Source organism: Aquimarina rhabdastrellae (assembly GCA_947387485.1).
Classification (GTDB): domain Bacteria; phylum Bacteroidota; class Bacteroidia; order Flavobacteriales; family Flavobacteriaceae; genus Aquimarina.
In genome coordinates this window covers 57,672-104,680 of record CANDNT010000013.1, presented here as the reverse complement: position 1 = coordinate 104,680, position 47,009 = coordinate 57,672, and the positions used below count along the sequence as shown (strand labels likewise).

Below are 47,009 nucleotides of genomic sequence, written 5' to 3'. Positions count from 1 at the left end.
TACCTCCAATTTTTTCAAAACACCCATTATTTTCTCGAAATTTGCGCTAAAGTTGTGCATATAAATTAAAGTGTCGTTACTTCAATTTACTGCTATTTAGTAGTTTGCACAACTTTCTTCAAATGCACCACGGGTTTATATTAATAAGGGAATATTACTGTCTAGGAGAAATGAGTATGGGGAATCCATGGAATACCTTCTAAAAGCAGAGGAAATTAGTAAAGAGTATCCTGAATATAAAAAAGAACTCAATAGATTTATATATAGTAATTTATCAAGTATGTATGCTAAAACAGGTAGTATAAATAAAGGATTGTATTATAGATTGAAAATATTGAAAGATACTATATATGTGAAATCGCATTTAGAAAGAGCAAAGATTTATAATAAACTAGGAGCATATCACCATAAATTAGAAGAGTCAATAGATCAAAAACAGTTAGATGGAATTGATAAAGAAGATTCATCTTATTATTATCATCATAAATGTTTAAAATATGCATTGAAGTATAATGTTAAGGCATATAAAAGAATGGCATATTCAAACCTTGGTAACTATTTTAGAGTTAGAAAAAATAGAGACTCAACTGTTTATTATTATAAAAAAGCAAGAAAAGAATATATAGAAAACCCTAAAGAAGGTGATCGAGTTAGTCGTAAATGGACAGAAAAACATAATGCCTTGATTTTATTTTATGAAGGAAAAATAAATGAGTCTATTACTATTTTAAGAAGAATTGTTAATGATAGTTATATTAAAAAAAGAAATAGTGAAGTAGTATATGATCTTAAAATAGAAGTATGTCGTGATTTGGTTATGAATTACAAAGCCATAAAAGAATATGATAAGGCTATAGAAGTTTTAGAAAAGATGAATAAGTATACAGCATCTTATTATAAAGATGTACTAAAAGAACAAATGCAAGAATTAGATATCGCATATAAAACCAAAGAAAAAGAAGCATCTATTCAAAAACTAGAACAAAAAAGTCAAGAACAAGAAGCAGTAATACGTGAACGCACTATCATTACATTGGCTTTAGGAGGTGGTTTAGTACTATTATTAGGAATAGGGATTTTATTTTTTAGACAACGAAAACTACAAACCAAATACGAAACAGCAAATCTCGAACAGCGTTTATTACGTTCACAATTAAATCCACATTTTATCTTTAATGCCTTAAATACAGTAAGTGGGTTAGCACATCAAAAATCTGAACAAACAGTACCGTATATTGTAAAGCTTGGGAATTTAATACGCTTGGTATTAAAGAACTCTAGAGAAGAATTTGTAAGTGTAGCAGATGAGGTGAGAGCAGTAGAAGATTATCTAGAATTACAATCTAATTTTTCACAAAAGTTCCAATACCAATTAGCAATACAAGAAACTATTGATACAGAAGAGGTATTGGTACCTCCTATGTTTGTACAACCCTTTGTAGAGAATGCTATTAATCACGGAATCATAAATAAAGAAGATGGAAAAATACATGTTGATATGATACTGGATCAAAAGCAAAAACTATTGACATGTACTATCGAAGACAATGGAGAAGGATTTAAAGGCAAAAAAGAAAAACAATTTATAGAAAAAGAAGCATCTTATTCTGGAGATATATTAAAAGATCGTTTAAAGATATATGCAAAATCAATGCATAAAAAAGCGAGATATACAATAGAAGAAAAAGAAGAAGGCGGTATAAAAGTAACAGTGTATCTACCTTATATTCTTGATGTATAATAAACATATATAGACAACGATTTCAACATACAATTTTATATCTTTGTCACTTCAATAAATGGACATAAAAAATACGTTGCAATGCAAGACGGAATATACGCAAAATTCAATACTACAAAAGGTAGTATTTTAATAAACCTAGAATATCAAAAAACACCAGGTACAGTAGGAAACTTTGTAGGATTAGCAGAAGGACAAATTGAGAACGATGCAATTCCTCAAGGAAAACCATATTACAATGGATTAAAATTCCATAGAGTAATAGCTGATTTTATGATTCAAGGAGGAGATCCTCAAGGATCTGGAGCTGGTGGACCAGGATATAAATTTGATGATGAGATTCATCCAGATTTAAAACATGATGGACCAGGAGTGTTATCTATGGCTAATGCAGGACCAGGAACAAACGGAAGTCAGTTCTTTATTACTCACGTAGAAACACCATGGTTAGACGGTAAACATACTGTTTTTGGTAAGGTAGTAGAAGGACAAGATATAGTAAATGCTGTTCAACAAGGAGATGCTATTGATTCTATAGAAATTGTAAGAGTAGGTGCAGAAGCAGAAAAGTTTAATGCAGTAGAATCTTTCAGACAATTTAATGGTGCTAGAGCAGAACGTGAAGCTGCAGCAAAAAAAAAGTCGGAGGAATTATTAGAAGAATTAGCAGCTGGTTTCGATAAGACAGAAAGCGGATTACGTTATAAAAAATTCCAAGAAGGTAATGGTGTACAAGCAGAAAAAGGAAAAACAGTTTCTGTACACTATAAAGGGAGTTTACCAGATGGAACTGTTTTTGATTCTTCGTATAAGCGTAATCAACCTATCGATTTTCCATTAGGAATGGGACATGTAATTGCTGGATGGGATGAAGGTATCGCATTATTACAAGTAGGAGATAAAGCTCGTTTTGTAATTCCACCACATATTGGATATGGAGCAAGTGGAGCAGGAGGAGTAATCCCACCTAACGCTACATTAATTTTTGATGTAGAATTAATGGATGTAAAGTAAGACTGTAGAACAGTATAAAATATAAAACCTCTAGAAGATTTCTTCTAGAGGTTTTTTTATAGTCATCTTTTATAAAGATATTATTTCCATTTGATATTACAACCAATACTAGGCTTTTGTATTGTGTCGATTACGGTATCATGAAGAACAGCATCTAAAGCAGCTCTTAAATCTTTTCCAGTCACAGGAATTCCGTTACCAGGTCGAGAATCATCTAATTGACCTCTATATACCAGTTTTAAATCAGCGTCAAAGAGATAAAAATCAGGAGTACAAGCAGCGTCATAAGCTTTGGCTACTTCTTGAGTTTCATCATATAAGTACGGAAAACTATAGGCATTCTCTTGAGCTGTTGTTTTCATAAGATGAGGTGAATCTTGAGGATAATTTACAACATCATTACTACTTATAGCAACAAAACCAATTCCTTGAGATTGATAATCCTTAGCAAGTTTTGCGATTTCTGAGTTTACATGAATAACAAAAGGACAGTGATTACAGATAAACATTACCACAGTTCCTTTATCACCTTTACATTCTTGCAATGTTATATCAGTATCGGTTAAAGTATTAACAAGATTAAAATCTGGCGCAATAGTGCCTAGAGGTAACATATTTGAAGGTGTTCTAGCCATAATTATAAATTGAATTTTTAATCAAAATTACGATAATAAGCCCAACTGATAAAAGAAGAAAGAGGACTTAACAACATTTTATGTATCTTAATAAGATCATAATTTATATTAAAATGAAAAGTTTACAAGATTGGTTTGATGAATATGCTGTAAGTCATCAACATCCTATAAATAAAAAGATTCATTATGTATGTGTGCCTGCAATTTTTTTCTCGATAGTAGGATTATTAATGAGTATTCCTAATGCATCGTTGATATCGATTACCGGAATCTCTAATGCACTTTATGTTAATTGGGCCGTGATTGCTTTAATAGTAATTATGTTTTTTTACTTGAGATTATCGTTGAGTATGAGTTTAAAAATTTTTGTGTTTAGTGTTGGTTGTATACTCATTAATCACTGGATAGGGACTCAAGTATCTTTAGGACTATTTTCTTTAACCGTGTTTATTATTGCTTGGGCAGGACAGTTTTATGGACATAAACTTGAAGGAGCAAAGCCATCATTTTTACAAGATTTACAGTTTTTATTGATAGGCCCTGCTTGGGTAATAGCACAATTATTTAGTATTAAAAAATGATAGATAAAAAAAATCCTCTTTATTAAGATATAAAGAGGATTTCCATTGTTAATATATTAGAAATTACATTTGTTTGCCAAAATAAATAGCATTCATCAGTAATTTATTGGTACCATACCAAAAAGCTCTAAAGTTGGTGTTATCAGTAAATAGAATAGCATGTCCTCTACCATGTCTTTTTACTTTAAAAGGAACAGTATTTTTAAGTAGGTCTAAGTTAGACGAACTAATATATCCGCTCAATAAAGGAGCATCTGTATATTGTATAGGATTGTTATAACTTTGATCGCTGGCTTTTATAAATAAAGAAGTATTTCTAAATAAAGCGATATGCTCGTTTTTATATCCAAAGTTGATAGGATGTGAGCGATCAATACGTGCATTAAATATAGCACCACCGATTACTTGAGCTCCAAAATAATCTCTTTTTTGTTCGAAAGAAATATTTTTTGCAGTTCTTTTTGCAGTAGAAAAGTCTAGATTCATAAACTTATGTTCGTTAAAGAAACGAGCAGAATTTCTATAACCTATCAATGTACCACCATTCAATACCCACTGATTTAAATGCTCAACTTCATTTTTCTGAAACGGTGAGTAATTGTTTACCAAAATGATATGTGTATATCTAGAAAGATCTTTTTGAGTAAAACGGTCAGTATCCAATTTTGTAATAGGAATATTATAACGTTGATCCATAAGATGCCATACTTCTCCAGCGTCATAAGAAGTAATACCATTACCTACAATAAGACCGATATGAGGTTTTGTTAATGCTCTAAACTGATTACTTCCTAAATCAATACCCTGGGTTAATCCTGTATTTACTGGAGTAATAGTGATATGATTTTCTTGCGCTACTTTTTGTAAAAAAGCAGCAAGCTGAGGAGTATCTAAAGCTTGATTTTGAACAGGAATCATAATAGTTCCATAATCATATGATTTTCCTTCTAGAGTAAAAGGACGCATTCCTACTTTTGCACGTAAACCTTTATCTAAGATTTGATATAAAGCTTTAGGACTGTAGTACTCATGCCATTCCATAAGATACGCATAGTCACTTTTTGAAACAATTTTAGGGGTAAAGAAAGATAAGTTATTGACTTCGTTACCAGCATTACTCATAGCTACATTTGTAGCATGATCCATATTAAAAGCTAGAGGAAAAGTCCAAGCAGATACATCATAAAATAAACTATCTTGAAAACTTGTTCTACGTTCAAAAATAGCTTTAATCAATCGGCTTTGACGTTGATTTTTAGGAACGATATAACTATGTGATTTGGTATATTTTTTTCCATCTATAGTCATATCATTTTTTAATTCATGAAAACGAATTTGATGACGTTTAAGGATTTCTGCAAGGTGATAAGTACTAGCGGCATCTTTATGATTACCAAAAATATAAGCATCTTTAGTTTTTTCTACTTCCTTCTTAGCATTTTTATAAAAATCGTTTTGATACTTTAAAATCTCAGAACGCATATTCTTTGCTGCCTCCAATGTGGAAAGTGTAGCTGTAAATTGATTTCTGATAGTAAAAGGAAATCTAAGAATACCATTATCCGTTTCTTGAGCATGACCTCTTGAACTACCTTGCTCAAATAAAATACCAATACCACCATTAATATCAGGGAAAGTAGAACCTTTACCATAATAAAAATCATCAAAGTTCTCTTCTGTATAATATAAAGAACCAATTTTATCTAAAGCTTTTACATGAAAATTACCAATAGCTTTAGTCAATTCTTGATTTAATTTAGGTGTTAGAGGATGTGTACGTGATTGTACTCCAGGTTGAAAGAAAAAAGTACTATGAGAACCCATCTCATGATGATCTGTTAAGATATTGGGATACCATTTATGAAAAGTAGTAATACGAGCTCTTGATTCTGGTAGCTGTACAGGTAACCAATCACGGTTCATATCAAACCAATAGTGATTAGTTCTACCACCAGGCCATACTTCACTGTATTCACGATCTTGAGGATCTGTACTTATATTTTTACTTTTATTTGTATTTGCCCAATAAGAGAAGCGCTGTAATCCATCTGGATTTAGAGAAGGATCAAATAAAATAACAGTGTGATTTAATAAATCGTCTATTTTTTGTCCTTGGGCTGCAGCCAAATAGTATGCAGAAACTAATGAAGAATTAGAACCACTAGGTTCATTACCATGAATAGAAAAACCTTGATAAACAACAATAGGCATAGATGCATGATTTGAAGATTGATCACTTTCTACATTAGAGATATGTTGTTTTCTAATCGTTTCAAGATTAGCATGATTAGCTTCAGAAGTAATGGTCAATAACAGTAACGGACGATCTTCAAATGTTTTTCCACGATCTTCAAGAGTAATCCTTGGTGAAGCTTTGGCAAGTGCTTTCATATAAGTCACCAATTGATCATGGCTTACATGCCATTTACCAGGAACATAACCCAAAACATCTTGAGGTGTAGGGATATCTTGGTTATAAGTAACATCTTTGGGTAAATAATATTCTATAGATATATCGTTTTGAGCAACGACTATATTTTGAATTAGAATAAGAAGAAATGCATAAAAGTATTTCATTGTATAGTGATTAAGATTCTTTTTGAAATATAAAAAAACCGCTCCATCTAAGAGGAGCGGTTTGCATAAATTTAACTAATCTAAATGTTTTAGATTAAATATCGTCAAAGCTTACATCAGTGAAACTTCCTGTAGAAGCACCTACAGTTTCGTGAGAATCTTGATTGTAATTCTTTTGGAAATCTTTTTGGTGACGTTCGCTAATTACTTCTTCACCTTTTTCATTAATGATATAATCAGTCATTTCATTTAGGATTTCAGTGAAACCAGCGAAGTCTTCTTTGTATAGATAGATTTTATGTTTTTTATAATGAAAAGATCCATCATCATTAGTGAACTTTTTGCTCTCTGTGATTGTTAAATAATAGTCACCAGCTTTTGTTGCACGTACATCAAAAAAATAAGTTCTTCTACCTGCTCTTAAAACTTTTGAGAAAATTTCTTCTTTCTCCATCAATTCATTATCGCTCATAATTCCGTCTTCTTAATTAATTAGTTCGTAATGTTTGATTCAAAAATCTAAAAAAAATATTATCCAAACAACTAAAAAATTATAATTCTTTCTCATTTAGCTGTTTTAAGTATAAATCTTTATAGTGACCTTCTTTGTTTATAAGTTGATTATGAGTGCCTTGTTGGATGATTTGACCGTTTTCTAAAACAATGATTTTATCGGCATTTTTAACCGATGACACTCTGTGACTTACAATAAAAGTGGTCTTATTTTTGGCTAATTTGTTAATATTTGTTAAAATTTCTTCTTCAGTTTCAGTATCTACAGCAGACAGACAATCGTCAAACAAAAATATAGCAGGTTCTTTGATTAATGCTCGTGCAATAGAAACTCTTTGTTTCTGACCTCCAGATAAGGTAATCCCTCTTTCTCCTAAAATCGTATCGTAACCTTTATTAAAATTAGCAATGTTTTGGTGAACAACAGCATTTTGGGCAGCAGCATAAACTTCTTCATCTGTAGCATGTTCTTTACCAAATTTAATATTGTTCATGATTGTATCACTAAATAAAAATGCATCTTGAGGAACATAACCTATACTATCTCTTAGATCATATAGATTGAGTTGATCAATTGGAGTACCATCAATGCAAATTTCTCCAGAACTCACATTATATAAACGTCCAATGAGGTCTAAAATTGTAGACTTACCAGAACCAGTTTTTCCTATAATAGCAATAGTTTCTCCAGGAGATACTTCAAAAGAGATATTTTTTAGCGCTGTGATTTGTGTATCATCATAACGATAAGAGACATTTTTAAAACGAATATTTCCTGTTACAGGAGTATGAGTAGTTATGGTATTTACTACATGAGGTTCTTGTTTTAAGAACTCATTAATACGTTGTTGAGAGACTTCGGCTTGTTGTACAATAGAAGTAACCCAACCTACAGTTGCTACAGGCCAAGTAAGCATATTAACAAAAATAATAAACTCCACAATGACTCCCAGATCTTCAATAACTCCTTCTGTATATTGTTTACCACCTATATAAATAACCATAATATTACTTACTCCGATAAGAAGAACCATTAAAGGAAAGAATAGCGCTTGTACTTTTGCTAAATCTATATTCTTATTTCGACTTTCTTCAGATAAAGTGGCAAATTCTGTACTTATGCTAGGTTCTATATGATAAGCTTTGATTACTGAGATGCCGCTAAAGGTTTCTTGAGTGTAAGTAGTAAGCTTTGATAGGTATTCTTGTACTATGGTACTGCGTTGATGTATGGCAACGCTAAGTTTATAAATAGAAAAAGATAAAACAGGTAAAGGAGCTAATGTATATAATGTTAATGTAGGAGCTATACTTATCATATAACTTATAACTATAACAAATAAGGTGAGTGTATTAATACTATACATAATAGCAGGTCCTAAATACATACGAACTTTAGAGACATCTTCGCTTATGCGATTCATAAGATCACCAGTTCTATTGTTTTTGTAAAAAGTAAGACACAGTTTTTGATAGTGTTGGTATACTTCATTCTTTAGATCAAACTCAATATAACGAGATACTACAATAAAAGTTTGTCGCATTAAAAAAGTGAAAAAGGCAGCTACAAGAACAGATCCAAGAATTAAAAAGATATTAAGAATCAATTTACTCTTTACAATAGCTATATCTGTTACTTCGTTATTGATGTAACGACCTACAATATCAACAGAATCCCCTACAAATTTAGGTACAGCAATTGTGAAAATTCTAGCAGTTATGGTGATGATAATACCTATAAGAAGGCGGTATCTGTATTTAAAAAAGTATTTATTAAGATGGCGTAAAGCACGCATAAAGTATTAAGTATTAAAAGGTTTGTCTTAGTATATTCCTATAAATCGTCAATAAAAAATCGTAAATTAATAAAATAAGTGTATTTTTACGCACCGATTTTGGTAATTATATAATTTCTAACATATTAAAATAATATAAATAATGGCCACAGATGTACTAACAGCAGAACAATTAAAAAAAGAAGCACCCGTATTCGGTCAGTTATCTTTTGATAATCATGAGCAAGTAGTTTTTTGTCACGACAAAGATACAGGTTTAAAAGCAATAATTGGGGTGCATAATACGGTTTTAGGTCCAGCTTTAGGAGGAACTAGAATGTATAATTATAGTACAGAATGGGATGCATTAAATGATGTATTGCGTTTATCACGTGGAATGACATATAAGTCTGCGATTACAGGATTAAACCTTGGTGGAGGTAAAGCTGTAATTATCGGAGACGCTAAAACACAAAAAACGCCAGAATTAATGAAGCGTTTTGGTGAGTTTGTTCATACTTTAGGAGGAAAGTACTATACTGCAGAAGATGTAGGGATGGAAACATCTGATATGGATACAGTAAGAGAAGTGACTCCTTATGTAACAGGAATTTCTGAAGCTAAAGGTGGAGCAGGAAACCCATCTCCTGTAACTGCATACGGTGTGTATATGGGAATGAAAGCTGCTGCCGAGTTTAAATATGGAACTAATAAACTAGAAGGTAAGCGTGTTGTTGTTCAAGGTATAGGACATGTAGGAGAAGAATTAGTACGTCTTACAGCAGAAGAAGGAGCAAAGGTTATCATCACTGATATCAATCAAGAGCGTCTAGAAGAAGTAAGTTCTAAATATGGTGTAGAAATTTACACAGGAGAAGATATCTATACAGCAGATATGGATATTTATGCGCCATGTGCTCTAGGAGCTACTGTAAACGATGCTACTATTGGTAAATTAAAAGCTCAAATTATTGCTGGAGCTGCAAATAACCAATTAGCAAATGAGAATATCCACGGACCTTTATTACAACAAAAAGGTATTGTGTATGCACCAGATTTCTTAATTAATGCAGGAGGAATCATTAATGTATATGCAGAGATCGAAGGGTACGGTAGAGAAGAAATCATGAAGAGAACAGAAAATATCTACAATACAACATTAGATATTTTAAATAAAGCTAAAGAAGAAGGAATTACAACTCATGCCGCTTCTTTACGTAAAGCTGAAGAAAGAATAGCAGCTAGAAAAAAAGAAACATTAAGCTAGAAGAGATAAAAAATAATTTTATTTTTGCAGAGCGAAAGTACAATACTTTCGCTCTTTTAATTTTAAAAACGGTTCTTTGTAATTTATGTTAACCAGAAGACATATTCGAGTAAAAGTAATGCAATCGCTCTATGCTATGGAGCAAGCTAATAGTGACAACCTTGATAAAGAGAGAAAGTTCCTACTACACAGTATGGATCAAATGTATGACCTACTTCTAGTTAACCTGCAATTATTAGTAGAGATTCGTAAACACGTAGAAGACTTTATTACTAAAAGTCAAAACAAATTTCTAGCGACTACAGAAGAGAAAAATCCAAACCAAAAATTTATCACAAACGACGTTTTTCAATTATTGGAAGATAATTTTCCTTTAAAAGAACAAGTTGAACGTAAGAAATTGAATTATTGGGAGCTTGACAATGAGTATATAGTTATTCTTTGGAATGAAATTAAGGAAAGTGATATTTATAAAAAATACATGAGTACTAATGAAAGTTCTTTTCAAGAAGATAAGGAATTTGTTATCGAAATCTTCAAAGAAATAATCGCTCCTAATGATAAATTATACGATTATATAGAAGATAAGCGTTTAACTTGGGTTGATGACGTACCAGTAATCAATACGACTATAGTTAAGTTTTTACGTAAAATTGAAGAAAGTAGTGATGAGCATATGCCATTGCCAAAACTTTTCAAGGATTTTGAAGACAAACAATTTGCGTTAGATCTTTTCAGAAAAACAGCATTAAATAGTGTAGAATTTGAAGCAGAAATAGAAGGAAAGACACCAAATTGGGATAAAGATAGAATTGCCGAATTGGATAAAATCAATATAAAAATGGCAATTTGTGAGTTCTTAAAATTCCCGTCAATACCAGTAAAAGTAACTATTAACGAATATTTAGAACTTTCTAAAGAATATAGTACACCTAAAAGTAGTATATTTATCAACGGTATATTGGACAAAATTTCCAAAGAATACAAACAAAGTAATAAATTAAATAAAATGGGTCGTGGACTCATGTAATTTAAAAAAAGTAGTAAATTTAACCCTTTCAAAAATTAAAAACTCAAGTAATGAAAAAAGGAATCTTAATTCTAGCCGGTGTTATTGCTTTTGCATTCACATCATGTAAAGAAAATGCAGCAGAAAAAGTAAAAGAAGAAAATGTAGCTAGTGCAGCAGAACGTGATGCAAAAGAAGCTAATTTCCCAGTAATGACTTTTGCTGAAGTTGAGCATGACTTTGGAACAATTAACGAGGGAGATGTTGTTGAGCACAAATTCTCATTTACAAACACAGGAAAATCTCCATTAGTGATTGTAAGTGCAAAAGGAAGCTGTGGATGTACAGTTCCAGAATGGCCAAAACAACCAGTAGCACCAGGAGCAACAGGAGAGATGTTAGTTAAATTTAACTCTAATGGAAAACCTAACGCTCAAACTAAGACTGTTACTATCGTAGCAAACACTGAAAAAGGTAAAGAAACGATCAAAATTAAAGCATTAGTAACTCCTAAAGCTAATCCAGCAGCAGGAGCACCAGCAGCTCACTAATAATATATGGATATTCAAAGTTTACTTCCTTTTGTCTTAATGTTTGTGGTATTGTATTTTTTTATGATACGTCCACAAATGCAAAAAGCTAAAAAGGAAAAAGAATTTGCTAACGCATTAAAAAAAGGTGATCGTGTAATAACTAAAAGTGGATTACATGGTAAGATTTTTGATCTTAGCGAAAAAAATAATACAGTAATTATTGAGACTGGATCAGGAAAATTAACTTTTGATAAATCTGCTATATCAATGGAGATGAGTCAAAAATTAAATGCTCCAGCTCCAGAAAAGAAAAAATAAGCTGTAGCTACAAAAGATAAAAAGAGCGATAATTTATAATTATCGCTCTTTTTGTATATCAATAAAAGGATTTAACTTTTCATAGTAACAATACGTTGTGGTAGTGGAGCATCATAACTAGCAGCTCCCAAAGCTTCAACAATTTGTTGACGAGTATCCCAGTATACATCCCAATAGGTTTCGCAACTAGCATAAGGCAACGCTAATAACTCAATCCCATTTGCACCTAAATTATTAACGGCAACTCGAGGAGCTGGTTCTTTTAATACATTAGGATCATTTGATAAAACATCCAGTACAATTTGTTTTGCCTTCTTAATATCTGCACCATATTGAATCCCGAAAGGCATATCTACTCTTAAATTTCCTATAGTAGTTAGATTTGTAATCGTGCCAGAAGTAATAGCACCATTAGGTATGATTTCTGTTTTATTTTGAAAGGTTTCAAGGATAGTTACAAAGACAGAGATTTCTTTAACAAACCCCAATTTACCACCAGTTTCGATAAGATCACCAACTTTAAAAGGTCTAAAAATTAATAGCATTACTCCAGCAGCCATATGTCCTAGTGATCCATTAAAAGCGCCACCTATAGCTAAACCTATAGCAGCAAGTAAAGCGGCAAAGGTGGCAGTAGGAATACCTACTATTCCAGCAATGGAAATGAATAATAATACTTTTAGTAAAAAATTTACAAGTGTAACAAGGAAAGGTTTTAACGTGTGATCGATTTTACTTTTGTCAAACGCTTTGGTAATAGCTTTCATAACCATTTTAATGATCCATAAACCAATGATTAGAGCAAGTATACCTCCTAGAATTTTTAGACCATATTGACCTATACCTGCTTGAATAGAATAGTAAAAGCCGCTCAAAGAATCCATAATAGTAGTTCCTGTAGCTGTAGTAGCAGCAACTGTAGAATCTAATACTTGACTTGTAGTGTTTTGCATAATAAAAAGCTTTAGTTTGATTATTAGCAATACAAGTTACAGTTTTATTTAAAGGAAAAGAATAATGGTTTTGTTTTATTGTGTTGTAAATGTGTTTGTTATGGTTTTATGGTGGTGTGATTATGGTAAATATATAATTGTAGTTTTTGAGTAAAATAATACCATAAGAAAAAAGAAAAGCAGGTCTTAATGACCTGCTTGTTTATATAGAGAAGGTTTATTTATGCATTACGTTTTGCAGTAATTTGAGCAATATTAACAATTACTTCTATGGCTTTTTGCATGCTTTCTACAGGAACATATTCATATCTTCCATGAAAATTATGACCACCAGCAAAGATATTAGGACAAGGTAATCCCATAAAACTAAGTTGAGAACCATCAGTACCACCTCTAATAGGTTTAATAATAGGAGTAATACCAGCTTCTTTAATAGCTTCTTCTGCAATATCAACAATATGCATCACTGGTTCAACCTTTTCTCTCATATTAAAATATTGATCTTTAATCTCAATCTCAACAGTATCGACACCTAGCTTTTTGTTGATATCATCAGCTATATTCTTCATAAATTGTTTACGCTCTTCAAAGTGAGTACGATCGTGATCTCTTATAATATATTGTAAAGTAGTATGATCGACTTCACCTTTAATACTATATAAATGATAGAAGCCTTCACGACCACTAGTCTGTTCTGGAGTTTCTTCTCTAGGTAAGGCATTGATGTATTCTTGAGCGATATACATACTGTTAATCATTTTCCCTTTTGCATAACCAGGGTGAACGATTTTACCTTTAATAGTAACAACAGCTCCTGCGGCATTAAAGTTTTCATATTCAAGTTCGCCAATTTCGCTACCATCCATCGTATAAGCCCAATCAGCTCCAAATTTTTCTACATCAAACTTATGAGCACCTCTACCTATTTCTTCATCTGGAGTAAAACCAACACGTATCTTCCCGTGTTTGATTTCTGGATGTTGAACTAAATATTCCATTGCAGAAATAATTTCTGCAATTCCGGCTTTATCATCGGCACCTAGTAGTGTAGTTCCATCGGTAGTGATTAATGTTTGTCCTTTATATAATAATAGGTCTTCAAAATAATCAGGTGATAAAACTATGTTTTGTTCTGCGTTTAATACAATATCCTTTCCATCATAATTTTTGATGATTTGAGGTTTGACATTAGCTCCAGTAAAATCTGGAGTAGTATCAAAATGAGAAATAAAGCCTATAGTAGGTACATCATGAGAAACATTAGAAGGTAAAGTAGCCATGATATAAGCATTCTCATCTATAGTAACATCTTCAAGACCAATAGCTTTTAGTTCTTTTACGAGTTGATGTGCTAGATCCCATTGTTTTTTTGAACTAGGAGTAGTCATACTATTAGGATCACTTTCGGTATCTACAGTAACATAACTTACAAATCGATCGATGAGATTTTGTTTTGAAATCATCTTAAAATGAATTTTTTGTGTTAAAAAAGTATATGTTTTGTGGTAAATGTATTGTTTTTGATATTATGTTTACGGTTTTACCACATATTTTCATAAAATATTGATGATAATGTAACATTTGAATATAAATACAATTACCTTTGGCCAAATTAAAAAATTATTATTATATGTTTAAACATTACATCTTTTTGTTGCTGTTTTCTTTGGGGCTAACAGCAGCAGTATCGGCTCAAGACATTTCTGGGACTGTTCTTGACGATCAATCACAGCCTTTACCAGGAGTTTCTGTAATTGTTAAAGGGAGCGATTCGGGAACTGTAACAGATTATGACGGAAAATATGCAATTAAAGCTGACCAAGGAGCGATATTGGTATTTTCTTTTGTAGGATTTAAAACACAAGAAGTAACCGTTTCGGGGACTGTAGTAGATGTAACTATGGAATCTGGAGTAGCATTGGACGAGATCGTTCTTGTAGGATCAAGAAGTGCAAACAGAACTGTTGTAGAATCTGTTGTACCTATTGATGTTATCGATGTTAAAGAAATTGCAGAGGCATCTCCACAAGTTAACTTAAATCAAATTTTAAATTATGTGGCGCCTTCTTTTTCTTCAAACACACAAACTATTTCTGATGGTACAGATCATATTGATCCAGCATCATTAAGAGGATTAGGACCTGATCAAGTATTGGTTTTAATCAACGGGAAAAGAAGACATACTTCTTCTTTAGTAAATGTAAATGGAACATTTGGTCGTGGTAATGTTGGAACAGATTTAAATGCTATTCCAGCAGCTGCGATAAAAAGAATAGAAGTACTAAGAGATGGTGCAGCAGCACAATATGGATCAGATGCAATTGCAGGGGTAATTAATATTGTATTAAATGATTCAACAAACGAATTAAACGTAGCAGTAACTACTGGTGCAAATTTCTCTAGAAATGCAAATGAGCAAGAAGGAGGAGTAGATGGAGAAACTGTAAATATTTCTGCTAGTTATGGATTACCATTAGGAAAAAATGGAGGATTCATCAATTTTACGGGAGACTTTGATTATAGAGAAGCGTATAGCCGTATGCAAGAATGGGAAGGTCAAATATTTAATGGATATAATTCTATTGAATGGGTGGCTGCTCAAAGTGGTGCTGATATCAGTAACCTAAGTATAGATCAAATTAAGTTCTTCTCAAGAGGGGTAACTCACTTTGATATAGGATTAAAAGATCAAATTAATAATGCGTCTGATGTAAGTGCATTACAATCATTATTAAACTTTGATACTACAGAAGAAGAATTATTAGTAAGAGGACAAGAGCGTTCTGATTATAACATGAGAGTTGGACAATCAGAGTTAAGAGGAGGACGTTTCTTTGCTAATATGTCTTTACCATTAGATGATAAAGGAACAGAGTTATACTCATTTGCAGGATTAAGTACACGTAAAGGAAACTCTGCAGGATTCTATAGATTACCAAATCAAGCAAGAGCATATACTCCTTTATATATTAATGGTTTCTTACCAGAAATTAATTCAAACATTAAAGATCAATCAATTTCTGCAGGAATTAAAGGTAAGATAGGTGACTGGGATGTTGATTTTAGTAATACATGGGGAAGAAACTCTTTCTTATTTGTAATTTCTAATACTTCTAATGCTTCATTAGGAACTGCATCTCCAACTACTTTTGATGCAGGAGGATTTTCTTTTACTCAAAACACTACAAACTTAGATGTACGTAAATATTATGAAGATGTATTAAGTGGATTTAATGTAGCATTTGGAGGGGAGCACAGATACGAAGCATATGATATTATTGCAGGAGAAGAAGCTTCTTATACATTATATGATGTAGAAGGAAACCCTGTAACTAGTGTTTCTCAAACTGTACCTACAGATTTCTTTGGGAATGCTAGACCATTAGGATCACAGGTATTTCCTGGGTTTAGCCCACAAAATGAATTGTCTAGAAATAGAAGTAGTGTAGCAGCTTATATTGATCTTGAAGCAGATATTACTACAAAATGGTTAGTAAGTGCAGCAAGTAGATTTGAAAACTACAGTGATTTTGGATCAACAATCAACTTTAAGTTAGCTTCTAGATATAAAATAGGAGAAAACTTCAACATTAGATCAGCAGTTAATACTGGATTTAGAGCACCATCATTACACCAGTTAAACTTTAACTCTGTATCGACGTTATTTGGTGATGATGGAGAGCCAGTAGAAGTAGGAACATTCTCAAATGATTCTGATATTGCAAATCGTTTAGGAATTCCAGAATTAAAAGAAGAAACTTCTCAAAGTATTAGTGCTGGATTTACAGCAAAAATTCCTTCGGCAAATATTAGTATTACTGCAGATGCATATTTTGTAGCGATAGAAGACAGAGTGGTATTGACAGGACAGTTTGATGTACCTAGCGAAATATCTTCTTCGGCAGAGAAAGCTGCATTTTTTGCTAATGCTATAGATACAGAATCAAAAGGATTAGATGTTGTAATTACTCATCAAGCAAACTTTGCAAATGGATGGAGATTAAAATCTGATTTGGCAGGTACCTTCTCTCAAACAAGAAAAGTTGGAGCTACAAAAGCTTCAGAAGTATTAGCGCAATCAGGACAGATAGATACATTCTTTGATGAAACATCAAGAATATATTTAGAAGAGTCTGTACCACGTACAAAAGTAAACTTAACAAATGCATTGAATATGGGACGTTTTAATGCTTTCTTACGTAATGTATATTTTGGAGAAGTAACAGGAGCAAATAATGATCCACGTTTACAAGATGAGTTTGGTGGTAAGGTAGTAACAGATTTATCTTTTGGATTTAAAGCAACAGAGAACTTTACAATAACAGTAGGAGCTAATAATATCTTTGATATTTATCCAGATAGAGCTTCTACTACAGATCTAAATCCTGATGTAGCAGGAATTCAAAATAATAGAAGTAGTGGACGATTTGATTGGTCAAGAAGAGCACAACAATTTGGTATTGGTGGTAGATTCTTATTCGCTAGATTGAACTTCGTATTAAAATAAAAAGAGAAAGATGAAAAAATATATATTATATACCCTTAGTTTATTTGCAGCAACATGTATAGTTTCATGTGATTCTGACGATGATGTAGCAAACGAAGAATTAGTTGTGACTCCTCACAAAGTAACTGTAGGTTTTACGAATACAGATACACAAGATGTAGTATTAGAAGATGGAGGAGTAGCAAGTGTAGAGATTGTATTATCTGAAGCATTACCATTTGATGGAGAATTAGTTTTTGAAGCAACGTCTTCAGATGGTTCTATAGAAACTATCGCAGCAGATGATTCTGTGATTACAGAAGTTTCAATTCCGCAATCAGTTACAGTTCCGGCAGGAACAACAACAGTAACAGCAGATTTCTCTTTTGTAAATGATAATATTGATGATTTTAGTGAGGTATATACTTTAAAAATCAAAGATTTTGTTACACAAGGATCTTCTATAGAAACATATCTTGTAGGAGAAAATTTAACAAAAGAAGTTAATGTAGTAGACGAATTACCAAGAGTTGTTACCGTAGCAGATGGAGATGTAGCATTTAGATTAGATTTCCCCTTAGCACTTGATGCAGATTTTGGATTATTCTATACAGATAGAGTTATAGATAACGATTTATTAGTTGGATCGGGAGTTACTTTTGCAAATCCAGAAGAGTTTACTTGGGCAAGTTCTACAGACGAAGGTAGATTCTCACTTTTTGTACAAGAGTTTAATGGTGCATTTCCATTGGATTATACCTTAACAATAACTTTCCCTGACGGAAGTGAAGAAGTGTATACACGTACGATTACAGAAAACGGATTCGTTTTATTAGTAGATAAAGTAATCAATAGTGATGGTACTATAACGTATACATTAGCACAGACGAATTAATAAATTAAAGATTTAGACAGATGAAGAATTTTAGATATATATTAGTACTTACAGTACTCACTATGTTTGCATTTACATCTTGTAATACAGATGATGATGTAATATTTACACCTAGAAATATTAACGAAGTAAAATTGGCTACAACAGGAGATGTGATTGTTTCTGTAGCAACTACAGAACATCCTGTTACAGTAGATTTAGGAACAACGCTTACTCAAGATGCATTATTAACTTATACCGTTAATGGTACTGTTTTTAATGAAACAGTTAACGCTGGAGTAGCAACATACGATATCATGATCACGAATGCATTAGGTCAAATCAATGAGGTAGTGTTAAATGATATCGAAGTATTATATGACGCAGATTTTGATATTGATGTAGACAATAATACAACAAGAATTATAGGAGGACCAGAAGATGCAGATAGCCCGTTTATAGGAATTACTTTTGATGGTAATGCTTATGATTTAGATTTATTTGTGAAAACTGGAGAATCAGATACTAATGGATTCACAATTGTATCTAGCGAAGGAGTTACTGGTTCTGAGACAGTAACATTCCCAGGTACAGCAGCAGATGGAGCATATTCTGTAGAAATAGTAGAGTTCAATGGATTCTTTACTCCAGCAACAGGAGATAATATTCCATATGAAGTATTAGTAATCCATCCAGATGTTTCTGATGCAGGTTTTGCTACTTACAATAAAGAAGTAGTATTATCAGGATTTCCTTTAACATTTGAAAAAGCTACAGACGCAGGAACAGGAGCAGTTAGCTATACTTTTACAGAACTGTAAGAAGTTAATAAAACTATAAGATATTTCACATATCAAGAAGAGCCTCAAATTGTATACAATTTGAGGCTTTTTTATAATACAAATTTTATTAAGGTAAATTGATTTAAAAATGGGATAAACACGTATTTTTGCGCAAACTAAAACAACACAACACAATGTATAAATCTATACTGCGCCCGATACTATTTCAATACGATCCAGAACGTATACACCATTTGACATTTAAAATGGTACGATCTTTATGTAAAATACCACTAACGAGATCAATTATTAAAAATATATATGGAGTAAATGATCCTAGATTGGAAAGAGAAGTTTTTGGATTAACATTCAAAAATCCAGTAGGATTAGCAGCAGGATTTGACAAAGATGCAAAGCTATACAATGAGCTAAGTGATTTTGGCTTTGGTTTTATAGAGATAGGAACTGTAACACCTAAACCACAAGATGGTAATCCCAAAAAGCGTTTATTTAGGTTAAAAGCAGATCAGGCTATTATTAATAGAATGGGATTTAATAATGAGGGTGTAGAAGCTACAGTAGAACGTTTAAAGAAAAATAAAGGAGTATTAATAGGTGGAAATATAGGAAAGAATAAAGTTACTCCTAATGAACAAGCCGTAGAAGATTATAAAATTTGTTTTGATGCATTGTTTGATTATGTAGATTATTTTGTGGTAAATGTAAGTTCGCCTAACACTCCTAATTTAAGAGCACTTCAAGATAAAGAACCTTTAACAGCATTATTAAATACATTACAAGAGAAGAATAAAGAAAAAGGAAATTCAAAACCTATTCTCTTAAAGATAGCTCCAGATTTAAATAATGATCAATTACTAGATATTATTACAATAGTAAAGGAAACCAAGATAGCGGGAATCATCGCGACTAATACTACTATTGAACGTAAAAACCTTAAAAGTAACGAAGAAGTTACTAAAGAGATGGGTGGTTTAAGCGGTAAACCATTAACACATCGATCTACAGAAGTAATTAGATTTTTATCAGAAAAAAGTAACAAAGCGTTTCCTATTATAGGAGTAGGAGGGATTCATTCAGCCAAAGATGCACTGGAAAAGTTAGATGCAGGAGCAAGTCTAGTACAATTGTATACAGGATTTATTTATGAAGGACCACAATTGATTAAAGATATTAATAAAGCTATTTTAAAAAGAAAATAAATATGATAGAACAGTTGATACCATTTCTGGTTGCCTCAATGATTTTAACCATCTCTCCAGGACCAGATAATATTTATGTGTTAATGCAAAGTATAAGTCATGGAAAAAAAGATGGAATAGCAACCACTGCGGGATTGGTATCTGGGATTTTAATTCATACGACTTTAATTGCATTAGGAGTATCAACTATTATTAAGGAATCTGAGTATATTTTTTTAGGGATAAAAATACTAGGAGCAGGTTACCTTTTATATTTGGCGTATAAAGTATTCAAAGCGCCTCATCAAATAGATTTGGATTCTGGAACAGTACAAAAGAAAACAAGTTGGGCTTTGTTTAAGCAAGGGTTTATCATGAATGTTTTAAACCCTAAAGTAACCATTTTCTTTTTGGCGTTTTTTCCAGCATTTATTAAAGAAGAACAAGGAAATGTGATGGGGCAAATTTATATGCTAGGTATAGCCTTTATGGCACAAGCATTTTTGATTTTTGGAGCTATAGCTTTATTAGCAGGAATGCTTAATGTGTTTTTAAAAAATAATGCAAAAGCTACCTTGGTTCTCAAATGGTTTCAGATTGTAGTTTTTATAGGAATAGGACTCTATATATTATTGCCAGAATAATGAAAATCAATACGTTTTGAAAAACTGAAGTATATCAAGTAAAAATTTGAGATTTTTTTAAATAGAATACAAATAGACTTTCAAGAAAATAATAGTATTTTTACTGAATAAGCAGAAAAAAAACTGTTTACTGAGAATTTTGTAATAATGTGATTCAAGTTCATGGAAAAAGTAAAAATAATTGAATGCCCTAGAGATGCTATGCAAGGAATAAAAATGTTTATTCCTACAGAGAAAAAAGTACAATACATTCAATCATTATTACGCTGTGGTTTTGATACTATAGATTTCGGAAGTTTTGTATCGCCCAAAGCAATACCTCAAATGGTTGATACTGCCGAAGTATTAGCCCAACTAGACCTCTCACAAACGCAAAGTAAATTATTAGCAATTATAGCCAATGTAAGAGGTGCCAAAGATGCTGTGCAACATAAAGAAATCCAATATTTAGGATACCCTTTTTCTATTTCAGAAAACTTTCAAATGCGTAATACACATAAGACGATTGCGCAATCTGTTGAAACTTTACGAGAAATTTTAAATATAGCAGATCAAGCTCATAAAGAAGTAGTAGCGTATTTGTCTATGGGGTTTGGAAACCCTTATGGAGATCCATGGAATGTTGAGATTGTAGGAGAGTGGACAGAAAAACTGAATAGTATGGGAGTTAAAATACTATCCTTGTCAGATACAGTAGGATCTTCGACTCCAGAAATAATTACGTATTTATATAGTAATCTTATTCCTAAATATCCTGATATTGAATTTGGAGCACATTTACATACCAACCCGTTATACTGGCATGAAAAAGTAGATGCTGCATATAAAGCAGGATGTCGTCGATTTGATGGTGCTATACAAGGTTTTGGAGGATGCCCTATGGCAAAGGATGATTTAACAGGAAATATGCCTACCGAAAAAATGTTGTCATATTTTACTGCTGAAAAAGCAGATACCAATATAAGAACGATGAGTTTTGAATCTTCTCATAATGAAGCTACTAAAATATTTTCTGTATACCATTAATTAAGTGATAATTATCATATAAAATTAAAAAAACGCTTTTTTAATTTAGATTTAGTATAGATAAGCTTGTGTAATTGCAAAATGTGTATTACGTTTGCAATCGATTAATTATTTAAAGTAAGTCTAAATAAAAAGCAATGAAAAAATCTATTTATACTCTTGCCCTAGCTGGATTAGTTTTAGCATCTTGTTCATCTGATGATGATTCGGGAACTGTTAACGTTGAAGCACCTGCTACTTATGTATTCCAAAGAAATGGAGAATCAACAGTAAGTTTCAGTGGACAAACTACGCGTATTCAAATGGCAGAAGAAATAATCAGTGCCTTAAAAGATGAAACAAAAACAGAAGCAGTTATTGATGCTATGTTTAACCACCAAGAAGGAGCTAACGATTTTGCTGAAGCAGATTTAAATGCATCTGGTAAAAATGCAAGAAGTAAAACAGCTGCATCTAGAGATTATTTTTCTACAAATACTACTGAAGCTACTCAAATCAAAGAGACTTTTGATGGATATATTGCTGATCAAGTAAACAATGTATTCCCAAGATGGGGTGAACCAGCTTCAGCAGGTGTTGCAGGTCAGATTTTAGATGATACAACGCCACGTTATATCAACGAAAAAGGACTTGAGTTAAACCAAGCGTTTAATAAAGGATTGATCGGAGCATTGATGGCTGATCAAGCTTTAAATAACTACTTAGGTACTGCAGTATTAGACGAAGGTACAAACAGAGAAGATAACAATAACGGAACTGTAGCAGAAGGTAAAACTTATACTACAATGGAGCATAAATGGGATGAAGCTTATGGATACCTTTATGGTACTGCAGCAGATAGAGAAAACCCTAATCCTACAATCGGTAGTGGAGATAGCTTCTTAAATAAATATATAGGTAGAGTAGAAGGAGATTCTGACTTTGAAGGAATTGCAGCAGATATCTGGAATGCATTCAAACTAGGTAGAGCAGCAATCGTAGCTAAGAATTATGATGTAAGAGATGCTCAAGCTGATATCATTAAGCAAAAAATATCTGAAGTTATAGCAATCCGTGCTGTATATTACTTACAGCAAGGTAAAGGTAACTTAACCCCTGCAGATATGGGAGCAGCATTCCACGATTTATCTGAAGGATATGGATTTGTATATTCATTACGTTTTACACAAAATCCTACGACTGGAACAAGTTATTTTACAAGAGCAGAAGTTGATGGATTTATCAATGACTTGATGAGTGATGGAGCAAACGGACTTTGGGATGTAACTCCAGCAACATTAGACGCTATATCTAATGCTATCGCAGCTAAGTTTGACTTTACTGTTGCTCAAGCTGCTGAATAATTAAGGTTTTAAAATAATTAAAGCATAAGAATAAAGTAGCTGATAATGTAATATTTCGGCTACTTTTTTTATTTTTGCATGACTTTAATTAAGAATAAATAAAAATTGTAAGGATGAAAAAGATTATTTATGCACTTTTTGTATTAGTACTAGCTAGTGCCTGCGGTTCTAGTGATGACAACTCAGGAGGTGGTAATACAACTGACAATTTTGATAGAGGAGCGATGCTTGCCAATTGGGCAGATAACATTATCATTCCGTCTTATGAAGCATATCAAAATACACTTACTGCGCTAGAAGCAGCAACAAATACATTTACAACGACACCAGATCAAACAAATTTAGAAGCATTGCGTACAGCATGGTTAGCAGCATATGTTTCATGGCAAAGAGTATCAATGTTTGAGATAGGAAAAGCAGATGAGTTAGCATTAAGAAACTGGACAAATATTTACAGAGCAGATGTTGCCGAGATAGATAGTAAGATAGCTTCTGGAACGTATAATTTAGAATTACCTTCATCAAATAATGAGCAAGGTTTTCCAGCTTTGGACTATTTAATTAATGGTTTAGGAGATACTGATGCTGTTATTTTAGAAAAATATACTACAGATGCTGTAGCAGCAAATTATAAAAGCTATTTATCAGATGTAGTGACGAGAATGGTAAGTTTGACAAACCAAGTTGTTGCAGATTGGAATGGAGGGTATAGGGATACTTTTGTATCCAATATAGCAAATACTTCTGCAGGATCTGTAAACGTTATGGTTAATGTTTATATAGAATATTTCGAAAGATATTTAAGAGAAGGTAAAATTGCAATTCCGTCTGGAGCTAGAACAGGAACAGTATTACCTCAAAACGTAGAAGCTTTTTATAAAGAAGATGTATCAAAACAATTATTTAATGAAGCACTTTTAGCTTCAAATAGCTTCTTTAATGGGCGTCATGTGACTTCTACTACAACTGGAGAAAGTTTAGCTAGTTACCTAAATTATATCCATGGTATTGCAGGAGGAGATAATATAGCAACAGCAATAAATAATCAGTTTGATGCAATAGAACAAAAAGCATCACAATTGAATAATAACTTTGTTACGCAATTAACAGATGATAAAACAGTTTTATTACAAACATTTGATGAACTACAAAAAGTAGTAGTGCTGTTTAAAAGTGATATGGTATCTGCATTAAACATCAATATTATCTTCCAAGATAATGACGGAGACTAATATTGTGATATTATATGATTACAAGAATTAAAAAATATTTAAATACAAATACAGAGGCTGCCCCATTGGCGGTCTTTCGTATTTTATTTGGGGCAATGATGTTTATGAGCATTGTCAGGTTTTGGAGTAAAGGCTGGATAGATAGTCTTTATATTCAACCGAAATTCTTTTTTTCATATTATGGATTTGAATGGGCAAAACCTATAGGAAATTATACGTATGTTATTTTCTTGATTTGTGCACTTGCAGCATTGATGGTAATGATAGGATATAAGTATAGAATATCCATATTGCTTTTTTTCCTGAGTTTTACCTATATCGAATTAATGGATAAAACTACGTATCTAAACCATTATTACTTTATTTCGGTAGTGAGTTTTGCTATGCTTTTTTTACCAGCACAAATATATTTTTCTGTAGATGCATATAGAAATAAGGATTTAGCAAAGCAACAAGTACCTAATTGGGCAATTGATAGTATTAAAATTTTATTAGGGATCGTATATTTTTATGCAGGCTTGGCCAAACTTAATTCTGATTGGTTATATAGAGCAATGCCTCTTAAATTGTGGTTGCCTTCAAAATATGATATTCCGTTAATAGGAGATTTAATGCAACAAGAATGGATTCATTATGGATTCAGTTGGGGAGGTGCATTATATGATCTAACCATTCCGTTTTTATTATTATATAGAAAAACAAGAATACTGGGCTTTATTGCAGTAGTGTTTTTCCATGTGATCACTAGAGTGTTATTTCCTATAGGGATGTTTCCGTATATCATGATAGTGAGTACACTTATCTTTTTTAATGCCTCATTACATCATAGTATACTCAAAAAAATAGCTGATGTTTTCAGAATAAATAAATCTTATTTTGATAATAAAAAGAACTTTCAACTACAGCCTATTACCCGTAAAATTTACGGAGTAATATTGCCTGTTTTTATAGGGATTCAATTACTTTTGCCGTGGCGTTATTTAGGATATCCAGGAGAACTGTTTTGGACAGAAGAAGGATATCGTTTTTCGTGGAGAGTGATGTTGATGGAAAAAGTGGGATACACAGAATTTAAAATTGTCAATGGCGTGACCAAAGAACAATTCTATGTTGATAATAAAGAGTTTTTGACCACTTTTCAAGAAAAACAAATGGCAACACAACCAGATTTTATGTTGGAATACGCACAATATCTGGCAAAACATTTTACCGCTCAAGGCGTAGAGAATATTGAAATATATGTAGATAGCTATGTAACACTTAACGGAAGAAGGAGTACACGATACATAGATCCTACAGTAAATTTATTAACTAAAAAAGAATCTTTCTGTCACAAAGACTGGATCGTACCATTTAAGGATGAAATTAAGGGACTTTAGTTTATGTTTAGTTTTGGTGTTAATCACCGGAATTATTCAAGCTCAATACAGTATTAAGGGGAAAATTACTTCAAACGAAAATAAACCTATCCCAAACGCAGAGGTTTATAATAAGAATACAGGAGAAATTAAAATTACAGATCAAGACGGAGCATTTATATTTGAAGATGTAGAAGTTGGTAATTATACATTAGCAGTATTTACATTTGAATATAATGTAAAAGAAAAACAAGTTGCAGTTTCTGGAGATACTCAGATAACTATAGCTCTAGAACCATTAGGAGAAGAGTTGTCCGAAGTAGTTTTGATTCAACGACGAGAAAAACTATTCGGGTTACAACGTCTTAAACCTGTTGAAGGAACAGCTATTTATGCAGGTAAGAAAACAGAAGTTGTATTGGTAGATCAAATTACAGGTAATCTAGCGGCAAATAGTCCACGACAAATTTACTCACAAGTAGTAGGGCTTAATATCTATGAAAATGGAGATGCTGGATTGCAATTAAATATAGGAGGAAGAGGATTAGATCCTAATCGTACGGCAAATTTTAATACCAGACAAAATGGATATGATATCAGTGCAGATGCTTTGGGTTATCCAGAAAACTATTATACTCCTCCAGCAGAAGCTTTAAGCGAAATCCAAGTAATACGAGGAGCGGCTTCACTTCAATACGGACCTCAATTTGGAGGACTCATTAATTTTAAATTTAAAAAGCCTAATCCTAATAAAAATATAGAGTTAATCACAAGACAGACTTTAGGATCATATGGATTGTTTACGAGTTTTAATAGTTTGAGTGGTACGGTAGGTAAATTTAGTTATTATACGTATTTCAATTATAAATCTGGAGATGGATTTAGACCTAATTCTGAATTTGATTCAAAAAATTATTTTGGACATATAGGATATCAATTTACTGATAAGACAAAACTGAGTTTTGAGTTTACATATTTAGATTATCTAGCGCAACAAGCAGGAGGATTAACGGATAGTCAATTTGAAGAAGATCCCACTTTTAGTAACCGTAGTCGTAACTGGTTTGAAGTAGATTGGAAATTATATGCATTAAAATTAGAACATAAATTTTCTGAGAAAACAGATTTTAGTTTAAACTTATTTGGATTAGACGCGTCAAGAAAAGCATTAGGGTATAGAGAGAATAGGGTAAGTCAAGAAGATCCGTTTTTACTAGAGCCAACAGTAAGAGAATTATTGATCGATAATTTTACAAACTGGGGAGCAGAAGCTAGATTATTATCAAAATATAAGATCGGTAGTAAAGATGCTGTGTTTTTAATTGGAAGTAAATATTATCAAACTAAAAATGATTCAAAACAAGGGCCAGGAACAGCTGGAACAGATGCTGATTTTAGTTTTGCAGAAGAGCAATTCCCTGCATTTAATAGACAATCAGAGTTTGAGTTTCCTAATACTAATGTAGCTGTTTTTGGAGAAAATATTTTTAATCTTTCAGATGCTTTTTCTGTAACACCAGGAGTGCGGTTTGAATATATAAAAACAGAAAGTGAAGGGGATTATAGAAGAATCCTTACAGGACTTTCTCCAGATGATGTGATTCTAGATGAATCGCTTAGTGATAACAGAACTTTTGAGCGTTCGTTTGTCTTATTGGGGTTAGGAGCAAGCTATAAAAAAGATAATGGATTAGAGTTTTATGGTAATATCTCACAAAACTACAGATCAATAACATTTAGTGATATACGTGTGACCAATCCATCATTACAAATTGATCCAGATATTACTGATGAAGAAGGATTTACTGCAGATTTAGGGGTAAGAGGAAAACTAAATAATATATTATCTTTTGATGCAGATGTTTTTGCTTTGGCGTATAATGATCGTATAGGTACTATTTTACAACCAGAAAGAGGTTTTAATTCGCAAGGAGAAGAAATAGAAACAGCTAATCTAGTACAATTTAGAACCAATACAGGAGATGCAATTATTTATGGTTTTGAGGGATTTGTGGATTGGAATATAAAGAATACATTCTTTTATGAAAATGATGGATTAAAGCTTAACTATTATCTTAATACAGCAATTACAGACTCAGAATACACAAATTCTAAAAATGAAAGTAACAATATTGATGGTAATAAAGTAGAATTTATTCCCAATGTAAATATCAAAACAGGAATTAAATTTGGATATAAAAACTTTTTAGGGAGTATTCAATATACCTATTTATCAGAGCAATTTACAGATGCAAGTAATGCGGATGCAGAACCACGATCACAATCAGGAATAGAAGGGGAGATTCCTGCATATGATATAATGGATGTTTCTTTATCGTATACCTACAAAAAATGGAAATTAGAAACAGGTGTAAATAATGTTTTAGACAATACATATTTCACTCGTAGAGCGACAGGATATCCAGGACCGGGGATCATTCCGGCAGAACCTTTAACATGGTATACGACTTTACAATTTAAATTTTAAGAAAAATATAGCTATTTAGAATTGTTATAAATAATTATATTTGCAAACATAAAAACTATAACAGAATGTCAATAACGAAGTATTTAGTATTGGTAAGCGTCTTTTTTATGGCGATATCATGCAAGACAGATAAGAAAACTGAAGTAAAAGAAGAAGCTCCAGTAGTAACAAAAACTCAAGAAGTAAATGTATATACACATAGACATTATGCTGCTGATCAAGAGTTGTTTGCTCAGTTTGAAAAAGAAACAGGTATCAAAGTGAATGTAGTAAATGCAAAGGCAGATGAGCTAATGCAAAAAATGACATCAGAAGGAGAACAATCACCTGCAGATGTTTTAATTACGGTAGATGCTGGACGTTTGGTAAGAGCAAAAGATAAAGGTTTATTACAAGGGGTAACTTCTACTACCTTAGATAAAAATATTCCTGCTCATTTAAGAGATACAGATAATGCATGGTTTGCATTAACAAAGAGAGCTCGTGTAATCGTGTATGCAAAGGATAGAGTAAAGCCTGAAGCATTATCTACTTATGAAGAATTAACTTCAGATAAATGGAAAAAGAAAATATTGATTAGATCTTCGAGCAATATTTATAATCAATCATTACTAGCTTCTATCATCGCACATGATGGTGTAGAGAAAGCAAAAGCTTGGGCAGAAGGAATGGTAGCTAATATGGCTAGAACTCCAAAAGGAAATGATAGAGATCAAGTAAAAGCTGTTGTAGGTGGAGAAGGTGATATAGCTGTAGTTAATACGTATTATATAGGAAAATTATTAAACTCAAAGAATCCTGAAGAAGTAAAAGCAGGAGAAGGAGTTGGTATTTTCTTCCCTAATCAAGATGGTAGAGGAACACATATTAATGTGAGTGGAGCTGGTGTTGCAAAATATGCACCTAATAAAGAAAATGCAATTAAGTTTATTGAGTTTTTAAGTAGTAAAGCAGCTCAAGAAGTGTTTGCAACTGCAAATTATGAATATCCTGTAAATCCAGAAGTAAAAGCATCTGAATTATTAACTTCTTGGGGAGCATTTAAAGAAGATGTTTTACCTTTGGCAAAATTAGGAGAAAACAATAAAAAAGCAGTAATTACTTTTGACGAAGCAGGCTGGCAATAAAAATACAATCTATTCGGTTTCGAATAGTATCAAACGCTTTAAAAGAGATATAAATCAATGGTCAATAACTACATTGACCATTGTTTTTATTATAGCAATACCCATACTTACCATATTTTTTAAACTATTTTCTGGTCCAGGTGAAACATGGGATCATATAGTTAAAAACCTATTACCAAAATACCTTACTAACACCAGTCTTCTCATCATAGGTTGTACAACTTTAGTATTACTTATGGGAGTAAGTGCTGCATGGATAGTTTCTAGATATGAATTCCCGTATAGAAAACAATTAGAATGGCTACTCATATTACCTCTAGCAATTCCATCATATATTACAGCATATAGTTATGCTGGAGTTTTTGATTATGGAGGTACATTAGAATTACTCTTTAGAACCGTAGGAACTACATTGCCTAAAATAGATATAATGAATGTATCAGGATTGATTCTTATCTTGAGTTTATCATTATATCCATATGTATACGTAAGTGCAAGAACCGTTTTTCTTACACAGGCCAATAATCTTATCGAAGCATCAAAACTGCTAGGTGTAGGAGAGTTTAAAACTTTTTTTAAATTAATATTACCATTAGCTAGGCCAGCAATAATAGGTGGTCTGATTTTGGTTTTAATGGAAGTGCTTAACGACTATGGGGCTGCCAAATATTATGGGGTAAGTACATTTACTACAGGAATTTTTAGAGCATGGTTTGCTTTAGAAGAACCAGAAACAGCTGTTTACCTATCTGCGATCTTGGTAACTATTATTTTTGGATTGATTATGATCGAAAAATGGCAACGCCGTAAAATAGGTTATCATAATGATATCAAGAATAATGTGATTTTAAAAAGAAAAAACACGACCAAGAAAAAACGATGGCTATTATTCTTTTTAGCTAGTATTCCTGCTGTATTAGGATTTATCATTCCTGTACTACAACTGTTATATTGGGCAAGCTTGACTTTTACAACAGTATTCTCTTGGGATTTTATGAGTATCTCATTACAAAGCTTAAGTATAGCATTATTAGCAGCAGTACTTACCGTAGGATTTGCTCTAGGATTGATTTATATGTCAAAATGGAATAAATTAAAGTTGATTAAAAATCTTACTAAGATTAGTATTTTAGGATATGCAATTCCGGGAGCTGTAATTGCAGTAGGAGTGATGATTCCGACCTTGATAATAGACAAATGGTTAAATAGAATGATTGCTGCTGCATTTGATCATAATATAGGATTAGTTATTAATGGAACGATAATAGGACTTACCTATGCTTATATGGTGAGGTTTCTTGCTGTAGGATATAATCCCATAGAGGCGAATGCATTAAAAATAGGAGATCGATTAGCTGAGTCTTCTAGGATTTTAGGAAAGAGTAATATTAAAACTTTTTTTAAAATCAATTTTCCTTTGATACAAAAAGGAGTAATAAGCGGATTATTATTGGTTTTTGTTGATGTAATGAAAGAATTACCATTGACATTGATATTAAAGCCTTATGATGTATCTACTCTAGCTGTTAAAGCATATGAATATGCAAGTGATGAATTAATTGCGGAAGCGGCATTACCATCATTATTGATTATTATTACAGGAATTCTTCCTGTGATTTTTTTGAATAAATTAATAACTAAATAAATGAATTTATTAGAAGTTACTACGTTGAGCAAATCATTTGATCAAGGAAAAACAATGGCTTTGGATCAAGTTTCTTTTACAATTAAGCAAGGAAAAGTAATTGCTATTGTAGGAGAAAGCGGAAGTGCAAAAACTACTTTAATTCGTTTAATTTCAGGATTAGAAACTCCTGATTATGGAGTTATTAAATTAAAAGGAGAGGTAATATCATCATTAGAAACAATGGTACCTCCAGAAAAAAGAAATGTAGGATTAGTTTTTCAAGATTATGCCTTATTTCCACATCTTACTGTCGCAGCAAATGTAGGATATGGGATCAAGGATAAAACAATGAAAGAAGCAAGAATTGCAGAGGTATTAAACTTAGTAGGACTAGCTGGATATGAAAAAAGATATCCACATCAATTATCAGGAGGACAACAACAACGTGTAGCTTTGGCTAGAGCGATAGCACCACAACCAGAGTTATTGATTCTTGATGAACCATTTAGTAATCTTGATACCATGTTGCGAGAACAATTGCGTAATGAGATTTTTGAGATTATAAAAAAAACAGCAATTACCGCCATTTTTGTTACACATGATACCGAGGATGCTTTAGCTGTATCTGATCGAATTATGGTATTAAAAAAAGGAAAACTAATCCAAAAAGATAAAGCAAAAGCACTCTATAAAAAACCAGATACACCTTATGTAGCTTCTTTATTTGGTACGATCATAGAGTTAAAAAATAATGTACTAGAAGAGTTTGGTTTTACTCCAGAAACTAATAAGCATTATGCTTTAAGAGCCCAAGATATCAAGATTGAAAAAACTACAAAATATCAACTTGAGGTACAACTAAAAAGAGTACAGTTTATGGGAGAATATTATCAAATAGAAGTAATCACTTCAAATGGTAATCAATTTATGATACATGCTCCTAAAAAATATAAACAAGAAACATTAACGATAGGTTTTAATCCTAAAAACTTACTGGTTTTTGAAACTAATTAATGTAATTCGAGTGTAGATAAAAGATCCGTTAGTTCTAACTGAAATAATGTACCTTGAATTAGGTCACAGATATCATTGAGTTCATTAGCATTTACACGAATTTTAATTTCGGTTTGTCCTTGCTTAAATTGAATGGCCTTACATCTAGAGTTACGATCACATGTAGTACATTTACAATTGAGACTTGAAGTATTTTGTAATGCATTTAAAAAGTCTTTAAGATCATAAATAGAGACTTCAAAAGAAACTTCAGCGATTTTTAATTGAATAGGTAATGAAGGATCAAAAAATGAATTCCATTGATAAGACATCCCTATGGTATTTTTATATATAGTATGAACTTGATTTAGCATATCTTTTTTATTTGACTACAAAAATAAATTATTTTTATTAATTCTAAATAAAAATTATATCTTTGAAAGAAAGATTAAAATGAATCCATATATAGGAATTTTTTATGGCTCTGATACAGGTTGTACAGAAGAAGTAACACATGAGTTGGTTGAATATTGGGAGAGTGGAGAAGTTAAAGTAATCGAATGTAATCAATTAACTAAGGCTGATTTTAAAGAATTTGATTTTTTAATTTTAGGATTGTCTACATGGTATGATGGAGATTTACAGAGTGATTGGGAAGACTTCTTTGACGATTTTAAAACAATTGATTTTACAGGTAAGACAGTAGCAATATATGGGCTAGGAGATCAAATAGGTTATGGTGAATATTTTGTAGACGGAATAGGAATTCTAGCCGAAGAGATTTTAAATAATGGAGGACATATCATAGGAGAATGGTCTACCAAAGGTTATGATTTTTCTGAATCAAAGGCTTTAAAAAATAAAGATTTCTTTTACGGTCTAGCATTGGATGAAGATAATGAATCTGATCTTACTGCAAACCGATTAGAAACCTGGGTAACAGCTATTAAAAAAGAAATAGAAGAAATTAAAGACAAAAACTTAGTTAAGGCTTAAATAGTCTGACTATAAATTAAGCTAAAAACTCATAGAATACGAATAAAAATAAACCCTCTCATGGAGAATTTATGTACTTTTAGATGGAGAAAATGAAAATAGAAAAATATAGTATGATACCTGAAATAGAAAAATCACTGAATGATCAAATACAACATGAAGCAAAAGCTTCAGCACAGTATTTATCAATGGCATGTTGGGCAGATGTTAATGGGTATAACGGAATCGCAGAATTTTTTTATACGCAGTCTGAAGAAGAACGTGTACATATGACTAAGCTTGTTAAGTTTATCAATGAAAGAGGAGGGAAAGCAGTCATACCAGCCATAGAAAAACCAAAAGATGATTTCCATTCTTTAATGGAGTTGTTTGAAACTTTTTTAAGTAGCGAGGAGTTTGTAACGCAACAAATCAATAATGTTATCTTTCAGTGTTTAGAACACAAAGATTATAATGTGCATAATTTTATGCAATGGTATGTTGCTGAACAATTAGAGGAAGAAGCATCTGCTCGTACCTTATTAGACAAGTTAAAAATTATAGGAGACGATAAGTCTGGACATTATATGTTTGATAGAGATATCAATAAAATGCTACCAGCAGAAGAGAATAACTAGTACAAAGAAATTTATTTTAATTAAAAAGGTTCTAAATAATATTTTAGAACCTTTTTTTTATATATTTGCCCCTGTTTATAATTGGTATAAATAAGAATAAGTATGATTACATTTCAAAATGAAGTAGCGACACCTTGTATTATTGTTGATTCGGGATGTGCAATGCAGTGTGGAGATAAAAAGAAAAAATGTTGTAAGAAATACAAAAAGAAAGGAAAAACTAATTGTAAAAGGTGTCCTAAATTATAAAAAGTAATACTGATAAAAACTATAAAAAAGGAGTACTTCATTAACTTGATGAAGTACTCCTTTTTTATGTTTGATTAATTTTATATCACATTTATTAAAAGCATGAAATAAAAAAAACATCCTATAATTAATATAAGATGTTTTGAAAAGATATAGATTAAACATTAATCTAAATAGAAGATTCCTTTAGCATAATTACCTTGAATAGTTGCACCTTTTTCAGCAGTTGCAGTTTCTGGGTCTATTACGTATACAGCAGCTTCGTTTGAGTGACTGATATTGATATATACTTTTCCGTCTCTTACTAAGTTAGCAATTCCCCAAGCTCCACCATGAGCAGGAATACCATCTATAGGAGTAACAGTTTTTGCTTCTAAATCAACAACACCTAAAGTTAAAGCAGCTACATTTTGATCAATAGTAGGAGCATAAGCAGCCCAGAAATATTCTTGAGGAACAACTGGTGGTTCCTGGAACATACGTACAATAGCTTTACCATTTCCAGCATATAACATATCGTTGATTTTATATCCACCACTTACAGTTTGGAAATCAAAATGGTAAGAAGTATCAAAATCTGAAGTACCATTTTTAATTCTTAAAATACTAGACGGTGATGCAGGAGCAGGGATAAACCCACAAATAGAAGATGCACTAGAGTAAGTATAAAGATCACCATTATCAGCTTTGATAAGAGCTCCAGTTCCAGCATAAACTCCTAAAGATGGAGATCTATCATCTGTAATTATTTTTTCAAAATTTAATTCAGGATAAGAGTATACTGCAATCTTAGCTTCTTTAGCTATAGCTGCACTAGAACCTCCTGTACCAGTAGAAATAAAGTAATATGTGATGAATAATTTATTTCCGTTTACAGCAACACCAGTAGGGAAAGCAATTAAATCTTCGGCTGTAATCTCATCAATTTTTGTTTGAACAGTTTTTGTTATCGCAAAACTTGATTTGTCAATTAAATAAATTTCTCTATCAGAGTTTCCTTCTCTAGCAGAAGCTACTGCAATAAAATTATTATCACCTGCGTCAGCCATTGCAAATGGAGCCAATGTTGTGAATAAGTTATCCGTATTTTGCAGTTCACCATTAACTTTTTTGTAAAGCTTCATTTCGTTGTCAGAAGAAAACCCTTGAGCAACAATAGCGTCTCCTAAATTCACAAAAGTCATCCATGCAGGTTGTACAATTCCGTTGTTAATAGGAGTGATAACTCCTTCGGTTAAGCTTTCTGCAGGAGCTAATACATCTTTTCCATCTGTTCCTTCAACTCCAACAAAGAATTTTGGAGAATTGTCAATGACTTGTGGTTCACTACCAGAATCGTCATCACTACTACAAGCAATAAATAGCGAACTTGTAGCAAGTAAAGCTGTGAATAAAACTTTTTTTAGATTAATCATATCGGGTGTTAATTTAATTTATAAAATATCGGGCTTTGATATAGAATGCCCTTCCGGCTTTTTGTTGATTTAAATTGTCATAAACAAGTTTGTCAAAAACATTTACGACATTAAAAGAAAGATTGTACTTTCCATTATATAATCCATACACTAATTCAAAGTCATTAGTGAATTGTGATGGAATTATAGGTTTATTGCTATCTCCTGTATTCTCATAGTTAAAAGAGAATTCATGAGTATAATTATTGATTAAGGATACCGAGAATGAATCATGAGAATTGAATAATTCTTTTGTTCTATAGGTAGCAATAGCACTTCCAAATAAGTAAGGTTGGTTAGGAATACGTTGACCATTTTGAAAATCTTCTTGACCTCCTTGACCTTTTGCACTATCGTTGTTATTTCTTTGATCTAGATAAGTACCGTTTACACTTAAGAAGTAATGTTTATCATAATTGTATTGAATACCAAAATCGATTCCTTTGGTAAGTACACTTTGTTGATTTTGATAAAAACCTCTTGCTCCACGACGTTCAAGTCGAATAAAGTTTTTTGAATCTCTTAAAAACAAATTAAGATCTGTTTTTAACTCATGAGAAGAAGTAGCTCCTAAGTTAAAATCTACACGACTTCCTAGGTTAAAATTATTACTTTCTTCAGGTCTTAGATCTATAGCAGGAAAAATAGATAAACCATCACCGAACAATTCTACAGCTTCAGGTAAACGATACGTTTTTTCAAAAGATAATTTCACTTGAGCATTTCCTGAAAAGAAATATGTAGAAGCGATACCATACCCAAAATGCGTTTGATTATCGGTAAACTCTTCACGATTATCTCCAGTGAATTGATTAGCGGTATATGCTTTTAGGTTATAGAAATAATTTTTGATAAAAGCGGTAGTTTTAAGCTTTTGGTCAAAAGCAGCATTGGTATAAGAAAAACCAGCAACTTGTTTTCTCACAGTACTAGGTTCACCAAATTGTGCATTTTTAGCATCACTAAAAAGATCTTCACCTTCTAAACGTACTTGATTTAAAGAGTAGTTTACAGCAATATTGTGATGTGGAGTGATTTGGTACTCTGTATTTACATTGGCCAATAGGTTAAGACGATCCAATTCAAATAACGATTTATTGGTATCTAACTCACCACGACCAATGTATACATCTTCTTCAAATGTACCATCCCAGAAGTAACGATCATTACCTATATCTGTATAGGTTTCTTTGGCATTAACAACTGTAAAATATGAAGATAAGTTTAAGTTTTCTGTAAAGAGATTATTCTTCTTAAAGGAAAGATTTCCAATCCATTTTTCATCTTCGGATGTGACTTCTCCAAAAGGTGTTTTTGAAGTACCAAGCGCCGAAGGATTTTGTTGAATTTCTTTATAATTATCAGAATATAACACTCCGATGATTAACTCATCTATATTTTTGGTTTTTACCAATCCAGTTTCTAACCAAAGCATTTTTGATTCATAGGCATCATGAAAACGCTCAACTTCTGTATAAAAATCATCTTCTTTACCACTATCTATATCAAATAGCTTAACACGATTTTTATAGTTATTATCAGAATAGTTATAGAAAGATTTTAAACGAACCATAAAACCTGATTGTTCATCTCTATATTGTCCATTAACGGCAGCTCTATGAGTATTAAATGAACCATAAGTATATGAAGCATCTAAGAAATCTTTTGCAGTCTTATTAGTTACAATATTAATAGCACCACCTAGAGCATCAGATGATAAATGAATAGGAACAACACCTTTAAACGTATCGATAGAACTTACTAGGTTTGCAGGAAAATTATTTAAGGATAGTGAAGAACCAAAATAATCCATAGGAACACCATCAATAAAAATACGAACCTGATTACCAGATAATCCATTTAACGAAAGCTGAGTATCTGATCCCAGACCACCTGCTTGGCGTACATTAACACCAGAAGAGGTATTAAGAATTTGACTTAAATCTACACTGGTATTTTTTAAATCTTCTGTAGAAATACTCTGTACAGCATAGGCTTGTTCTCTTGTAATTTGCGAAGCCGATTTGCTTATAATGACGACATCACTTAATTGGTTAAGATCTTCTTTAAGTGTAGCATTAAGTGTACGTTGTTCTCCATCTTTTAAATGAATAGTAGTATTAAAAGTTTTAAAACCTATATAAGAAATACTAATAGTATAAGTACCATCAGGAAGTGTTAATTGGTATTTACCATTAAAATCAGTAACACTACCTGCACTTTTAAGTTCTTTTACAGTAATTGTTGCTCCTACTAAAGGAGTAGAAGAAGTATCCAAAATTATTCCTGAAACCGTATTCTGCGAATGGAGTAACACACTCCAAAAAAAAGCTATGAAGACGAAGCATGTCTTCTTAGTAAATAAAATCATTTGATCGATTTATGATAGTAAAAATTATTTATATTTGATCTAAATAAACAAGGCAAAAGTACTGGCTAAATCCAAAATAAAATGACGTGAATAGGATAAAAAAAGACGCAATTTGAATTTTGATTTACGGTAATGCCATATAGCGATAATTACAAAGGCTTGTTATATAGCACATTTGTGTTTTTTAATTGAAGTATTAACTAGATAAGATGAGATGAGGGAAGTACGTAATTATAAATCATTATTTATATTTGGTCTAAATAAAATAATTTTTTAGTGATAAAAGAGAGGACTTAAAAATGAAAGATAATGCTGATGGTAATATATATAGAATTGATTCTAAAGAGGTAACAGCAGATAAAGGTTTTCTTGATAAAGAAACAAATCTGATTCGCTCATTTGAACATGATGGGGTACATACCAAAGAATTTAATTTTGATCCAAAATATGGTAATGGTACCTATCAGTATTATTATTTTGATGGGTTATATATAGGGGTCATAGATGTACACTTAATAGATGACTTGTGTATAAAAGGAAGGAATAAAGAAGATATATTAGAACTTTCGTTTTTAATAGAAGGAGAACAAATTATTAAACTTTCTGACAGAACTACAGATGTTATTTTTGAAAGTCAAGAAAGTTATTTGGTTTATCTACAGGATATTGTTGGTGATTTCTGTTATCATAAAAATAAACCGATAAAGGAAATCCGTATTAGAATGGACGAAAAGTTTATGAAAAAACATAAACTTAAAGAAAATACATATTTAACTAATCGTTACGCATTACAACATTTACAAAAAGAATTTATAAAACCCTATTGTTCAAAAACACAAGATATCTTGACAGAATTGTTATCAGAGAACTATAATGGATTATCAAAGCGATTATTTCTTGAATCTAAGGTCTTAGAATTATTAGCTTTAAAAATGGATAATGCCACAACTAGAAGAGAAGAGTTGTTTAGAACGGATCATATGGTCAAGAAAATATACGAAGTTGAGAGCATTATAGCGTCGGATCTTACAGCCCAATTTTCAATAATTCAATTATCTAGAATAACAGGAATTAATGATTTTGCTCTAAAAAAAGAATTTAAAAGAATTTTTGGGAAAACTATATTCGAATATACTACAGACTTAAGAATGGATAAGGCCAAAAAGTTATTGAAACACAGTACCAAACCTATCTATGAAATCTCTGAAATAGTAGGATATAAAAACTCTACACATTTTACGGCTGCATTTAAAAAGAAAATGAATCTTACTCCCAAAGCGTATCGTAAATCATTTGCTCATCAACCTCAATTTGATTGATTATATTAGCAAAAAATCAATCAAAATGATACGAAAAGTACTAAAAAGTATCTCTGAATTTTTTATAAAAATAGATAGAGAATACGATGAGTATCCTCCTAAACCATTAAAAAAGGAAGAAGTTCCACCAGAAAGTATTTTGTCAACAGGTGAAATAGCAGAAATAACTATACCACAATTTGATGAAAAAAAGTCTACAGTTAGTATAGATAAATGGCTAATAAAAGTAGGAGATATTGTACAATATGGAGATATTATAGTTGAAGTAAGTACAGATAAGGTTACAATGGAGTTTGAGGCTTTTTATACAGGTAAAGTAGTATATCTATTACCTTGTCAAGAAAATGTGCCAGTAGGAACTGTAATATGTAAGATAGAAGGAATTTAAATAAGATAATACAAAAGGAGTATTCTTAAAAATACTCCTTTTTTAATGTAGGTAGTAATGGATCGTTTTTTGACGACCGGAGTTTGAATAAGTCTAAATTAAATACCTACAATAGTATCATAGCAATTACTAGTCCATAGCATCTGTAACCATCTTACTATCGACAAATTGCTCAAAACTTGTGATTTTTCCATTTTTAAGTTTCCATAAGTGAGCAACTCGTGCTTTAAAAAACTTACCTGTTTTTTTATAAGTAGCAGTATAGGTTCCATAAGCAACAATAGTATCACCTTGAGCAACATAACCTTCTACTTTAAAAATGTAATCTGTCCAATCTTGAGCGATACGATCAAAAACATTTTTTTTAATTTCTGTAGCACCTATATATGTCCCTGCATAAGGAAAACCTGCAGCTTCTGTCCATGAAGCTGTATCAGCAAGATGTGACATTAAGTTTTTTGCATTTTCGGCAGAATTTTTACCTTCATAGGTGCTTTTTATGATTTCTAAATTCATATGGTCATGTTGAGGTTGACACCCAATAAAAGAAATTGCTATGAGTATCATAAATGATATTTTATTCATTGTAATAAGGCTTTAAATGGGTAATTGTTTTATGATGACAAAGGTGCTAGTTTATGAATGAGAAAAAATTGAACTAGTTCAAATAATAAATAGAGATTATATAATAAGAAAGGATAAAACGTTATCGCTTTATCCTTTCCTGAGTAATAAATAGAACTGAATTGAATATAAACTATCCCACAGCTAAGCGGGATTTCTTATTCCGATTTTTAAAGAAAATTAAAATTTTGTCAATAGTATAACGCGTTAAAAAAGTTAGGGTTAAAAAGACAATCATTAACATCAATACGGTAGATTGATTAGCGTTTTGAAAACCAAATATTCCCATACCCCAGCATATAAGTACCCATTGAATGATATAGATAGAAGTAACATGTTTACTACAATAATTATAAAACCTAAAGATGGGATTGTCGGGTAGTTTAGTAACTAAAACATGAAAAAAGCTAATAACTGTAAAATTCCAACCTGCAAAATAAATAACGCCTCCAGGACCCATATGGAAAAAATCATTAAAGTGATAAGCTTCATTAGTATAGACTAATGGGGCTCCAGCAGCAATCAATAATACCCCCCACAAAAACATGGATTTAAAAAGAGCATTTTGATCTTGGTTGTTTTCTAAATAAATTTTACCAAAAAACATTCCCATAAGAATAAACGATAACCAAGGAAAAACAGGGAAATATACATTGTATTGACTACCCCATAATAAATCCAATAAATAATCTAAACCTTCAATGCCTAATCTCAAACCACTAACTTCTCTAGAAACAGCAGCAATAAGTAGAGCAATAAGGAAAAGGATATATTTATTTTTGACTAAACCGCGGATTAGTCCCATAAAGATTAAAGAAACACCTGCAAGTTGTAAAATATCACCTGTTTGTAAAAGATACCAATATTGTCCAGCATTAAGTGGTATTGAAGGATCCCAGCCATACGCTTTGATAAAAGAATCAGGCATAAAACCTAATAAAATGGGGAAGATGAACTTTAAGAAGTTCATAAAAAAAGCAGCAGCGAGAATGATACCACCACGTTTAATAGCGCTTAACATACTTTGGTTTCTAGAAATCATAAAAGAAACCCCCATAGTAACTAGAAAAACAGGAGTCCCCCGTCCCATAAAATGAACAAAGTGTCCTAGTGCTGAATGCTCTTGAGTATTTAAATCTGCATACATCCATAAGGTATGTACCACAGCAAGTAGAGAAACACTAAAGCCTCTTCCGAAATCAATGGCTAAAATTCGATTAGTATTCATAATGAAGTTATAAATGTGTTTTTTTATTCTGATATGTAATTAAAGAGTCATTATCCCAACTCAATTTTTTTTGTAGGCTTCTACGTTTACGTTTTGTAGGCGTTTGTATTTCGTTATAATATCCCATATAAAAAATACCTAAGCAACGTTCAGAAGGTTTTAAGTCAAGTTGATTTCCATATGCAATAGCAGCTTCACAACTATCCCAATAACAACCGATTTGATGAGCAGTGCACGAAAGCCATAAGTTTTGTACAGCACAAGAAACAGCCGCTATTTCTTCCCATTCTGGTATCTCGATACGTTGACTGCGATTCATGATAATAGCAATCATAGTAGCATTTTTAGGATATTGTAAAGTACCTTCATAACGAGATGGAGGATACTTATTGATAGGTAGTTTATCTTTATAAAATTCGAGCATATACTTGCCAAAAGCTTTGCGATGAGATGTACCTAAAACAATAAATCGCCATGGTTCGGTATGTTTATGAGTGGGAGCCCAAAGCGCATTAGTAATCAACTCTTCGATTAGTGTTTTAGGAATCTCTTTATCAATATAAGAATCCGCATATACAGTTTTACGATTGCGAATCAAAGCTGAAATATCAAGCATGATGTATATGCGGTTTAGGTTGGTATTGAGCAATAGGATTCTCTAATGCTCCTATAAATTGCAAACTTTCTATAGGATCTGCTAGATCAAGCATTTGCATATTATTTTTGAGTTGTAATCTATTTAAGCAACAACGTTTAAAGCTTGTAGCAAAAAGATCATAATGCTCATATTTGGTTTCAAATTCTGGATGTTGTTTTTGATAATCCAAAATGCATTGGGCTACTTGATACCAGAATCGCTCTTGAGTATAAGTAGATTGTGTTTCAAAAATGCTTCCCATAAAACGGAAGAAACAATCAAATACATCGGTAAGGATCGATAAGGTTTTAGTCTCGTCTGTAGCTTTGGTATATAAACGTTGTACATGTTCTGGAAGCTCCAAAGCCTCATTAAACACAATAACCTCTTCGGTAATATCTTTCATAATAGCCTTTACAGGAATATTGTGTTCCATTAACATGATTAAGTTTTCGCCATGAGGCATAAAAACCAATTCATAAGCATAAAAACAGTGAATTAATGGACTGAAATAACATTTGAGATAACGTTGAACCCATTCGTCTGTACTAATCCCAGAAGCTTTAATAAGTTCTGGTAACAAAGCCTTACCTTGACTATCAAGATGTAAGAAGGCTGCCATAGTCATTAAATGTTGCCCTTCTTTTAAAAGATGAATAGGGCTTTCTCTCCACAGCGTAGCCAGCATTTTATTATGAGCAACACTTCTACCTAAAGGTTCATAATTAAGATTGCGATATCCTATTGTAGCGATCTCGCCAAGCATAGTAAAACCGCATTCATTAAGATAGGAATCTTCTTGAAATAAGTCTGTAATCCACGAAGTAATGCTAGGAGTACTCCTCATATAATATGGTGATAATCCTCTCATGAATCCCATATTGAGAATGGATAAGGCAGTTTTTGTATATAATTTTTCTGGATGAGAAGCATTAAATAAGGTACGTATAGATTGTTGAGGACTAAAATGATCGTCACCTAATCCCAAATAAATCATCTTTTGCGTAGCAATATCTGCAGCAAAGATGCGAATGATCTTATTATACCATTGCCAGGGATGTACAGGCATAAAAATATAATTACTTACTTCTAGATTTAAATCTTTAATTTTTTGTTGAAACTCTTGTATAAGTTCATCACCCAACTCTTGTTGTAAAAGCGTTTGATAAGGTAATGATTCTATAGCAGTATAAGCAGCACGATCTTTATGAGCAGCTATCCACACAAGTTGAAATGTAGTATCAGCTTCTGGAGTATATTGTAAATAATCTTGTGCATTGAAGCCTATACGACCATTATTAGCAACAAAACAAGGATGTCCATCGGTCATGGCATGTTCTATATCTTGAAAAGAAGCTTGAGTCAGTGCGTTTACATCAAATTTTTCGTTTTGATATTTATATGCAGCACTATATAAAGTACTCGTTATTTCTTCAAGATAAGTGGGAAGTAAAGCCTCTGGAATACCTAAAGATTCTTTAAATTCTATAATAAAATCTATAGAACTTAAAGGAAGTTCTGTTGTATCATCTAATTTAATTAGACTTGAAGGATCAATATGCCAGTGATCAAGAAATAATCTACGGGCATTAAATTGATAAATTATAGTAGTATTAGGTACTTCTAGAGTATAAGTAGTCCAGAGTGTTTCTTTTTTAAGAACAACAGGATCAAAAAGTAATTCGTGTGTGAATTCACTTATAGCTTTACAAAGGTGTATACGATTACTATAATTCCAAGCTTCTGGTTGTATATGTTGAATAATGTGGGGATCCATTTGTGAATATGCTAATCAATTAAATAGTTTGTGCTTTGTCAAAAGCTTTTGCGAAATTTTCTGAAGTACAAAAAGCTAAATGCGCGGTTTTATGAGGAAGCTTAATTTCTTTTTGATAAACAAAGCCAGCTTTAGTATTAAGTAGATGAATTTTTTGATTATTAATATCGGGTTCTACAACAACGCGTTGTGTTGTTTTATTATCAAATAAGAAAAACATAATAGTAGTAAAAACATGCCAGGTAAATTTTGGGATATAATTATCTGGAGGACCTACTAAGATATGCATACCATAATCTCCATCTTGAGCGTCGTAATATTGCGCGATAAGATCTTGAGAAGCTTTATAGCGTTCCATTAAAAAGATAGGCGTATCGTTTAAAACACCTATAAAAGTATCGTGATACGGATTGTCTTCAATTTCTTGATATTGTTCTTTTACATAAGCCAAAGAAGTATCCTGCATACCCCAATATTTTGCATAAGGTTTATTTACCCAATCGTGAATCACAGTGATATCTGTATCCATGTCTAATGGCCTAAGTTGAATACAACCTAAACCTTTAATAACTCTAGAATAAACAATAGTTTGAGTAGAATTCATAAGATGATAATTAAACAGCAGAAGAAACAGGTTTATAAGTAGCAATAGGATTGTCAAGTTTTCCTGCAAATTGCAATAAAGCTACAGGATCATCTAAGTCAATCATTTGCTTATTATTATTTAGTTGTAAACGATTTAAACACGACAAATGAAAATCTGTAGCAAAGAGATCATATTGTTCAAACTTTTCTTGTAATTGAGGGAAAGCAGCTTGATAATCCAGAATACATTGTGCTACTTGTTTCCAGAAATCTTTTTCGGCATATTGTGCATGCTCCTCTAGAATATGAGCCATAAACCTAAAGAATCCATCAAAAATATCTGTAAAGATCGATAAGAGTTTTACATCTTCTGGAACTGGAGCATACATGCGTTTCAGGGGTTCAGGTAATGCTACTTCTGGATTTAGAATTACAGCTTCTTCTGTGATATCTTTAAGAAAAACACTTACAGGTAAGTGATCTTCTATAACCATAATAAGGTTTTCGCCATGAGGCATAAATACAAGATCATATTGATAGAAACAATGTAATAAGGGACTTAGGTAAGCTTTAAAATAATGTTGTAACCACGTATCAATAGTAACACCAGAGGCTTTTATCAATTCTGGTAATAAAGCATCGCCGTGTTGATCTACGTGTAAGAAAGCAGCCATAGTCATTAAGCGTTGATTTGCTTGAATGGCGTTGAAAGGGCTTTCTCTCCATAAAGAAGCCAACATCTTATTATAATCATTATGTGTTCCAAACTCTTCGTAATATGTGTTAACGAAACTTACAGATGCGATTTCGCCTAACATTTTAAATCCAGTTTCTTGAATATAAGTGTCAGTATATAATAAGTGTTCTAGCCATTTTGCCATTTTGGGTGCTGTACCTAAATAATAAAGTGGCAATCCTCTCATGAATCCCATATTGAGGATAGATAAAGCCGTCTTGGTATAGAGTTTATGAGGATTAGATACATTAAACAATGTACGGATAGATTGTTGTGCATTGTATTGATCTGGGCTATATCCTAAACAAATTAATTTACCAGTAGCAATTTGAGGTGCATAAATATTAGCTAGTTTATTAAACCATTGCCAAGGATGCATAGGAATAAAGAAATAATCTTCGGGAGAAAATCCTAAATCGCTAATTTGTGTATTAAATGCTGTGACTACTTCTTCACCTAATTCTTGTGTGATTAACTTTTGATATGGTAAATCTTCGATAGCAGCATAAACTGTATGCTCTTTGTGTCCTGCTAACCAAAGTAAAGAAAATGTATTTCCAGATTCTGGAGCATAAGATCTATAATCACTACTATCAAAACCTACACGACCATTATTAGCTACAAAACCAGGATGACCTTCCATCATAGATTGTTCTATAGTTTGAAAGTCAGCTATAGCCAAATCTTTGGCAACAGGATTACCTTTTAGAAGTTTATAAGCACTACCGTAAAGTGTACTAATAATTTCTTCTAAATAGGTAGGCATTGTAGCATCTTCAATTCCTAAAGCATTTCTAAATTCTTTGATAAATAAAATAGCATCAAGCTCAATCTCTTTATCTGAAGCAAATTTTGTGATAGTATCTGTTTTTATATAAAGATGATTTAATGCTAAAAGTTTTGCTTCAAATGTATAGTGTATATCAGCTGTTTCTGTATGAAGAATATAAGAATTCCATACTCCATTTGATGAAATGATCTCTGGAGTAATAAGTAATTCGTGAGAAAATTCACAAATAGACTTTTTAATTAATAAGCGATTGGCTTTTTTCCATACTTCTGGTTGAATATGAGCAATAGCTTGTTGAGGTGAAACAGTATTATTTATAGTGTTCATTGCGCTTCTTTTGATAATTTTATGTGTATTGTGAATTTGCTCAAAACGTTCTTTAGTAAGAAAGGCTAACTGAGCGGTTTTATGTGGTAGTGTTACTATTTTGTCTAAAGTAAAACCAATACGTTCACAGATGGCAAACATTTTTTTATTACGTATATCAGGCTCTACAAGAATACGTGTAGCATTTTTTGCTTTAAACGTAAACTGCATTATAGCTTTAAAAATATACCAGGTAAAATTAGGAATAGGAGTAGATGGTGGCGGAGCTACAAGTATGTGTACACCATAATCCATCTTTTTTGCAGGGTAATAATTCCCTATAAGATCTTTTTGAGGAACATATCGTTCTAGTAAGAAAATAGGATGATCGTTATACAACCCTATATAGATTTCATAACCTTCTTGTTGAGATAGACGTGTATATTCTTCTTTAACTTCGTTGAGTGACGTTTGTTGTAACCCCCAAAACTCGGCATAATCTAGATTGACCCATTGATGAAGTAACGGTATATCTTGCTCAAGATCAAATAGGCGAAAATGAATAGCTCCAAAATCAGGAAAAGTACTAGAGAACTCATACGAAGTTTTAGATACTTGGGTGATTAGGGATGTAACATTCATGAGTTTATGTTTAAATTCAAAAACCGCAGGACTTGCTAGTATCTAAATAGAGGTCGATTAATTATTTAAGAAAACAAGCCCCGTCGATTAATGAGTTAAGTTGAAATTTAAGTTTGAATTATTTTTTTTAATGCTTTTAACTCTGTTCTAAAGAATAGAAGGTAGAGTAGAAGCGTAATTAAAAAACCTAAAAAG

Annotated in this window: 41 protein-coding genes (1 of these 41 only partly in view); 25 read left to right on the top strand and 16 right to left on the bottom strand. The window is 32.0% G+C overall.

Going from position 1 to position 47,009, the window contains the following annotated elements; all coding sequences use genetic code 11:
- Positions 1–187: 187 nt before the first annotated feature.
- Together ACYEKI_RS16815 and ACYEKI_RS16810 are read left to right on the top strand one after the other, a co-directional pair.
- Positions 188–1,741 carry a sensor histidine kinase gene (locus ACYEKI_RS16815; protein WP_459212369.1) on the top strand — a complete coding sequence of 518 codons (1,554 nt, stop codon included), beginning with the start codon at positions 188–190 and terminating at the stop codon, positions 1,739–1,741.
- Positions 1,742–1,822: 81 nt separating this feature from the next.
- Positions 1,823–2,755: a peptidylprolyl isomerase gene (locus tag ACYEKI_RS16810; RefSeq protein ID WP_459212368.1), complete on the top strand. Its 933-nt coding sequence runs from the start codon at positions 1,823–1,825 to the stop codon at positions 2,753–2,755.
- 80 nt (positions 2,756–2,835) lie between these two features.
- Here the strand turns inward: ACYEKI_RS16810 and ACYEKI_RS16805 are convergent, their stop codons facing one another.
- On the bottom strand, positions 2,836–3,390 hold the full coding sequence (locus tag ACYEKI_RS16805) for a thioredoxin family protein (protein ID WP_459212367.1): 555 nt from the start codon (positions 3,388–3,390) through the stop codon (positions 2,836–2,838).
- 113 nt (positions 3,391–3,503) lie between these two features.
- Between ACYEKI_RS16805 and ACYEKI_RS16800 the strand changes: the two genes are divergently transcribed.
- Positions 3,504–3,971, top strand: coding sequence for an Mpo1 family 2-hydroxy fatty acid dioxygenase (locus tag ACYEKI_RS16800; protein WP_459212366.1), 468 nt, complete (start codon positions 3,504–3,506; stop codon positions 3,969–3,971).
- 63 nt (positions 3,972–4,034) lie between these two features.
- Here the strand turns inward: ACYEKI_RS16800 and ACYEKI_RS16795 are convergent, their stop codons facing one another.
- The 3 genes from ACYEKI_RS16795 to ACYEKI_RS16785 all read right to left on the bottom strand — a co-directional run bounded on the left by ACYEKI_RS16795 (position 4,035) and on the right by ACYEKI_RS16785 (position 8,857).
- Positions 4,035–6,548 (bottom strand): M14 metallopeptidase family protein, encoded by a 2,514-nt coding sequence (locus ACYEKI_RS16795; RefSeq protein ID WP_459212365.1) that lies wholly within the window; start codon positions 6,546–6,548, stop codon positions 4,035–4,037.
- Positions 6,549–6,642: 94 nt separating this feature from the next.
- The gene (locus tag ACYEKI_RS16790) at positions 6,643–7,020 is read right to left on the bottom strand and encodes a PUR family DNA/RNA-binding protein (protein ID WP_459212364.1); all 378 of its coding nucleotides are present in this window, start codon (positions 7,018–7,020) and stop codon (positions 6,643–6,645) included.
- 79 nt (positions 7,021–7,099) lie between these two features.
- Positions 7,100–8,857, bottom strand: a complete 1,758-nt coding sequence (locus ACYEKI_RS16785) for an ABC transporter ATP-binding protein (RefSeq protein WP_459212363.1) — start codon at positions 8,855–8,857, stop codon at positions 7,100–7,102.
- Between the two features lie 142 nt (positions 8,858–8,999).
- On the opposite strand from ACYEKI_RS16785, the gene ACYEKI_RS16780 reads away from it, so the two are divergent.
- The 4 genes from ACYEKI_RS16780 to yajC all read left to right on the top strand — a co-directional run bounded on the left by ACYEKI_RS16780 (position 9,000) and on the right by yajC (position 11,963).
- Entirely contained in the window at positions 9,000–10,103 is a 1,104-nt protein-coding gene (locus ACYEKI_RS16780) for a Glu/Leu/Phe/Val dehydrogenase dimerization domain-containing protein (RefSeq protein ID WP_459212362.1), read from the top strand.
- 118 nt (positions 10,104–10,221) lie between these two features.
- Positions 10,222–11,133, top strand: a complete 912-nt coding sequence (locus ACYEKI_RS16775; protein WP_459212361.1) for a transcription antitermination protein NusB — start codon at positions 10,222–10,224, stop codon at positions 11,131–11,133.
- Positions 11,134–11,183: 50 nt separating this feature from the next.
- Positions 11,184–11,663, top strand: a complete 480-nt coding sequence (locus ACYEKI_RS16770) for a DUF1573 domain-containing protein (RefSeq protein ID WP_459212360.1) — start codon at positions 11,184–11,186, stop codon at positions 11,661–11,663.
- Between the two features lie 6 nt (positions 11,664–11,669).
- On the top strand, positions 11,670–11,963 hold the full coding sequence (yajC, locus tag ACYEKI_RS16765; protein ID WP_459212359.1) for a preprotein translocase subunit YajC: 294 nt from the start codon (positions 11,670–11,672) through the stop codon (positions 11,961–11,963).
- Positions 11,964–12,034: 71 nt separating this feature from the next.
- On the opposite strand, the gene ACYEKI_RS16760 is transcribed toward yajC, so the two are convergent.
- On the bottom strand, positions 12,035–12,916 hold the full coding sequence (locus tag ACYEKI_RS16760; RefSeq protein WP_459212358.1) for a mechanosensitive ion channel family protein: 882 nt from the start codon (positions 12,914–12,916) through the stop codon (positions 12,035–12,037).
- 221 nt (positions 12,917–13,137) lie between these two features.
- A complete protein-coding gene (pepT, locus tag ACYEKI_RS16755; RefSeq protein WP_459212357.1) occupies positions 13,138–14,379 on the bottom strand; it encodes a peptidase T in 1,242 nt (413 codons plus the stop codon).
- Positions 14,380–14,546: 167 nt separating this feature from the next.
- Here pepT and ACYEKI_RS16750 point away from each other — a divergent pair, with 167 nt between their 5' ends.
- The 13 genes from ACYEKI_RS16750 to ACYEKI_RS16690 all read left to right on the top strand — a co-directional run bounded on the left by ACYEKI_RS16750 (position 14,547) and on the right by ACYEKI_RS16690 (position 32,116).
- Complete coding sequence (locus ACYEKI_RS16750) at positions 14,547–17,423, top strand: TonB-dependent receptor (RefSeq protein WP_459212356.1); 2,877 nt, start codon at positions 14,547–14,549, stop codon at positions 17,421–17,423.
- A 10-nt stretch (positions 17,424–17,433) separates the two neighbouring features.
- Positions 17,434–18,297 carry a hypothetical protein gene (locus ACYEKI_RS16745; protein WP_459212355.1) on the top strand — a complete coding sequence of 288 codons (864 nt, stop codon included), beginning with the start codon at positions 17,434–17,436 and terminating at the stop codon, positions 18,295–18,297.
- Positions 18,298–18,317: 20 nt separating this feature from the next.
- Positions 18,318–19,097, top strand: coding sequence for a hypothetical protein (locus ACYEKI_RS16740; protein ID WP_459212354.1), 780 nt, complete (start codon positions 18,318–18,320; stop codon positions 19,095–19,097).
- Positions 19,098–19,252: 155 nt separating this feature from the next.
- Complete coding sequence (locus tag ACYEKI_RS16735; RefSeq protein WP_459212353.1) at positions 19,253–20,278, top strand: quinone-dependent dihydroorotate dehydrogenase; 1,026 nt, start codon at positions 19,253–19,255, stop codon at positions 20,276–20,278.
- Positions 20,279–20,280: 2 nt separating this feature from the next.
- A complete protein-coding gene (locus ACYEKI_RS16730) occupies positions 20,281–20,901 on the top strand; it encodes a LysE family translocator (protein WP_459212352.1) in 621 nt (206 codons plus the stop codon).
- A 162-nt stretch (positions 20,902–21,063) separates the two neighbouring features.
- Positions 21,064–21,927 carry a hydroxymethylglutaryl-CoA lyase gene (locus ACYEKI_RS16725; RefSeq protein WP_459212351.1) on the top strand — a complete coding sequence of 288 codons (864 nt, stop codon included), beginning with the start codon at positions 21,064–21,066 and terminating at the stop codon, positions 21,925–21,927.
- Between the two features lie 137 nt (positions 21,928–22,064).
- Positions 22,065–23,270: a DUF4856 domain-containing protein gene (locus ACYEKI_RS16720; RefSeq protein WP_459212350.1), complete on the top strand. Its 1,206-nt coding sequence runs from the start codon at positions 22,065–22,067 to the stop codon at positions 23,268–23,270.
- 113 nt (positions 23,271–23,383) lie between these two features.
- Entirely contained in the window at positions 23,384–24,502 is a 1,119-nt protein-coding gene (locus tag ACYEKI_RS16715; RefSeq protein WP_459212349.1) for an imelysin family protein, read from the top strand.
- A 14-nt stretch (positions 24,503–24,516) separates the two neighbouring features.
- Complete coding sequence (locus ACYEKI_RS16710) at positions 24,517–25,881, top strand: HTTM domain-containing protein (protein ID WP_459212348.1); 1,365 nt, start codon at positions 24,517–24,519, stop codon at positions 25,879–25,881.
- The gene (locus ACYEKI_RS16705) at positions 25,862–28,348 is read left to right on the top strand and encodes a TonB-dependent receptor domain-containing protein (RefSeq protein WP_459212347.1); all 2,487 of its coding nucleotides are present in this window, start codon (positions 25,862–25,864) and stop codon (positions 28,346–28,348) included. The genes ACYEKI_RS16710 and ACYEKI_RS16705 overlap by 20 nt, the downstream gene beginning before the upstream one ends.
- A gap of 65 nt (positions 28,349–28,413) precedes the next feature.
- A complete protein-coding gene (locus tag ACYEKI_RS16700) occupies positions 28,414–29,475 on the top strand; it encodes a Fe(3+) ABC transporter substrate-binding protein (RefSeq protein WP_459212346.1) in 1,062 nt (353 codons plus the stop codon).
- Positions 29,453–31,120: an ABC transporter permease gene (locus ACYEKI_RS16695; RefSeq protein ID WP_459212345.1), complete on the top strand. Its 1,668-nt coding sequence runs from the start codon at positions 29,453–29,455 to the stop codon at positions 31,118–31,120. The genes ACYEKI_RS16700 and ACYEKI_RS16695 overlap by 23 nt, the downstream gene beginning before the upstream one ends.
- Positions 31,121–32,116, top strand: coding sequence for an ABC transporter ATP-binding protein (locus tag ACYEKI_RS16690; protein ID WP_459212344.1), 996 nt, complete (start codon positions 31,121–31,123; stop codon positions 32,114–32,116). It begins immediately after the preceding gene.
- Here the strand turns inward: ACYEKI_RS16690 and ACYEKI_RS16685 are convergent.
- Positions 32,113–32,469, bottom strand: coding sequence for a hypothetical protein (locus ACYEKI_RS16685; RefSeq protein ID WP_459212343.1), 357 nt, complete (start codon positions 32,467–32,469; stop codon positions 32,113–32,115). The two genes, ACYEKI_RS16690 and ACYEKI_RS16685, sit on opposite strands and share 4 nt — an antisense overlap.
- Before the next feature lie 79 nt (positions 32,470–32,548).
- Between ACYEKI_RS16685 and ACYEKI_RS16680 the strand changes: the two genes are divergently transcribed.
- From ACYEKI_RS16680 to ACYEKI_RS16670, 3 genes are all read left to right on the top strand, one after another.
- Positions 32,549–33,091, top strand: a complete 543-nt coding sequence (locus ACYEKI_RS16680) for a flavodoxin (RefSeq protein ID WP_459212342.1) — start codon at positions 32,549–32,551, stop codon at positions 33,089–33,091.
- Between the two features lie 92 nt (positions 33,092–33,183).
- Positions 33,184–33,708 carry a ferritin gene (locus ACYEKI_RS16675; protein ID WP_459212341.1) on the top strand — a complete coding sequence of 175 codons (525 nt, stop codon included), beginning with the start codon at positions 33,184–33,186 and terminating at the stop codon, positions 33,706–33,708.
- A gap of 102 nt (positions 33,709–33,810) precedes the next feature.
- Positions 33,811–33,957, top strand: a complete 147-nt coding sequence (locus tag ACYEKI_RS16670) for a hypothetical protein (RefSeq protein ID WP_459212340.1) — start codon at positions 33,811–33,813, stop codon at positions 33,955–33,957.
- 164 nt (positions 33,958–34,121) lie between these two features.
- Here ACYEKI_RS16670 and ACYEKI_RS16665 read toward each other — a convergent pair whose 3' ends face one another.
- Complete coding sequence (locus ACYEKI_RS16665; RefSeq protein WP_459212339.1) at positions 34,122–35,372, bottom strand: DUF4374 domain-containing protein; 1,251 nt, start codon at positions 35,370–35,372, stop codon at positions 34,122–34,124.
- 13 nt (positions 35,373–35,385) lie between these two features.
- Positions 35,386–37,782, bottom strand: coding sequence for a TonB-dependent receptor (locus tag ACYEKI_RS16660; RefSeq protein WP_459212338.1), 2,397 nt, complete (start codon positions 37,780–37,782; stop codon positions 35,386–35,388).
- A 299-nt stretch (positions 37,783–38,081) separates the two neighbouring features.
- Between ACYEKI_RS16660 and ACYEKI_RS16655 the strand changes: the two genes are divergently transcribed.
- Together ACYEKI_RS16655 and ACYEKI_RS16650 are read left to right on the top strand one after the other, a co-directional pair.
- Entirely contained in the window at positions 38,082–39,101 is a 1,020-nt protein-coding gene (locus ACYEKI_RS16655) for a helix-turn-helix domain-containing protein (RefSeq protein ID WP_459212337.1), read from the top strand.
- 25 nt (positions 39,102–39,126) lie between these two features.
- A complete protein-coding gene (locus ACYEKI_RS16650; RefSeq protein ID WP_459212336.1) occupies positions 39,127–39,489 on the top strand; it encodes a biotin/lipoyl-containing protein in 363 nt (120 codons plus the stop codon).
- Between the two features lie 129 nt (positions 39,490–39,618).
- Here ACYEKI_RS16650 and ACYEKI_RS16645 read toward each other — a convergent pair whose 3' ends face one another.
- The 7 genes from ACYEKI_RS16645 to ACYEKI_RS16615 form a co-directional block, all read right to left on the bottom strand.
- Entirely contained in the window at positions 39,619–40,074 is a 456-nt protein-coding gene (locus tag ACYEKI_RS16645; protein ID WP_459212335.1) for a nuclear transport factor 2 family protein, read from the bottom strand.
- A gap of 172 nt (positions 40,075–40,246) precedes the next feature.
- Positions 40,247–41,341, bottom strand: a complete 1,095-nt coding sequence (locus ACYEKI_RS16640) for a heparan-alpha-glucosaminide N-acetyltransferase domain-containing protein (RefSeq protein ID WP_459212334.1) — start codon at positions 41,339–41,341, stop codon at positions 40,247–40,249.
- 7 nt (positions 41,342–41,348) lie between these two features.
- Entirely contained in the window at positions 41,349–41,957 is a 609-nt protein-coding gene (locus ACYEKI_RS16635) for a nitroreductase family protein (protein ID WP_459212333.1), read from the bottom strand.
- The gene (locus tag ACYEKI_RS16630; protein WP_459212332.1) at positions 41,950–43,755 is read right to left on the bottom strand and encodes an IucA/IucC family protein; all 1,806 of its coding nucleotides are present in this window, start codon (positions 43,753–43,755) and stop codon (positions 41,950–41,952) included. Before ACYEKI_RS16630 ends, ACYEKI_RS16635 begins: the two co-directional genes overlap by 8 nt.
- Positions 43,756–43,774: 19 nt before the next feature.
- Positions 43,775–44,359 carry a GNAT family N-acetyltransferase gene (locus tag ACYEKI_RS16625; protein WP_459212331.1) on the bottom strand — a complete coding sequence of 195 codons (585 nt, stop codon included), beginning with the start codon at positions 44,357–44,359 and terminating at the stop codon, positions 43,775–43,777.
- Between the two features lie 10 nt (positions 44,360–44,369).
- The gene (locus tag ACYEKI_RS16620; protein WP_459212330.1) at positions 44,370–46,814 is read right to left on the bottom strand and encodes a GNAT family N-acetyltransferase; all 2,445 of its coding nucleotides are present in this window, start codon (positions 46,812–46,814) and stop codon (positions 44,370–44,372) included.
- 107 nt (positions 46,815–46,921) lie between these two features.
- Positions 46,922–47,009, bottom strand: partial view of an MFS transporter gene (locus tag ACYEKI_RS16615; RefSeq protein ID WP_459212329.1) — the 3' portion only. Its footprint extends 1,097 nt past the window's final position; only the last 88 of its 1,185 coding nucleotides appear in the window; the start codon falls outside the window, past its right edge; the stop codon is at positions 46,922–46,924.

Excerpts from the sequence above, each read along its gene's own strand:
- ACYEKI_RS16815 (WP_459212369.1), top strand. The coding sequence starts at position 188 with ATGGAATACCTTCTAAAAGCAGAGGAAATTAGTAAAGAGTATCCTGAA.
- ACYEKI_RS16810 (WP_459212368.1), top strand. The coding sequence starts at position 1,823 with ATGCAAGACGGAATATACGCAAAATTCAATACTACAAAAGGTAGTATT.
- ACYEKI_RS16805 (WP_459212367.1), bottom strand. The coding sequence starts at position 3,390 with ATGGCTAGAACACCTTCAAATATGTTACCTCTAGGCACTATTGCGCCA.
- ACYEKI_RS16800 (WP_459212366.1), top strand. The coding sequence starts at position 3,504 with ATGAAAAGTTTACAAGATTGGTTTGATGAATATGCTGTAAGTCATCAA.
- ACYEKI_RS16795 (WP_459212365.1), bottom strand. The coding sequence starts at position 6,548 with ATGAAATACTTTTATGCATTTCTTCTTATTCTAATTCAAAATATAGTC.
- ACYEKI_RS16790 (WP_459212364.1), bottom strand. The coding sequence starts at position 7,020 with ATGAGCGATAATGAATTGATGGAGAAAGAAGAAATTTTCTCAAAAGTT.
- ACYEKI_RS16785 (WP_459212363.1), bottom strand. The coding sequence starts at position 8,857 with ATGCGTGCTTTACGCCATCTTAATAAATACTTTTTTAAATACAGATAC.
- ACYEKI_RS16780 (WP_459212362.1), top strand. The coding sequence starts at position 9,000 with ATGGCCACAGATGTACTAACAGCAGAACAATTAAAAAAAGAAGCACCC.
- ACYEKI_RS16775 (WP_459212361.1), top strand. The coding sequence starts at position 10,222 with ATGCAATCGCTCTATGCTATGGAGCAAGCTAATAGTGACAACCTTGAT.
- ACYEKI_RS16770 (WP_459212360.1), top strand. The coding sequence starts at position 11,184 with ATGAAAAAAGGAATCTTAATTCTAGCCGGTGTTATTGCTTTTGCATTC.
- yajC (WP_459212359.1), top strand. The coding sequence starts at position 11,670 with ATGGATATTCAAAGTTTACTTCCTTTTGTCTTAATGTTTGTGGTATTG.
- ACYEKI_RS16760 (WP_459212358.1), bottom strand. The coding sequence starts at position 12,916 with ATGCAAAACACTACAAGTCAAGTATTAGATTCTACAGTTGCTGCTACT.
- pepT (WP_459212357.1), bottom strand. The coding sequence starts at position 14,379 with ATGATTTCAAAACAAAATCTCATCGATCGATTTGTAAGTTATGTTACT.
- ACYEKI_RS16750 (WP_459212356.1), top strand. The coding sequence starts at position 14,547 with ATGTTTAAACATTACATCTTTTTGTTGCTGTTTTCTTTGGGGCTAACA.
- ACYEKI_RS16745 (WP_459212355.1), top strand. The coding sequence starts at position 17,434 with ATGAAAAAATATATATTATATACCCTTAGTTTATTTGCAGCAACATGT.
- ACYEKI_RS16740 (WP_459212354.1), top strand. The coding sequence starts at position 18,318 with ATGAAGAATTTTAGATATATATTAGTACTTACAGTACTCACTATGTTT.
- ACYEKI_RS16735 (WP_459212353.1), top strand. The coding sequence starts at position 19,253 with ATGTATAAATCTATACTGCGCCCGATACTATTTCAATACGATCCAGAA.
- ACYEKI_RS16730 (WP_459212352.1), top strand. The coding sequence starts at position 20,281 with ATGATAGAACAGTTGATACCATTTCTGGTTGCCTCAATGATTTTAACC.
- ACYEKI_RS16725 (WP_459212351.1), top strand. The coding sequence starts at position 21,064 with ATGGAAAAAGTAAAAATAATTGAATGCCCTAGAGATGCTATGCAAGGA.
- ACYEKI_RS16720 (WP_459212350.1), top strand. The coding sequence starts at position 22,065 with ATGAAAAAATCTATTTATACTCTTGCCCTAGCTGGATTAGTTTTAGCA.
- ACYEKI_RS16715 (WP_459212349.1), top strand. The coding sequence starts at position 23,384 with ATGAAAAAGATTATTTATGCACTTTTTGTATTAGTACTAGCTAGTGCC.
- ACYEKI_RS16710 (WP_459212348.1), top strand. The coding sequence starts at position 24,517 with ATGATTACAAGAATTAAAAAATATTTAAATACAAATACAGAGGCTGCC.
- ACYEKI_RS16705 (WP_459212347.1), top strand. The coding sequence starts at position 25,862 with ATGAAATTAAGGGACTTTAGTTTATGTTTAGTTTTGGTGTTAATCACC.
- ACYEKI_RS16700 (WP_459212346.1), top strand. The coding sequence starts at position 28,414 with ATGTCAATAACGAAGTATTTAGTATTGGTAAGCGTCTTTTTTATGGCG.
- ACYEKI_RS16690 (WP_459212344.1), top strand. The coding sequence starts at position 31,121 with ATGAATTTATTAGAAGTTACTACGTTGAGCAAATCATTTGATCAAGGA.
- ACYEKI_RS16685 (WP_459212343.1), bottom strand. The coding sequence starts at position 32,469 with ATGCTAAATCAAGTTCATACTATATATAAAAATACCATAGGGATGTCT.
- ACYEKI_RS16680 (WP_459212342.1), top strand. The coding sequence starts at position 32,549 with ATGAATCCATATATAGGAATTTTTTATGGCTCTGATACAGGTTGTACA.
- ACYEKI_RS16675 (WP_459212341.1), top strand. The coding sequence starts at position 33,184 with ATGAAAATAGAAAAATATAGTATGATACCTGAAATAGAAAAATCACTG.
- ACYEKI_RS16670 (WP_459212340.1), top strand. The coding sequence starts at position 33,811 with ATGATTACATTTCAAAATGAAGTAGCGACACCTTGTATTATTGTTGAT.
- ACYEKI_RS16665 (WP_459212339.1), bottom strand. The coding sequence starts at position 35,372 with ATGATTAATCTAAAAAAAGTTTTATTCACAGCTTTACTTGCTACAAGT.
- ACYEKI_RS16660 (WP_459212338.1), bottom strand. The coding sequence starts at position 37,782 with ATGATTTTATTTACTAAGAAGACATGCTTCGTCTTCATAGCTTTTTTT.
- ACYEKI_RS16655 (WP_459212337.1), top strand. The coding sequence starts at position 38,082 with ATGAAAGATAATGCTGATGGTAATATATATAGAATTGATTCTAAAGAG.
- ACYEKI_RS16650 (WP_459212336.1), top strand. The coding sequence starts at position 39,127 with ATGATACGAAAAGTACTAAAAAGTATCTCTGAATTTTTTATAAAAATA.
- ACYEKI_RS16645 (WP_459212335.1), bottom strand. The coding sequence starts at position 40,074 with ATGAATAAAATATCATTTATGATACTCATAGCAATTTCTTTTATTGGG.
- ACYEKI_RS16640 (WP_459212334.1), bottom strand. The coding sequence starts at position 41,341 with ATGAATACTAATCGAATTTTAGCCATTGATTTCGGAAGAGGCTTTAGT.
- ACYEKI_RS16635 (WP_459212333.1), bottom strand. The coding sequence starts at position 41,957 with ATGCTTGATATTTCAGCTTTGATTCGCAATCGTAAAACTGTATATGCG.
- ACYEKI_RS16630 (WP_459212332.1), bottom strand. The coding sequence starts at position 43,755 with ATGGATCCCCACATTATTCAACATATACAACCAGAAGCTTGGAATTAT.
- ACYEKI_RS16625 (WP_459212331.1), bottom strand. The coding sequence starts at position 44,359 with ATGAATTCTACTCAAACTATTGTTTATTCTAGAGTTATTAAAGGTTTA.
- ACYEKI_RS16620 (WP_459212330.1), bottom strand. The coding sequence starts at position 46,814 with ATGAATGTTACATCCCTAATCACCCAAGTATCTAAAACTTCGTATGAG.